The sequence below is a fragment of the Modestobacter sp. VKM Ac-2977 genome (assembly GCF_026968045.1).
Lineage (GTDB): Bacteria > Actinomycetota > Actinomycetes > Mycobacteriales > Geodermatophilaceae > Modestobacter.
The window spans coordinates 56,470-111,319 of the sequence record NZ_JAPVBQ010000003.1; the positions used below are offsets into that span (position 1 = coordinate 56,470).

Below are 54,850 nucleotides of genomic sequence, written 5' to 3' on the forward strand. Positions count from 1 at the left end.
GAGCGCCCGCCTCCCCGGCCTGGGTCCATGGGGTCGATGGCGACCACCCCTCTCTGCGATCCTGAGGCTACCTCACGGTGTGGCAACCTCAGGGTCGCAGGTAGCATTCCCGCCGTGACGGACCGCGGCACGGCGACGCTCGGCGACCTGCTCATGCGGGTCGCCCGCACGCTGCGCCGCCGGTTCATCGCCGCGCTCGCACCCTGGGACCTCTCCCCGCACCAGGCCCGGGCGCTCCGGGTGGTCTGCGCCCGCGACGGCGTCCGGCTCTCCGAGCTGGCCGAGGCACTGCGGATCGCCCCGCGATCGGCGACCGAGGTGGCCGACGGGCTGCAGGAGCGGGGACTGGTCGAGCGCGCCGCCGACCCGGGCGACCGGCGGGCGGTGCGGTTGACGCCGACCGAGACCGGCCGCCGGGTGCAGCGCGAGGTGGACGACGCGCGGGCCGCGGACTCCCAGGAGCTGTTCGCCCGGCTCTCGGCCGCCGACCGCGCCGAGCTCGAACGGATCCTGCGCCAGCTCACCGACTGACCACCCGGGCCCGCTGACGCGGTGGCTCAGCCGGCGTCCGGCGACTGGAGGTCGAAGAACACGACCTGCGGTGGTGCGTTGATCCGCATCGGCAGCACGCTGAACCCGATCCCGCAGGTGACGAACAGTGCGTTGCCCTCCGCGCCGTACTCCGGCGGGGACCACCCGTCGGCGACGACCTGCTCCTCCTCGGTCAACCCGAGGTAGCTCCAGCGCGGCAGGCCGGGCAGGGCGATCTGGCCGCAGTGGGTGTGCCCGGCCACGGTCAGCGGCGCGCTGCCGGGCGGCATCTCCGGGAAGGCCGTCGGGTTGTGCATCAGGACCACCCGCGGTGCGTCCTCCGGCAGCCCGCTCAGCGCCTGGTCGACGTCGGCCAGGCCGGGGCGCGACGGCCCGACCCCGACGACGTGCAGCGGGTCGGTTCCGGTGCCCGGCACCGGCACCGACTCGTTGAGCAGCACCGGCACCCCCGCACCCTCCAGCGCGGCGGTGAGCTCCTCCGCGGCGTTGCTCGCGTAGTCGTGGTTGCCCAGCACCGCGTAGGTGGGGATCCCCGAGTCCAGCAGCGGGCCCAGCAGGTCCAGCGCCGCCTCCACCTCGGGCTCGACGTCCGGATCGGCGTGGTAGACGAAGTCACCGCCCAGCAGGACCAGGTCGGGCTCGGCGTCCACCACCCGCTCGACCGCCCGCTCGACCATCCCGGTGTTGGCCCACCACATGCCGATCTGCATGTCGGCGAGGAGAGCGACCTCCAGCCCGGCCGCCTCCGCGGACAGCCGGGGGAGCTGCACCTCCTCCCGCTCGTCGTCGAGGATCAGCCGCGGTTCGACCAGGACGCCGTAGCCGATGAGCAGGACCAGGGCCGCCAGCAGGGCCAGCCCGACACGGACGAACCAGCGCCTCATGCCCGGCTCGCCGTCGTGAGGCCCGTGGCGGGGTGTCGGAGGCCCCGGCCGGACCCGAGCTGGAACGCCCAGGCGCAGACGAGCACCCACAGCGTGCCCAGCAGCAGACCGGCCACCACGTCGGTCGGGAAGTGGGCCGCGACGTACACCCGGGACACCCCGATCGCCGGGGCGAGCAGGACCGGCACGGCCAGCACCGCCCACCGCCAGCGGCTGACCCCGTAGCCGATCACCAGCGCGGCGAGGGCGCCGTAGATGGCGACGGCCGCCGCTGCGTGGCCGGAGGGCCAGGCGGCACCCGTCGGCAGCCCCTCGGTCAGGTCGACGACGTCGGGCCGCACCCGACCGACGACCAGGCCGATGACGTAGTAGAGCCCGACCTCACCCGCGATCACGACGAGGACGAAGACGACGGGGCGCCAGCTGCCCACCCAGGCCAGCGACAGGATGCAGAGGCTGAGCCCGACGGCGATGACCATCGGGGTACCGGACAGGGCGCCCACGGTCTCGGCCACCGTGGTCAGCGTCTCGGTGCGCTGGTCGACGAACCAGGCGGCGGCACTGCGGTCGAACCGGCCCAGGGCGGTGTCCTCCAGCACGCGGGTGACCAGCAGGCCCAGCGCGACGAGCCCGACGAGCAGCGCCGCGGCCGCCCCGGCCAGCTGGAGGACCGTCGTCCGCCCGGCGGGGAGCACCTGCTGGTGCGTGGGGGCCGGGTGCGGCGCCTCCGCAGGATCGACCTCCAGCGGGTCCAGCGGCTCGTCGCTGTACTCGTGCCGGTCGTGCTGCCAGCCACGGAAGGCGATCGTGGTGATCGCCAGCCAGGCCGCCCCCAGCGCCCAGCCGGCCAGCACGTCGGAGACGAAGTGCACGCCGAGGGCCAGTCGGGTGAACCCGATCGCGAACACCAGCAGCGCGAACAGGGCGATCAGCCACGGGCGCACCCGGCGGCTGACCACCGGCAGCAACACCAGCAGCAACACACCCCAGGTCACCACGGCGGTCATCGCGTGGCCGCTGGGGAAGCTCTGGTTGCTCGGGGTCTCGACCACCGGGTTCAGCACCACCGGGCGGGCCCGGTCGGCCACGTACTTGGTGAGCAGGATGAGGACGGGCAGGCCGATCCCGGTGACCGCGACGTACGCGGCGAGCCGGCGGTGCCGGCGGACGAGCAGGAAGAGCGTCGCCAGCACCGTCACCAGCACCGAGGCGCCGGTGCCCCCGAGGTCGGTCACGGCACGCAGCACGCTGACCGTCACGGACGAGCCGCTGACCGCCTCGTTCAGGTCCGCCGCGACCTCGCCGTCGAGGGAGGCAAGCGGCGACCAGCTCTCCTGGACCAGCAGCCACAGCGCGAGGAACGGCACGGCGCCGACGAGGAGGGCGACCAGCCCCAGGACCGCGCGGACGCCGAAGCGACCGGGTGCCTGTGGCGGTTCCTGGTCCGGTGGTGACTGGGTCGAGGTGGTGAGGGGCCGGCTCATGAGGAGCCCGCTACCCAGGTTCGCCGGGAACCCCGACCATCGTTGCGACACCGTGACCTGGACGACACGCCTACCGCGCCACCCGACGGGTACGCGCTGGCAGATCCCTGCTCGCCGAGAGAACGGACGTCCCCATGACCTCGCACCTCCCCCGGCACCGACGGTGGCCCGGCATCGCGCTCGCCGCCGCGACCCCACTGCTGCTCGTCACCGGCTGCGGCGAGACCGAGGACTCCCCCAGCCTCAACGACGACGAGGGCGAGGTCGTGACGGACGAGGGCGGTGAGATCGTCGGCGGCCCCGAGGCCCCGTCGGTCGACGTCAACTCCGACGTCGAGGTCGTCGGCGTCGAGCTCGCCTACCCGGTCGACGGGCTCTACGAGGTGGGTGCGGAGGTGCCGCTCTACGCCGCGCTGACCAACATCGGCACCGAGCCGGTCACCCTGGTCGACGTCACCGGTCCGGACTTCGAGGAGGCCATCAGCCTCGATGGGAGCGCGGAGCCGCTGGACGCGGTCGAGATCACCGTCGCCCAGAACGACAACACCTACATCGGGGCCGAGGGCTCGCCCTCGATCGTCCTCGTCGGCCTGGAGACGGAGCTGCGCTCCTCCCAGTCGATCCCGGTGACGTTCGTGTTCGAGGAGGCCGGCGAGATCACCGTCGAGGTCCCGGTGTCCGCCGACGACAGCGACCCCTTCGAGCGGTTCAGCTTCCCCGACCCGGCCGAGGACCCGAGCAACGAGTGACCGGGCGGGTTGCGATCAGGTCACGTTCCGCCGCCTGACGGACTGGGCCGCCATTCGCGGGAACCCCCTGGGGGACCCCCGTCACCGACTCAGAGGACGCCTTCCGATGACCGAACCAAGCACGAGCGGCGCGACCGTCGCCGCAGCGAAGAAGCGGCCGATCTGGCCCTGGCTCCTGCTCGCCGCCCTGATCGCCGCCCTGCTGCTCTGGTGGCTCATCGCCGAGTTCACCGGTGACGACGACGACCTCGACGTCGACGCGGGCGCGGGCGCGGTGGTCGAGGAGACCACCACCGAGACCGAGACCGAGATCACCGGCACCGAGACCGTGTCCCCCTCGGCCCCCGTGTCCGAGATCGGCCTGGGCGCCGTGCTCATCGGCGACCTCGACGTGCTGGACGACTCCGTCGACCTGAGCGCCAGCGTCGGGGAGCCCGTCGAGGCCAACACCGTCGAGGTGCAGGCGGTCGTCGCCGACGAGGCGTTCTTCGTGGGCCCGGAGGCCGGCCAGACGATCATGGTCCGGCTGCAGCCCTTCGGTGGCACCGACGATCAGGAGTCCCCGTTCCAGGTCCAGGAGGGTGACACCGTGAGCTTCAGCGGGACCCTCGAGGAGATCACCGACGAGTTCCTGTCCGAGCTGCAGCTCTACACCCCCGCGGAGGAGCTGGAGACCGGCGACTACTACGTGCAGGCGTCGGAGGTCACCCTCGTCGAGTGACCCCGCGCTGAACTCCCGACGGCGTCCCCGGCCCGCGACTGCTGCGGTCCGGGGACGCCGTCGTCCTGCACCCTGCAGTCCCCGTCGGACCCCCGCTGTGGAGAGGCCCCCATCGTGCCGAGCGCCATGACCGAACCGGATGCCCTGCGGGGGACCAGGTGAGCGCACGCGACCACGGGGCGGCCGCCGGCGTGCTGACCACTGCGGGTCTCCTCGCCGGGGTCGCCGCACGTCGGCAGAACGCCCGCCGGCTGGCCCGCCGGACGAACGGGTCCTCGCCGTCCGTCCGCACCGACGACGGGGTGCGGCTGCACGTGGAGGTCGCCGACGACGTCGACGCACCGACGGTGGTGCTGGTGCACGGCATCGGCGTCTCCGCGGAGATGTTCGACCCCCAGTGGACGGCGCTGCGCAGCCGCGCCCGCGTCGTCCGCTACGACCAGCGTGGGCACGGCTCCAGCGGCTGGGCGGGCGGGCGCGGGGCGACCGTGGCCGAGCTGGGCCACGACCTCGGCCAGGTCGTCGACCAGCTGGGTGGTGACGGGCCGGTCGTGGTCGTCGGACACTCGATGGGCGGCATGGCCGTGCTCGCGCTGGCCGCTGAGCGGCCCGAGCTGTTCGGCACCCGGATCGCCGGTGCCGCCCTGATGAGCACCCGCGCCGCACCGCTCGACGGTGCCGAGCGGGCCAGCACCCCGATCACCGCACGGGCCCGCACCGGCCTGTCCACCGGGGGTGCGTGGCTGCTGTGGCTGGTGGCCCCCCTGGTGGGCGCGTTCCGCCCGTTCCGGACCCGGCCGGGACGGCGGATCCTCCGCTGGCAACTGTTCGCCGGTGACCCGCCCGCGGCCGCGGCGCGTGCGCTGACCGGGATGTGGGCGGACACCCCGGTCGGGGTGCTGTCGGCCTACCTGCGGAGCCTGGCCACCTACGACCAGCGACCCGCGGTCGCCGCGCTGCGCACCGTGCCGGTCCTCGTCCTGGCCGGGACGTCGGACCGCACCATCCCCACCCACTCCGCGCCCCGGATGGCGGCACAGATCGGCGAGCGGGCCCAGCTGGTCCTGGTCGACGACGCCGGACACGCGGTCAACGACACCCACCGCGACATCGTGAACGCGGCGCTGGGCGCCCTGCTGGACCGGGTGCAGGCGGACACCGGCGCCTGAGCACGGCCTGGCCCGGTCAGGCCTCGACGACGACCTCGATCACCGGGTACCCGGAGGCGCCGTCCGGGGCCACCGGGGTGCGCTCGTCGGTCTGGACCTCCCCGAGCCCGTCGGTGGCCCGGGCGGCGATGACGTGGACGCCCGGGGTCGCGTCCCAGGGCAGGTACCACTGCCGCCAGCAGTCGACGTCCAGCCGCTCGGCCAGCTCGGCCTGCTGCCAGGGGCCGTCGTCGATGCGCACCTCGACGCCCTCGATGCCGCGGGTGGGCGCCCAGGCCACCCCGGCGATCGGACGCTCCCCGGCGGTGATGGTGCGTCCCGGGCCCGGGACGTCGATCCGGGTGGAGGTCTTGATCGGCCCCTCCTTGGCCCAGCCGCGGGGGATCCAGTAGCCGTCGACGTCCCAGTCGGTGAGCTCGATCGCGGAGAGCCACTTGGTCGCCGACACGTAGCCGTACAGCCCGGGGACGACCAGCCGCGCCGGGAAGCCGTGCTCGGCCGGCAGCGGCTCGCCGTTCATCCCGACGGCCACCATCGCCTCGGTGACGTCCAGGGCGGTGACGGTGGGGAACCCGGCGGTGAACCCGTCGACCGACCGTCCGACCAGCTGGGTCGCCCCCTCCTGCAGCCCGGCGCGCTCGAGCAGCCGGAACAGTGGGACGCCCTGCCAGCGTGCGTTGCCCACCAGGTCGCCGCCGACCTCGTTGGAGACGCAGGACAGGGTGATGTCGGCCTCGATCTGCGGCATCGCCATCAGCTCGGCGTAGGTGATGGTGAACGGGTTGTCCACCATCCCCCGGATCTCCAGCTGCCATTCGTCCGGGTCGATGGTCGGCACCCGCAGCGCGGTGTCGATCCGGTAGAACTCCTCGTTCGGCACGAACAGCGGCGTCAGGCCGGGGATCTCCAGGTCGGCGCCCGCCGGCACCGGGCCCGCCGGCCGGACGGGCACGGGCAACCGGATCGCCGCCCGCAGCTCGGTCAGTCGTTCGCGCCCCATGAGCAGCCGGCTGCCGACGCCGCCGACCACCGCCACCGCGGCTGCGCCGCCGGCCAGCAGCAGGAAGTTGCGGCGGCCCGCCGTCCGGGAACCGTCCGACGCCGGCTCGTCCGCCGCCGCCGCCAGCAGGTGGTACAGGATCGCGACCCCCACCGCGGCGCCCAGCACCCCGGCCAGCACGGTGAGGACGGCGGAGGCGTCCGGCGCGGCGAGGCCGGCGGCGACACCGAGCGCGGTGATCAGCACGAACGCGACCGCACCCAGCACGAACCGGCGGCGTGCCAGCAGTCCGGTGCCGGCGCCGAGCAGCGCGGCGACCAGCCCGATCGAGGCCAGCAGCACCGGCTTGTCGTTGGTGCCCAGTGCGGCGATCGCGGCACGCTCCAGCCAGCCGGGCACGCTGTCGATGACGGCGTCCCCCACCGAGATGACCAGCGAGGGCACCGCGTCGATGGCGCCGGCGGCCAGCTCGACCACCCCGATGCCCGCCGCAGCCGCCAGCAGCCCGGACAGCGCCGCACGGCCGGCCGGTGCCCGCCGCGCCGCGTCGTCGTTCCGCGGTCCTTCGACCGGTTGCGCGTCATCCATGCACCCAGCTTCACCCGACTCGGCGGGTGGGACACGCCGAACCGGGGAACCGACGCAGGATCGTCACGGAACACCGGCTCGGCGGGCGTCGGTCCGGGCCGAGGAGCCGTCGCCGGGGGGCGGACCGAGCGGTTCTCCTCGCCGAGGACTCGACCGATCGGCCTCCGTGCTCCACGATCAGCCGATGACAGAGTCGTCATCCGCCGTCCTGGCCGGCTGGGCGCCCGAGCCCTTCACCAACGCCGGCATCACCCACACCCTGCACACGCGCGGCTCCGGGCCGGGCCTGGTGCTGCTGCCCGAGACCCCCGGCCCGACCCCGGAGGTGATGGGCCTGGCCGACCACCTGGTCGGTGCGGGGTTCACCGTCACCGTCGTGGGCCTGTTCGGCGAGCCGGGCCGGCAGGCGAGCCCGGGTTACGCGGTGCGCAGCTTCGCCGGGGCGTGCACCAGCCGGGAGTTCCGCGCCCTCGCCCGACGGGCCGACCGGCCGGCGGCCGAGTACGTCCGGGCCGTGGCCCGCCGGGTACGCGACCGGGTGGGCGGGCCGGGGGTCGGGGTGATCGGGATGGGCGTCAGCGGGGGCCTGGCGCTGGCCTCCGCCGCCGAGCCGGCCGTGCTCGCGCCCGTCGCCAGCCAGCCGTCCACGCCGCTCCCGCTGACCCCGGGGCGCCGGCGGGACCTGGGCATGTCCGACCGGGAACGCGAGGCGATCCGGGCGCGGGTCACCACCGAGGGCCTGCGCCTGATGGGCCTGCGGTTCAGCGAGGACACCGCGGCGCCCAGCGACCGCTTCCGGGCCCTGCGCGCGGTGTTCGGCGACGGCTGGCTGCCGGTGTCGCTGAACAACCGGCCGGGCAACGAGGCCGGCATCGGCCAGCAGGAGCACCGGGTGCTCACCAGTGCCGACGTCGAGACCCCCGGCCACCCGACGTACGAGGCGCGCGAGCAGGTCGTGGCGTTCCTGCGGGAACGCCTGGCCCGCCGGGCGGCGGACAGCGTCGGCGCCGGGCGGGACTGACCGCTCGCGCCCGGCCGGCTCACCCGGGGAGGTAGAGGCAGAACGGGTGGCCGGCCGGGTCGAGCAGCACCCGGACGTCGGCCTGCGGCTGGAACTCGGCCACGGTCGCGCCCAGCGACCGGGCGAACTCCACGGCCGCGTCCAGGTCGTCGACGGCGACGTCCAGGTGGGCCTGCATCCGCGGGTCGCCGGGGCCGGCCGGCCAGACCGGGGGCACGTGGTCGGGCTCCAACTGGAACGACAGCCCCGGCCCGTCCGGGCGCAGCGTGGCCCACTCGGGGTCGTCGGTGCCGATCGGCCAGCCGAGCATCGTCGCGTAGAAGCGCGCGAGCCCGCGCGGGTCCGGGGTGTCGAGCACGGTGGCGGTCAACGTCATCCGCGGTCGGTCCTGCACGTCCTCAGCCGTTCTGCTCGATGTAGGTGTCCGGGTCCTTGTCCCGGATCGGGATCCCGGTGACGTGCTTCGCCTCGTAGGTCAGGAACTGCACGGCGATGTCGTGGCGGGTCTGCAGGTCGGCGTGGTGCCGGAAGTCGAGCAGGTCCTCCCGCTCCTCCTCGGCCATGTGGTCGTCGTTGGCCTTGCGCGCCTCCCACACCGCCGTCCACCACTCGTCGGTGCCGACCTGGTGGTCCTGCGTCTTCCGGACGGCGTCCCGGATCTCGTTGTGGTCGGAGACCGCGTCCTCGACCTCGTCGCGCACGCCGCCGTCCGGGTTGCCCTTCCCGAGCTTCAGCACCTGGGGGTAGAAGTACTTCTCCTCCCCCTCGGCGTGCACCTCGAGGAAGGCCGCCAGCCGGTCCCACATGGCGCTCAGCGCCTCGTTGTCACCGCGCGGCATCTCGTCGAGCAGGGCGAACATGCGCCGCTGCTGGTGGTGCTGCTCCAGGATGATCTCGGTGATGTCCATGGGCTCAGCGTGCCCCTGATCCGGGCTCCCCGCGCGACGCCGAGGGGCGGCAGACGGGACGAGGCCCCCTCCCGCAGACGGGAGAGGGCCTCGCCCGGGTCGTCAGCCGGCGCAGATGCTCGCCGGGTCACTGACCCGGCACTTGTTGCCCCGGAAGGTGATCCCCGGGCCGGCCTCCTGCAGCAGCGTGCCCGGGACCGCCCGGGTCACCCAGACGTCCCGCGGCTCGTTGTCCTTGATGACGTTGAACTTCACCTCCACGTTCTCCACCAGCCCCGGTCCGGTGACCTCGGGCGGGAGGGTGCCCGGCGGCGGGGCGAAGCTGACGAGCGTCAGCCCACCAGCCGGGTAGTTGACATCCGGCTGGCCGGCCGGGACGACCGGGCGGTTGCCGGTGATCCAGTTGCCGATCACCCGCACGGAGTCCGCGTTGGCGATGGATATGCCGACGCCGGAGACCAGCTGGCTGCCGTCGCGCCCGGCGATGCAGTACCGGTTGTTGGCGATCGAGGCGTTGGCCGTGAGGGTGACGTCACCGCCCTGGACCTGCCGGGTGTTGTCCGGGATCTCCGTGACCGCGTCGTCGAAGACGAGCACGCCGACGCAGTTGCCGGTGAGCTTGTTCGCGACGATCTTGGCGCCGCGTGACTCGCGGAAGAAGATGCCGAGGTTGTAGCCCTCGACGTGGTTGGCCGTGATGAGGGCGTTCGCGCCGTCGGAGTCCCCGACGCTGATCCCCCCGGTGCCGGAGTACCAGGGCGCTCCCCGGTCGACGCCCCGCTCGACGTTGCCGGCGATCGTGATGCCGGTGGACGCCGCGGCCAGCACGCCGTACCGCTCGTGACCGATGCCCGAGGTCGCCTTGACGGTGAAGCCGTCGGCCCCCCACGCGGTGATCCCGCTGGCCGGGTGGTTGCGGGTGCCGAGCTTCGCGACGGTGACCGGGCTGTCCGGGTCCAGGAAGAAGATCCCGGACACGTCGTCGGCCAGGGTGCCGGGGTCGCCCTCGGCGTCCGTGCGCTCGTGCGCCGTCCAGCAGGCGTTGGGCGCGACGTCGGGCAGCGGTGCGCCCTGGCCCCACTCCGGCCAGGTGATGAGCGTCGTGTCGGGGCCGGACCCGATGATCTTCAGGCCCTTGCCCTCGACGCACACGGCCTCCTGATAAGTGCCGGGCGCGATCTTGATGGTGTCCCCGGAGGACGCCCGGTCGACCGCCGCCTGGATCGACTCTCCCGGGCGCACCACCAGGGTGCTGGGGCCGCCCGCAGCAGCGGTGCCCACCGGCAGGGCCCCGACGGTCAGGGCTGCGGCCAGGACGACCGTCCGGCTGCGGGTCCGCCAGCTGACCCGGCGTGCCCTCGTTGTGCTGGTGTTGCTGTCCATTCTCGCCCTCCTGGAAGGAACCGCGCTGGTGAGCCGCGCCGGTGCGGCGCCCACTCCGGCGTCCCGGTCCCGCATCCGGTCCCGAGGCGAGGACAACCCTCGATGACGCGCTGCACCGCGCCCAGCCGCCGCGGGTCGACAACTCTCCCCACCCGAGGTGGCAACCCGCGACCCGCGGAGGAGGCGACCCACGACCGAGGTCGCACCCCGGGCCCACCCCGGGTCGCAACCGTTGGTTGGCCCGCGCACCGCAGGTCTGGCGCCCGTCGAGGGAATTGCGGATCGACCCCGGGTCCCCGTCGACAGCACCGCAGCCGCAGGAGCACAGTCCCGCCATGCCCCCAGCGCAGGCCGTCGGTGTGCGGCCACTCGTCGAGTCCGGCCCCGGCGACGAGGCGGTGGTGATCGCCGGCCTCACCAAGCGCTACGGGCCCCGCACCGTCGTCGACGACCTCTCCCTCACCGTGCGCCGCGGGGAGGTGTACGGCTTCCTCGGCCCCAACGGGGCGGGCAAGACGACCACGCTGCGGGCACTGCTGGGCCTGGTGCGCCCGACCAGCGGGACGGCCTCGGTGCTCGGCCGGCCGGCCGGCTCCCCGCCGGCGGGCGTCGGCGCGCTGATCGAGGGCCCGGGGTTCTACCCGTACCTCTCCGGCCGGGAGAACCTCCGGGTGCTCGCCCGGTACGTCGGTGCACCCGCCGGCCGGGTGGACACCGTGCTGGACACCGTGGACCTGACCGATCGTGCCCGCGACCGCTACAGCACCTACTCCCTGGGCATGAAGCAGCGGCTGGGCGTCGCCGCCGCGCTGCTCAAGGACCCCGCGCTCGTCGTCCTGGACGAGCCGACCAACGGGCTGGACCCGGCGGGCATCTCCGACATGCGGGCCCTGCTGCGGCGCCTCTCCGCCGACGGCCACACCGTGCTGCTGTCCAGCCACCTCCTCGGCGAGGTCGAGCAGGTCTGCGACCGGGTGGCGGTCATCTCCTCCGGCCGGCTCGTGGTGGAGAGCAGCGTCGGCGAACTGCTCGGGCTCCGCCGGCTCGTGATCGAGGCCGAGCCGCTGGGCGAGGCCGCCGCGGTCACCACCCGGCTGCTGGGCCCGGAACGGGTGTCGGTCGTCGACGGGGTCGTGCACGCCCAGGCGGGGCCGGAGGACGCCGCCCGGATCAACCGGGCGCTGGTGCTGGCCGACGTCGAGGTGGCCGGGCTCCGCCAGGAGGCGCAGACCCTCGAGGCGGTGTTCCTGCAGATGACCGGGTCCGAGCTGGCCGCCGCGGGCCCCGATCCGGACGGTCCTCCGGCGCGACGGACCGGACGGCTGTCCCGGATCTCCCGGAGAGGAGCGGCGCGGTGAGCGCGACGACGCAGACCGACGACCACGGGGTGGGGACGGCGGAGACCGCACGCCCCGCCCCGAGGACCGGCCCGGCGGCGGGATCGCTGGGCGCCATGGTCCGGGCCGAGCTGACCAAGCTCCTCCGGCGGCCGGCCACCTGGGTGCTGCTCGGGCTGTGGCCGGCGCTGCAGCTGGTGTTCAGCACGGTCATCCCCTACGTCAGCCACCAGCGCGGCGCCACGTTCGAGGGCCTGCCGCCGGAGGTGCTGCTGGCGAGCATGCTGCCCGACCAGCTGGTGCTGAACTCGCTCTCCGGGCTGCCGCTGTTCGGTGGTGCCCTGCTGCTCACCCTCGGCGCCCTGCTGGCCGGCAGCGAGTACGGCTGGGGCACCCTGAAGACGCTGCTCGGCCAGGGCCCCCGCCGCCTCCAGGTGCTGGCGGCCCAGCTCCTGGCCCTGCTCGTGGTGCTGGCCGTGGCCGTGCTGGTGAGCTTCGCGCTGACCGCCCTGGCGAGCGGGGCGATCGCCGCCGGCGAGTCCGCCGCCGCCGACTGGCCGACGGTCGGCCGGCTCCTCCGCGGGCTCGGCGGCGGCCTGCTCATCGCGGCCACCTGGGGTGCGCTGGGGCTGTTGCTCGGGCACGCGCTGCGCAGCACCGCGCTGCCGATCGCGCTCGGGCTGGTCTGGGTGCTGGCCGTGGAGAACCTGATCGTGAACGTCGCCGCGCCGTTGCTCGGGGCGTTCGACGCCGCCCAGGCCGCCTTGCCCGGGGTCAACGCCGGCTCGCTGGTCGCCGCGCTCGCCGGGCCCGACGCGGCCCTGCGCACCCCCGGCGTGGCGGCGATCGTCGACGGGACCCAGGCCGCGTGGGTGCTCACCGGGTTCCTCGTGCTGTTCACGACCGTGACCGGCCTGCTGCTGACCCGGCGCGACGTCGTCTGAGAGCGAGCCGCCCCCCTCACCTGGGTCGCGGGCGGCTCCCCCTCAGGCTGCCGGGACGTCCTCCCGGTTGACCAGGATCGCCAGCTGGGTCCGGGTCCGCACGTCCAGCCGGCGCATCACCGCCGTCAGGTGGCTCTTCACCGTGGCCGAGCTCAGGAACAGCCGGCCGGCGATCTCGTCGTTGCTGAGCCCCTGCGCCACCAGCTCGGCCACCTCGCGCTGGCGCTCGGTCAGCCGGTCGAGGGCCCGGGCCACCACGGTCTGGCTGGGCACCTCCCCGGTCAGGTGGCGCACGAGCTGACTGGTCACGGCGGCGTCGAGGGCGGGCTCCTGGCGGGCGAGGGCGCGCACCGCCTCCACCAGCCGTTGGGCAGCCGCACGACGCGGCAGGAACCCGCGGACCCCGCACTGCAGGACGTCCACCAGGCCGGCCCGGCCACCGCCGCCGGCCTCGGCGAGCACGAGGACGCCCACCCCGTGCTGGCACAGGTCGCGCAGCAACGGCAGCGCGGCGCTGCCGACCAGGCTCTGCCGCACGACGACGACGCGGGTCCCGGGGCCGTCGGCGACCGCCACGACCTCCATGAGGTCGGCGGTCTCCACGACGACCGCGATGTCGGGCTGGGCCTCGAAGACCGCACGGAGCCCGAGCCGGAAGACCTCCTGGTCCTCGCAGATCAGCACCTGGACCAGGGGCCGGGGCGTCCGCCGCGCGCACGGCCGGAGGTCGGGCGGGGGCGGCGGGCCGTCCGGCACGACCACCACGTCGTGCAGCACCGCCCGGACGCTCGGTGGGTCGGCGGGCCGCGGACGCGCATCGGTGTGCCCGGTCTCGGTCCCTGGGTCGGCAAGTCTCATGCGAACTCCCCCTGATGCCACCGCAACGACCGCCCTTGACCGCCACGGTGGTCGGCGGGAGCCGCGGTGACAGAACGGTAACGGACAATCGAGTTCCCGTCGCGGTTCTCGTCCACGGAACTCACAGCAGGCACTCAGGCCTGCAGGTCGCCGGCCGCGCGGTGGAAGTGGATCGCCAGCTGGGTGCGGTCCCGCAGCCCCAGCCGACGCAGCGCCACCGTGATGTGCCCCTTGACGGTCGCCCGGCTGACGTCGAGCCGTTCGGCGATCTCGGCGTTGGTGAGACCCTCGGCGACCAGCCGCGACACGGCCATCTGCCGCGCGGTCAGCACCCCGCTGAACGACGTCCGGGCGCCGTCGGCCTGCCGCGGGGCGTCGTCCAGCCGGTGCAGCAGCTCTCCGGTGGCCGCCGCGTCCAGCACCATCTCGCCCCGGGCCACCGCCCGCACGCCGTCGACCAGTCGCTGGGGGCTGACCGTGGTGTGCACGTAGCCGCACGCACCGGCCTGCAGGGCGTCGACCAGGTCACTGCCCGATCCGGGCTCACCGAGCAGGACCACCCGGACCCCCAGTCCGCACAGCGCGCGCACCAGCTCGGCCACGACCGGTCCCCACGCCCCGAGGCCGACCACGGTGACGTCGGGCCGGAGATGGGCGGCCAGGGCGAGGGCGTCGGCCGCCGACCCGGCGTCGGCGACCACGCGCAGGTCGGATGCCCGGAGCAGCACGGCCCGCAGGCCGTGCCGGAGCACCTCGTGGTCGTCACAGATGAGCACCCGGAAGGGGGCACCGCCGTCGTCCCGGACCGCGCCGTCACCGGCCGGTGTGCCCTGGCGACCGGCAGCTGCCCCGTCGCCGGCCGACCGGACGACCGCGCCATCGGGCAGCGCCTCGCGGGCCGTGCCGAGGTACGGGTCGCCGGTCATCCCTGTCAACTCCGCTCGGGCGGGCGCGAGGAGACGGCCGCCTGGATCTCACCGGTCTCGGAAGTTAGGGGATGACACACGGTGAGCGCCACCGCGTTGGGCGCGTTGTCACCCAACGCACCGAGGGTTCATACCCGGGTCGTGGTCCCCCCGGCTCCGGGGTGCACGACGCGACTGCGCCGGGTGGTGGAGGTGACCGACGGCGGACGGGCCACCCCGCGCATCCGGGTGAGCCCGCCCCCTCCCCTCGGTGGGGGGTCGCACCCCCACCCACGCCCCCGGGTGCGCCTGCAGAACCGCCCGCCTGGCCGATGCCGGCCGCCCCTGCGCCGACCTAGCGTTCGCCTCGTTCGTCCGGTCCCGACGCCCGCAGGAGCAGCCGTGCACGAGACGATGATCATCGCGAAGATGGACCCGGCCCACGCCGACGACGTGGCCGCCGTCTTCGGTCGCTACGACGCGACCTCGATGCCCCACGAGATCGGGGTGCGGCACCGGTCGCTGTTCCAGTTCCACGGCATCTACGTGCACCTGGTCGGCTTCGACCGCCCCCCGGCGGAGGCGATGCAGGTCGCCCAGTCGCTGCCTTCCTTCCGCGCCGTGAGCGCGGACCTGCAGCCCTACATCGAGGCCTACAGCCCCACCTGGCGCTCACCGCAGGACGCGATGGCCCGCCGCTTCTACCACTGGACGTCCTCGCCCGAATGAGGCGAGCGGCAGCACACGGTTGAGAGGCCGAGATGACACGTTCCTCGATGACCACGCCCGGGGTGTCCGCACCGCCGGCGCCGACGGACTGGACCTCCTGTCCCGCCTGCGGGTGGTTGCTCTACCGCAGACGACTCGAGCGTGACCTGCACGTGTGCCCGGAGTGCGACGCGCACCTCCGGCTCGGCGCCCGGGCCCGCATCGACCAGCTCGTCGACCCCGGGAGCTTCGCCGAGACGGTCTTCCCGGAGCGGGACGGGGACCCACTCGGCTTCACCGACCTGCGCGCCTACCCCGACCGGTTGCGGGACGCCGCGCACCGCTCCGGGGAGTCCGAGGCGGTCGTCGTGGGGGTGGCCACGATCGGGGGCACCCCCGTGGTGCTGGCCGTGATGGACTTCGGCTTCCTCGGCGGCAGCATGGGCGTGGAGGTCGGGCGCCGGGTGAGCGGCGCCGCCGCGCTGGCGCTCGAGCGGGGCCTGCCGCTGCTGGCCGTGTGCGCCAGCGGCGGGGCGCGGATGCAGGAGGGCGTCTTCTCGCTCTTCCAGATGGCCCGGGTGAGCGAGGCCTTCGGCCGGCTCCGCGAGGCCGGTCTGTTCTCGGTCTGCGTGCTCACCGACCCCACCTACGGAGGCGTGTCCGCCTCGTTCGCCACCCTGGCGTCGGTCCTCGTCGGCGAGCGCGGCGCGCACGTGGGCTTCGCCGGCCCCCGCGTCGTGCAGGAGACGATCCGGGCCGAGCTCCCCAGCGACTTCCAGACCGCGGAGTTCCTGCTGGCCCACGGCCTGGTCGACCGGGTGGAGAGCCGGGCCGAGCTGCGTCCGCTGCTGGTGCGGCTGCTGGCCCTGCACGCGCCGGACCGGCCCCGGGGCGAGGTCGACGAGGAGCCGGACCCCACCACCCCCGACGTGACGCCGCCCCCGGACAGCGACCCGTGGGACGTCGTCCAGCGGGCCCGGGTGGTGGACCGGCCGACGACGCTGGACTACCTGCACACCGCCTTCGACGACTTCGTCGAGCTGCACGGCGACCGCGCCTTCGGCGATGACCCCGCCCTGATCGGGGGCGTGGCCTCGATCGGCGGCCACAGCGTCGTCGTCCTCGGGCACGAGAAGGGGCACTCGGTCCGTGAACGGGTCGCGCACGAGTTCGGGATGCCCCACCCGGAGGGCTACCGCAAGGCGATGCGGCTGCTCGGGCACGCGGAGGTCCACGGGCTGCCCGTCGTCACGCTCGTCGACACCCCCGGCGCCCACCCGGGGCCGGAGGCGGAGGAGCACGGGCAGTCCCACGCGATCGCCGAGATCATCATGCACAGCAGCCGGCTCCGCGTCCCGGTCGTCTCGGTGGTGACGGGGGAGGGCGGCAGCGGCGGCGCGCTGGCCCTGTGCACCTCCGACCGGCTGCTGGTGCTGGAGAACGCCTACCTGTCGGTGATCAGCCCCGAGGGCTGCGCGGCCATCCTGTGGCGGACGGCCACCGCGGCGCCGACCGCCGCCCGGGCCATGCGCCTGGGTGCGGCCCACCTGTACCGGTCCGGCATCGCCACCTCCGTGGTCGCCGAGCCCCCGGGCGGTGCGCACACCGACCCGGCCGGGGCGGCGCGGCTGCTCCGCGCCGCGGTCCGCCGGGAGCTGGACGAGCTCGCCGGCCAGGACGTCGACGCCCTGCTGGCGGCCCGGTCGCGGCGGTTCTCCCGCATCGACGTGGACGACGGACGGCCGGTGCGGGCGCTCCAGCCCGTCCTGCCGGTGGAGCGGTGACGTGCGCCCCGGGGAGCTCGCCCAGCGAGCCGAGGTGACCGGCCCACCCACCGGCGAGGACGACGAGGCGCGCTCGCTGCGGGAGGACGTGCTGCAGCTGGCCCGGACCCTCCCCGGGGACCTGCGCCGGCTCACCGTGCGCAGCGGGGACAGCTCGATCGAGATCGAGTGGGCCACCGAGGACCGTCCGCCCGCCGACGGCGCCGGCGTCCCCGGGCCGCGCGGCCTCACGCTCGCCGCGGACCCCGCCCCCGACACCGACGTGCCGGCGGACCTCACCGCCGTCCACGCCCCCCTGGTCGGCACGTTCTACGCGGCGCCGGCCCCGGACGCCGGGCCCTTCGTCCGGGTCGGCGACGAGGTCGAGGCCGGTCAGACGCTCGGGATCGTCGAGGCGATGAAGCTGATGAACCCGATCGTCGCCGACGAGGCGGGCGTGGTCGCCGAGGTCGTCATCGGGGACGCCGAGTCGGTGGAGTACGGGCAGGTGCTGATGTACCTGCGCTGCGACGGGGGCCCGCGGTGATCAGCCGGCTGCTCATCGCCAACCGCGGTGAGATAGCCGTCCGCATCGCGCGGGGCTGCCGGGAGCTGGGCATCGAGGTGGTCGCCGCCTGCTCCACCCCCGACCGGGACTCCGCGGTGGTGGAGATGGCCGACGAGAGCGTCCACATCGGCCCGGCCGCACCGCGGCACAGCTACCTGCACGTGCCCAACCTCATCGAGGCGGCACTGCGCACCGGCGCGGACGCCGTGCACCCCGGGTACGGCTTCCTCTCCGAGGACCCCGACTTCGCCGAGATCTGCGACAAGGAGGGGCTCACCTTCGTCGGCCCCCCGCCGGAGGTCATGCAGCAGATGGGCAACAAGGCGACCGCGCGGCGGCTGATGGCCGACGCCGGGCTGCCGCTGCTGCCCGGCGTCGTCGAACCGGTCCGGACGGCCGACGAGGGCCGCGCCATCGCCGACGCGATCGGCTACCCGGTGATCATCAAGGCCGTCGCCGGCGGGGGCGGCCGCGGGATGACGGTGGTGACCTCCCCCGCGGACTTCGCCGAGGCGTTCACCAGCACGCGGGCGGTCTCCCGGGCGGTCTTCCGCGACCCGACGGTCTACGTGGAGCGCTACCTGACCCGGGCCCGGCACGTGGAGGTCCAGGTCCTCTGCGACGCCCACGGCTCCGGGGTCTCCCTCGGCGAGCGCGACTGCTCGCTGCAGCGGCGGCACCAGAAGCTGCTGGAGGAGGGCCCGGCCGGTCACCTCTCCCCCGACCAGCGCGCGGAACTGGGCGCCCTGGCCGTGCGCGGGGCGCTCTCGGTCGGCTTCACCGGAGCGGGCACCGTGGAGTTCCTCGTCGACGAGGCGGGCGCGTACTTCATGGAGATGAACGCGCGGATCCAGGTCGAGCACCCCGTCACCGAGATGCTCACCGGGGTCGACCTGGTCCGCGAGCAGCTGCTGGCCGCCAGCGGGCGGCGCCTGCAGCTGCGCCAGGAGGACGTCGTCCCGCGCGGGGCCGCGGTCGAGTGCCGGATCAACGCCGAGGACCCCACCCGCGGCTTCGCCCCCGCACCCGGGCACCTCGACGTGCTGCGTCCCCCGGGCGGTCCGTGGACCCGGTTCGACACCGGCTACCGCCAGGGCGACGACGTGAGCCCGCACTACGACTCACTGCTCGGCAAGCTCGTCGTCTGGGCTCCCGACCGGGACCAGGCGATCCGGCGGATGGACCGCGCGCTGGCCGAGTTGCGGGTCGAGGGCCCGGGCCTGCGCACCACCGTCGGCCTGCACCGCGCCCTGCTGCGCCACCCCGACGTGCGCGCCGACCGGCACGACATCGAGTTCCTCGACCGCGCGCTCCCCGACCTGCTCGTGCAGTCGGCGGCCCTGGCCGACAGCTCGCCCACCGGGCTGCCCGTCCCGCACGGCCCCCTCCAACTCGTCCCGGCCCCCGAGCAGCACGAGCCGGGCTCTCCCGTCCCCGCCCCGTCCCTGGAAGGAACACCGCAATGACCGACCCAGCCATGACCAACGCCCCGTTCACCCTGACCGACCTGATGGACCTGCTGACGGAGAAGGCGGGCCTCCCGCCGGAGTCGCGCACCACCGACCCCGACGCCCACTTCTCCGACATCGGGCTGGACTCGCTGGCCTTCCTCTCGATGCAGACCGAGCTGCACGACCGGTTCGGCACCGAGATGCCCGACGACGACGCGGAGCGCCACACCCTCGGCGACATCGTCGCGACCGTCTCCGCGGCCCAGTCCCAGCCCGCCTGACGAAGGACCCCACCGCCGCATCCCCCTCGACCACCGGAGGACCCAGATGAGCACGCCCGAGAACGACGGCCGGACCGTCGGCCACACCGACAACTCGATCTTCATCGACGCGGGCATCGACCACGTCTGGCGGATGACCAACGACCTGCCGACGTGGCCGGACCTGTTCACCGAGTACGCAGAGGTGGAGGTGCTCGCGCAGACCGGCTCGACCTTCCGGTTCCGGCTGAAGATGCACCCGGACGAGAGCGGCCGGGTGTGGAGCTGGGTCTCCGAGCGGACCCTGGACGAGGAACGGCACGAGGTGGTGGCGCACCGCGTCGAGCCCGGCCCGTTCGAGTTCATGGACATCCGCTGGAGCTACGCACCGGAGGGCACCGGCACCCGGATGCGGTGGGTGCAGGACTTCCGGATGCGCCCGGAGGCCCCCATCGACACCGCCGGCATGACCGAACGGATCGACGCCAACAGCAAGGTCCAGATGGCGGTCATCCGGGACAAGGTGGAGGCGGCCGCCCGGCATCCGGAGCCGGCGCGGTGACCGGCCCGCGCACCGGGGCGGCCGTCGTCCTGCCGGGCGAGTGGACGGCCGCACCCGGTGCCCTGGAGGCGTGGCTGCCCGACCCGGCCGCCCGGGACGTCGTGGCCGAGGCCTCCGACGTGCTGGGCCGGGACGTCGTCGCGTGGTGGGGCGACCCGCTCAACCTGCACGACCCGGCGGTCGCCCACCTGGCGGCCCTCGTCGTCGGGGTGGCGGGCTGCCGCAGCCTCACCTCCGCCGGCCTGCAGCCGGTCGCCGTCGCCGGGCACGGCGTCGGCGAGTACGCGGCCCTGGTGGCCGCGCGCGCCCTCCGGCTGGACCAGGTGGTCGACCTCGTCGACTGCCGGGCCGAGATGCTGGCCCACTCCCCGCGCCCGTCCACCGCGGGCATGGCCGCCGTCGTCGGGCCGGGCGCCGGTGGGGTCGCCCGCGCGGTGGTCGCGGACCTGGGGACCACCTCCGGTCTGGCGATCGCCGCCTACGACGGGCCGGCCCAGGTGGTGCTCTCCGGCTGGTGCCCGGAGCTGGCCCAGGCCCGGGAGGGCGTCCTCGCCGCCGGCCTGGACCTGGTCCGGCTGCCGGGTCGGGCCGCCGGCCACGGTCCGCTGGTGCAGTCGATCGCCGAGCGCCTGGCGCCCTCGTTCGACGAGCTGGACTGGTCCGTCCCGGACGTGCCCGTGCTGTCCAACGTCGACGCCCGGCCCTCCCGCGACCCGGAGCACCTGGCCCGGTGCCTGCAGATGCACCTCACGTCGCCGGTGCAGTGGGAGGCCACCGCCCACGCCCTGGTGGCGGACGCGGGGGCGACCTGGGTGGTCGAGGTCGGCGCCGTCCCGACCCTGGGCCCGCTGATCCGCCAGGTCCACCCCGGCCTCCCGGTCCTCCTGGCCACCGGCCCGGGCCTGCCCGGCCCGGACCCCCATGCCGAACACGCGCTCACCGGCGCAGCCCCCAGCAGAGGAGAGAGATGACCACCATCCAGCACCCCACGATGAAGGTGCGGTGCGGACCCACCGTGTCCCGCTCGGACGCGGCCCCCAACCGCCGGCGCGGCGGTGACATCCGGGTGCTGCTCTCGCCGACCAGCGTGGGGGCCACCGCCGGGTTCATGGGCACCCTGACCCTCGAGCCGGGGGAGGTCGTGACCGAGCACTGGCACCCGTACTCGGAGGAGTTCCTCTACTGCGTCTCCGGCGACGTGCTGGTGACGCTGGACGGTGAGGAGCGCCGGCTGGGCGGCGAGTCGGCGCTGCACATCCCGATCGGCGTGCGGCACCGGATCGTCAACGACAGCGCGGAGTCGGCGTTCTTCGTCTTCCTCGCCGGCCCGCTGGCCCCGCGGCCCGAACTGGGCCACGTCGACACCGAGCCCTCCCCGGGCTCGATGGGCGTCCGGTGAGCACGACCGGGCGCCGGGTGGTCATCACCGGGATCGGCGTCGTCGCACCCGGCTCGATGGGCCGCGAGGGTTTCTGGGAGATGATCACCGCCGGCCGGACGGCGACCCGGCGGATCACCTTCTTCGACCCCGGTCGCTTCCGCTCCCAGGTCGCCGCCGAGGTCGACTTCGACGGGCGGAAGCTGGGTCTGACCGCCCACGAGGTGTTCCGCAACGACCGCTTCGTGCAGATGGCGATGGTCGCCGCCGACGAGGCGGTCGCCGACAGCGGACTGGCGCTCGGCGGCGGTGTCGAGGCCACCGACCCGGACCGGGTGGGCGTCGTCCTCGGCAGTGCGGTCGGGGCCACCATGCGGCTGGAGGACGAGTACGTCGCGGTCAGCGACGCCGGCACGCACTGGCTGGTCGACCCCCAGTACGCCTCGCGGTTCCTGCACCACGCGCTGGTGCCCAGCTGCGGGGCGACCGAGCTGGCGGTGCGCTTCGGCGCCTCGGGGCCGGCCACCGTGGTCTCCACCGGCTGCACGTCGGGCATCGACGCCGTGGGCTACGGCAGCCAGCTGATCGAGGACGGCGACGCCGACGTCGTCATCGCCGGGGCCAGCGACGCCCCGATCTCGCCGATCTCGATGGCCTGCTTCGACACGATCCGGGCCACCACCGGCAACAACGACGACCCCGAGCACGCCGCCAAGCCCTTCGACGCCCGCCGGGACGGGTTCGTGATGGGCGAGGGCTCCGCGGTGCTGGTGCTGGAGGAGCTCGAGCACGCCCGCCTGCGGGGCGCGGAGGTGTACTGCGAGGTCAGCGGCTACGCCAACCGCTGCAACGCCCACCACATGACCGGACTGCGCCCCGACGGGGTGGAGATGGCCGAGGCGATCCGGCTGGCCCTGGACCAGGGCCGGATCGACGCCGACGAGGTGGGCTACGTCAACGCACACGGTTCGGGCACCAAGCAGAACGACCGGCACGAGACGGCCGCGGTGAAGCTCAGCCTCGGCCCGACCGCCCAGCAGGTCTCGATGAGCTCGATCAAGTCGATGATCGGCCACTCGCTGGGCGCGATCGGCTCGATCGAGATCGCCGCCACCGCACTGGCGGTGCAGCGTGGCGTGGTGCCGCCGACGGCGAACTACGAGGTGCCCGACCCCGAGTGCGACCTGGACTACGTGCCCAACACCGCGCGGGAGCAGAAGGTCGACGTCGCGCTGTCGGTGGGCAGCGGCTTCGGCGGCTTCCAGTCCGCGATCGTGCTGGCCCACCCGACGAGGAGGACACCATGACCGGGCTGGTCGTCACCGGGATCGGCGTGGTCGCGCCGACCGGCGTGGGCGTGGAGGCGCACTGGTCCTCCCTGGTGCGCGGCGAGCCGGCCATCCGGCCGATCGTCGGCTTCGACCCGGCGCAGTACGGCGTCTCGCTGGCCGGGCAGGTGACCGGCTTCGTCCCGGCCGACCACGTCGACCCCCGGCTCATGGTGCAGACCGACCGCTGGACCTGGATGTCGCTGGCGGCGGCCACCCTCGCGGCGCAGGACGCCGGGTACACCGCACCCGAGGACGCCTACGCGACCTCGGTGTTCCTGGCCGCGGGCTCCGGCGGCAACGAGTTCAGCCAGCACGAGATCCAGGGGCTGTGGGCCAAGGGGCCCAAGTCGGTCGGCGCCTACCAGTCGATCGCCTGGTTCTACGCGGCCAGCACCGGCCAGATCTCCATCCGGGACGGCTACAAGGGCCCCTCGGGTGTGGTGGTGAGCGAGGGCGCGGGCGGGCTGGACAGCATCGGCTGGGCCCGCCGCGTCGTGCGCCGCGGCACCCCGGCGGTGCTGGTCGGGGGCACCGAGGCCGGGGTGACCCCCTACGCCCTGCTCTGCCAGGCGACGAGCGGGCGGCTGTCCACGGCGACGGCCCCCGAGGACGCCTACAAGCCCTTCGACCGGCGGGCCTCCGGCCACGTCGTCGGCGAGGGCGGGGCGATCCTGCTGGTCGAGGACCCCGGCGCCGCCCGGGCCCGCGGGGTGGACCGGGTGTGGGGCGAGGTGGTGGGCCACGGCGCCACGCACGACGCCCACCACCACGCCGACCCCGCACCGGACGCCCGGCAGTACGCCCGGGCGATCCAGCTCTCCCTCACCGACGCCGGGATCACCCCGGACGAGGTGGACCTGGTCCTCGCCGACGGGGCCGGGGTGCCGGAGCTGGACGCCCTCGAGCTGGAGGCGCTGCAGCGCGTGTTCGGCGGGCGCGCCGACCCGGTGCCGGTGACCGCGCCGTCGTCCTTCACCGGACGGCTGATGGCCGGCGGCTCGGCGCTCGACGTGGCCACCGCCCTGCTGGCCATGCGGGACGGGATCGTGCCCGGCACCGCGCACCTCGACGACCCGGTCGACGCCCCCGGGCTCGACCTGGTCCAGCACAGCCGGGCCCAGCAGGTCGAGACGGCCGTCGTCCTCGCCCGGGGCTTCGGCGGCTTCAACAGCAGCCTGGTGCTGCGCCGGCCCACCGAGGAGAGGACGTCATGACGACGTTGGAGGACGCGGCTCCCACCACCGCCGCCGAGCCGGGCGGCGCGGTCCGCACCCTGCTCCGGATGCGGGTGCGGGAGGGCTGCGAGGAGCAGTTCGAGGAGGCGTGGCGCACGGCGGCGGTCCAGATCGCCGGGGAACCGGGCAACGTCAAGCAGGAGCTGATGCGGGACGCCGACGACGCCCGCACCTTCCTGATCGTCGGCGAGTGGGCCGACCGGGCGGCCGCGGACGCGTTCGGCCGGTCCGCCGCCCGGGAGGCGCTGACCGCCTCGCTCCGGGACCTGCGGGAGGACGCCGACCGCAGCACCTACGAGATCCGCTACGGCATCGCCGGTGGCGAGCAGGCCTCGCACGTCCGGGTGGACATCAGCACCCGGGTGGCCCCGGGCGAGGAGGAGGCGTTCGAGCGGGCCTACGCCGTCGTCACCGACCGGCTGCGCGGGACACCGGGCCTGATCCGGGAGGAGCTGCTCCGCGAACCCGGCTCGGACGTCTTCCACATCTTCGCCGAGTGGGAGTCCGACCAGGACTTCCGCAACTGGGTGGACGACCCGTCGCACGCCGACCAGAGCGGGCCGCTGATCCGCTGGCTGTCGGTCTTCTTCGAGCGCAAGCTCTACGAGATCCGCTTCCGTCCCCAGGAGGCCGGGGTCCGCGGCGTCCGGGCCACCCGCCCCGCACCGGCCCCGGCGGCGCCGGAGACCACCAGCGTGCCGGCGCCCCGGGCCGAGCCGGCGGTCGCGGCCGCTCCCCCGCCGGTGGTCGCCCCGACCCGCACCGCGTGCGAGGTGCTGGTGGTCGGCGCGGGCCCGACCGGGCTGACCGCGGCGATCGAGCTGGCCCGGCGCGGGATCGCCGTCCGGGTGGTCGACAAGCGCGCCGAGCCGGCCGCCCAGGCGGACAAGGCCATCGGCGTGCACTGCCGGACGATGGAGATCTGGGAGGACCAGGGAATCGTCACCGAGGCGATGGACGCCGGCAGCTGGCTGCACGGGCAGACCGTGTTCGTCAACGGCAAGCAGACCCACCAGGTCGACTGGTCCGGGCTGGAGGAGCTGCCCTACGCCCACCTCGGGCTGCCGCAGTACGAGACCGAGCGGATCCTCATCGACCGGCTGACGTCCCTCGGCGTCCCGGTGGACCGGGGGGTCGAGGTCACCGGCTTCAGCCAGGACGACGACGGCGTGACCGCCGAGCTGGTGGACGCCGCGGGCACCCGGTCGAGCACCCGGGCGCAGTACCTGATCGGCGCCGACGGGTCCGGCAGCGTCGTCCGGGAGCAGCTGGGGCTCAGCTTCGACGGCGGCCTGTCGATGTTCCCGCAGCTGTTCATGCTCGGGGACGTCGACGTCGACTGGGAGATGCCGCCGGGCCACCTGGTGCGCTGGGTGCGGATCGAGGAGGACGGCGACTTCACCGGGATGCTGGTCTGCGTGCCGCTCAAGGGCGCCCACCGCTACCGGGTGGCCACGCTGGCGCCGCAGCGGCTGCAGAAGACGATCGGCAGCGGCGTCGTGCCGCCCGGGTTCTGGAAGGAGTACGACCCGCCGGGGCTCGCCGACATCCAGGCCGCGATCGACGACCTCGGCCCGGCCGGGACGACGGCGAGCAACCTGCGCTGGTCGTCGATCTTCCGGGTCAAGCACGGCATCGTCGACCGGTACCGCACCGGCCGGGTCTTCGTCGCCGGGGACGCCGCCCACCTGCACCCACCGGCCGGGGGCCAGGGCATGAACACCGGCATCCAGGACGCCTGGAACCTGGCCTGGAAGGTGGCCCTCGCCGTCCGCGGGCAGGCCTCCCCCGGGCTGCTGGACAGCTACGAGGCCGAGCGCCGGCCCGCCGGCAAGGCCATCGTCGACCGCGCCGTGGCCATCGCGTTCACCGACGAGATGGACATGGACGACGAGCGGGCGCAGTTCCTGCTCGAGATGCAGATGACGATGAACTACGCCGACAGCCCGCTGGTCGGGGAGTCGGGCGGATCGGCGGCGTTCACCGGTGGGCCGGAGCCCGGGCACCGGGCACCGGACGTGCTGGGGCTGCGCCGCTTCGGCGTCGCGCACGACCTGCGGCTGTTCGAGCTGACCCGGGGCACGCACGCGACCCTGCTGCTGTCCGCCGGTGAGGGCGGCGGGGCCGAGGAGCTGCGCGCGCTGGAGGAGCTGGCCGCATCGGTCCGGCAGGACACCGGGGGGCAGGTGCGGCCGTACCTGATCGCCGGCCCGGACGTCGCCGTCCCACCGCTGGTCGACCTGCCGGTGCTCCGGGACGCGCGGGGCGCCTACGCCGCCGCGTACGGCACCGCGGGTGCCGGGACGGCGGCGTACCTGGTGCGGCCCGACGGGCACGTCGGGTTCCGGACCCGGCCGGTGAGCGAGCCGGCGCTGCGCGAGCACCTGGCGGGGGTGTTCGCCGGCTGAGGTTCGGGCCCCGCGCGGCCGGCACCGCCAGCCACGCGGGGCCACCGGGAAACACGGAGTTCGTCGGGCGACGTCTTCCGATGGAGGTATCTCAGCACTAAGGTTTCTCGGCATGAGCTCTCGCCGGGTCCGCATCGGGATCGACACGGGCGGCACCTTCACCGACGTGGTCGCCGTCGACGAGGAGACCGGGGAGGTCGCGACCACCAAGACGCCGTCCACGCCGGGCGACCCGGCCGACGGCTTCCTCGCCGGCGTCCAGAAGGTACTGGGCCAGCTGGGCCTGGACGGGTCGGCGGTGACCGCGGTCAGCCACGGGACGACGGTCGCCACCAACCAGCTGCTCGAGGGCAAGCTGGACCGGATCGGGTTCATCACCACCGAGGGCTACGAGTCGGTGCTGGAGATCGCCCGGCAGTCGGTGCCCGACGGCTACGGCAACAGCTACTTCTGGGTCAAGCCGCCGCGGATCGTGCCGGCCGACCTGGTCCGCACGGTGCGGGGCCGGCTCGACGTCACCGGCGCCGAGGTGCGGCCCTTCTCCCGCGAGGACGCCGTCGCGGCCGCCCGGTTCTTCAAGGACGCCGGGATCACCACCATCGGCGTCTGCTTCCTGCACTCCTACGCGAACGACGCCCACGAGCGGGCGATGCTCGACGTGATCCACGTGGAACATCCGGGCGCCGTCGTCTCGATCAGCTCCCAGGTGCTGCGCGAGTACCGCGAGTACGAGCGCTCGGTGACCACCCTGGTCGACGCCGCGGTGAAGCCGAAGGTCGGCGCCTACGTCAGCAACATCCGCCGCCGCCTCGACGAGATCGCCCCCGCCGTCCCCTTCTACGTGATGAAGAGCAACGGCGGCGTGCTCAGCGCGGCAGAGGTGGTGCACCAGCCGATCACCACGATGCTCTCCGGCCCCGCCGCGGGCGCGCTGGGCGCCGCGCTGATCGCCGGCACCGCGGGCTTCGACCGGGTGCTCACCTGCGACGGCGGCGGTACCTCCACCGACGTCACCGTGGTGATCGACGGCGAGCCGACGCTGACCACCGAGGGCTCGGTCGGCGACTACCCGTCCAAGATCCCGATGATCGACGTCGTCACCGTCGGTGCCGGCGGCGGCTCGATCGCCTGGCTGTCGCCGGAGGGCACGCTCAAGGTGGGGCCGAAGTCGGCCGGCGCCGACCCGGGCCCCATCTGCTACGACAACGGCGGCGAGCAGCCCACCGTCACCGACGCCCACGTCGTCCTCGGCCGGATCCCCCCGCACCTGCTGGGCGGGGAGATCCCGCTCTCGGTCGACGCCGCCCGGGCCGGGCTGGAGCAGCTCGGCGGGGAGCTGGGCCTGACGGTCGAGGCGCTGGCCAGCGGGATCCTGGAGATCTCGGCGTGGAACCAGGCCAACGCGCTGCGCCAGGTCACCGTCGCCCGCGGCCTCGACGTCCGCGACTTCACCCTCACCACCTTCGGCGGCTCCGGCTCGCTGCTGGCCTGCCGGCTGATGGACGTGCTGGGGCTGCCGCGCACCCTGGTGCCGCCGAACCCGGGCAACGTCAGCGCCTTCGGGCTGCTGACCGTCGACGTCCGCAACGACTACGTGCAGACGATGGTGGCCCGGCACGCCGACGTCTCCCCCGCCACCCTGGCCACCGCCTTCGCCGAGCTGGAGGGGCAGGCCGAGGTCGCCCTGGACGGCGAGGGCTTCCCGCGCGGCGAGCAGCGGATGCAGCGCACCGCCGACCTGCGCTACGTCGGCCAGGCGTTCGAGGTGCGGGTGCCGGTCGGGGACGGCGAGCTGGACGACGCGGCCATCGACGCCGTCGCCACCGCCTTCCACGCGGCCCACCACCAGCTCTACGGCTACGACTTCGCCACCGACCCGCGGCAGGCCGTGGAGTGGGTGAACCTGCGGGTGAGCGGGATCGGGCCGATCCGCCGTCCGGAGATCGTCGAGCCGGCGCCCTCCGACCGCGACGCGCGCCGCGGCACCCGCCCGGTCTTCTTCGACGAGTGGGTCGAGGCGCCGCTGTACTGGCGGCCCGACCTCTCCCCCGGCGACGTCGTCGCCGGCCCGGCGATCGTCGAGGAGTTCGGCTCCACCGTCCCGGTGCACCCGGGCTTCTCCGCCACCGTCGACCGTTTCGGCAACCTGCTGCTCACGAAGGAGACCGCCCGATGAACCACCAGAATGGCCATCCTGGTGGCACGGACGCCGCCGACCCGGTGCTGGTGGAGATCGTCGCCGGCACGCTGGCTGCGATCGAGAAGGAGGTGGAGACGTCGATCGGGCGCACCTCCCGCTCCCCGATGATCCGCGACGCGCACGACTTCCGGGCCGGCATCCACGACCGGCAGCTGCGCAAGCTCACCGGCCGCTCGTACTCCGCGCTGGTGCAGCCGGTGGTCCGCGACCACCCGATCGACGCGATGAACCCCGGCGACGTCTTCTTCCACAACGACGTCTACCTCTCCGAGGGCGGGATCGGGCACCTGCCCGACCTGTGCGTCACGGTGCCGGTGTTCGCCGACGTGGCGGGGCGGCCCACCGTGGTCGCCTTCATCCAGGCGTTCGGCCACCACGACGACATCGGCGGCGCGGTGCCCGGCTCCATGCCGTCGGCGGCCACCAGCGTGTTCGAGGAGGGCCTGATGGTCCCCCCGATCAAGCTGTGGGACCGCGGGGTCCGGAACGACGCCGCGCTGACGATCATGACCCGCAACTCACGGATGCCCGACTCGCTCGCCGCCGACCTGGACGCCGAGTGCTCGGCCTGCCTGGCCGGGGCGCGCCGGCTCGGTGAGCTGTTCGACCGGTACGGCGTCGAGGCGGTCGAGGCCTGCTTCGAGTCGATCCTGAGCAGCTCGACCGAGGTGTACCGGCGGGAGATCCTCTCCCAGATCCCGGACGGTTCCTACGTCTGGGAGGACTACGCCGAGCACGACGGCGTCGACGAGCCCCAGCTGCACCGGCAGCGGATCACGCTGACCATGGACTCCACCAAGGACGTCCCGCTGGTCATCGACTTCACCGGTACCGGCCCGCAGGCCAAGGGCCCGATCAACCACTGCGGCGACTACGCCGACGGCAACTTCCTGAAGAAGTGGCTGGCGCCGATCCTGCGGAACCTGGCCGAGTCGCCGGAGCGGATGGCGCAGCTGGACGTCAACGAGGGCGTCGTCCCCCTGATCGAGATGCGTTTCCCGGAGAAGGGCACGCTGCTCACCCCGATCTTCCCGGCGCCCACCAACGCCCGGACGTTCGTGATCCTGCGGCTGCTCGGCGTGCTGGCCGGGGTGCTGGCCAAGGCCACCGGCGGCCGGATGCCCGCCGACCAGGAGACGATCCGCTACACCGGCGTCTACGGCACCGACGCCAACGGCGAGCCCTACCTGATGCGCGAGGTGCTCGGCGGCGGCTCCGGCGGGCGCTACTACGCCGACGGCGAGGACACCATCCACGTCGTCCCGGACTCCCGGAACCTGCCCACCGAGTTCACCGAGTCCCGCTTCCCGCTGCGGATCGAGCGGCTGGCGCTGGCGAAGGACTCTGGCGGCCCGGGCCGGTACCGCGGCGGCTGCGGCTACGAGAAGGACATCCGGGTGCTGCGCGACGCGCACTTCATGTCCATCGCCGATCGCTCGATCCTGTCCTGCTGGGGCGTGAAGGGCGGCAGGGCCGGGCGACCGTTCTCGATCACCGTGGACCCGGGCGGGCCGGGCGAGCACGAGGTCGACGCACTGGCCGACGCCGAGCCGCTGAAGGCCGGCACCGTCGTGCGGGTGCGGACGACCGGTGGCGGCGGCTGGGGCGACCCGCTGGACCGGCCGGTCGAGGAGGTGCTGCGGGACATCTCCTGGCACAAGGTCAGCGTCGCCGGCGCCCGGGACGACTACGGCGTCGTGGTCCGGGACGACGGCACGGCCGACGAGGCGGCGACGGCGCAGCTGCGCGAGGAGCTCCGCGCTGCCCGCCCGGAGGTGCAGCCGTTCTTCGACCGCGGCCCCGGCTACGCGCTGCTGTCCGGCGGTGAGTCGTACAACGAGTTCGACCTGCTCTGACCGGAGCCGTCACGTTCGGGTCACGTCCGCGTCCCGGGAGGAACGTCTCAGGCTGCCGTACGTACCGGTCCGTCACAGGTCGGCATCAGGTCCCCGCCGCCCAGCATGCCGGGGCCGACCGAGGCAATTGAGTGTGGTGTCCGAACCGTGCGGCGGGCCGTCCCGTGCCCGCCTCGACGAGAGGAACCACCGTGCAGCACACCCGCCCCCTCACCAAGCTCTTCCTCGCCGGCAGCCTCGTCGTGGCTCCGTTCACCCTCGCCGCCTGCGGTGACGACACCGCCGGCCCGGAGGAAGGGGTGACCGCCGGGGACATCCAGGAGGACGACGGTGTCGAGGCCGACGCGGACGCCGGCATCGACGCGGACGCCGACGTCGACGCAGGGCTCGGCTACGACGGCATCTACGACAACGAGTTCTACGAGACGTCGAACGAGTACGTGGGCCAGGAGGTGACCGTGTCGGCGACCGTGAACGAGGTGTTCGACCCGAACTCCTTCACCATCGCCGGCACCGAGGAGACCTCCGTCGACCCGCTGCTCATCGTGGGCGCTGACATGGCGAGCGCCCTGGAAGGCGGTGAGGTCGTGCAGGTCACCGGCACCGTGCAGAGCGGGTTCGAGGAGGCCGCGGTCGAGGAGGAGCTGGGCATCGACCTGACCGACGACGCCTACACCGACTTCGAGGGTCAGGAGTACATCGTCGCCGACAACGTCGACACCTCGGTGCCGACCGAGACCGAGTGACCGCACCAGCAGACCAGCGTGGACTCGTGCGGTGCCCACCCCGGTGGGCACCGCACGAGCCGCGTCAGGTGGCCAGGGCCGGTCGCGCAGCGCAGGCTCGACCGTGATGAGCGAGAACGAGCGCGAGACCGACCAGCCCAACCTGCGCCCCGGCCAGTACGACGAGGGCGGCACCGGCGGCATGGCCACCCGCGAACTGCAGGCCCGCCACTCGGACGACGAGCACGGGGACCACGAGCAGGACTGACCGGTCAGGCCGCCCGCCGCCGGAGCCACCGCCGGCGGCGGTGTGACGGCACCGGCTCCGACACCGCAGGCCCGGGGACGACGACCGGGCGTGTCAGTCGCCACTCGGCGACCATCTCCTCGACGTCCGGCATCCCGACCGCGATCCACGGCCCCTCGACCGGCTGGCGGTAGTACCGGTCGACCCGGGCGACGTGCGCCTCGACCACCGCACGGGCCAGCTCCTCCGTGGGCTGCCGGGCGACCCGGGCGGGCAGCTCCTCGCGTTCCTTCCGCAGCGCCAGCCCCGTGGGCATGATCGCGGCGACGTCGGCCTCTTCCCGCCGCGCCCACTCCAGCGCCCACTCGTAGGTGGTCTTCTCCCGGTCCCGCCGGGGCAGCGGCTTCCCGGCGCCGGCCAGCCCCTCGAGGTCCCCTCGCTCGCGGGCCTGCGTGATCTGGTGCTCGACCCAGCTCTCGAACGACACGCCCTCCGGCTTGCGCTCCGTCATCGGCGTCCTCCTCCGCGCTCCTCTGCCAGTCTGGGCCGCATGCGGACGACGGGCACCCGAGAGGTCTACCGGAACCCATGGCTCCGGCTGCGCGAGGACGCCATCGAGCTGGACGACGGATCGCCGAGCGTCTACTCCGTCGTCGAGCGGCCCCACTTCGGCCTGGTGATCGCTGCCGAGCGGGAGGGCTTCTGGCTGGTCGAGCAGTTCCGCCACCCGCTGGGCCGCCGCTCCTGGGAGTTCCCGCAGGGCACCTGGTCGGCGGGCGGGACGGGGACGGCGGAGGAGCTGGCCCGCACCGAGCTGGCCGAGGAGACCGGGCTGAGGGCGGCCCGGCTGAGCCACCTCGGGCACCTGGACCTGGCGCCGGGGCTCACGACCCAGGAGTTCGACGTCTGGCTGGCCGAGGGCCTGACGCCCGGCCCCACCGCCCGCGAGGCGACCGAGGCCGACATGCGCTCGGCGCTCGTCACCGAGGCCGAGCTCCGGGCGATGGTGCGCGACGGCCGGTTCACCGATGGCCCTTCGCTGGCCGCCTACAGCCTGCTGCTGCTCACCCGAGGAGAGGCACAGGAGTGAACCGCGCCCCGGCCGGGAACCGAGGAGCCATGGACGAACCTGCCCACGACGTCGAGGTCACGGTCACCACGCACGACGAGGAGTCCGCCGAGATCACGGTCGTCGGCGAACTGACCGAGCACGCCCGCCGGCCCCTGGTACGCGAGATGACCGACCTGATGCTGGCGGGGGCCACGCTGAAGCAGGTCCGGGTCGACCTGTGCGAGGTCACCTTCATGAACTCGGCCGGGATGGCGACGCTGGTCCAGTTGCAGCGGATGGCCCAGCCCCGGGGCATCGACACCCCGCTGGTGGTGCACACCGCCGCCGTCGCCCGCCCCCTGCAGCTCAGCGGCCTGTGGCGGCGCTTCACCATCGTCGACCGCCGCGAGGGCCACCCGGAGGACGTGCACGAGGCCACCCCCCACGGCCACGACCACAGCTGACCGGGGCTCCGGTCCGGCCCCGTTCGTTTGCTGCAGGCCTCACCGGGCACGTCCCTCCGGGCCACCATCAGCTTCCGACCAGGAGGTCTCATGTCCCGCTCCACCCGTCCCCGGACCGTCCGCCGCGCGTTCGCTGCGTTCGCCATCGCCGCCGCGTCGCTGACCACGGCCGCCTGCGGAGACGACGTCGTCGACGACGGTGTCGAGCAGGAGGTGGAGGAGGGCGTCACCGACGTCGAGGAGGGCGTGGAGGAGGGCGTCAGCGAGGTGGAGGAGGGCGTCGAGGACGTCGAGCAGGAGCTCGACGAGGACACCGAGGGCTGACCTCCGGCGCGACGGCGTGTGACACGGCCGGCTCGGCCGGACGATCGGTCCGGCCGAGCCGGTCTCGGATCAGCTGGTCCGGGTCAGCTGGCGTCGGGCGTGCCGCCGGGCACGCGGCCGAGGCTGATCAGCCAGCGTCGCAGCAACCCGGCCAACTGTGCGCGTTCCTCGGGCGAGAGGGCCGCGAGCATGCCGCGCTCGGTGTCCAGGTGGTCGGGCAGCGCTGCGTCCAGCGCCGTCCGCCCGGCGTCGGTCAGGGTGACCACGACGGCCCGTCCGTCGGCCTCGCTGCGGCCCCGGGTGATCAGGCCCCTCTCCTCCAGCCGGTCCAGCCGCTGGGTGATGGCGCCGGAGGTGACCAGGGCGGTCCGCATCAGCGCGGTCGGGGTCAGCTGGTAGGGCTCCCCCGCCCGGCGCAGCGCCGCGAGGACGTCGAAGGACGGCGCATCGAGCCCGTGCCGGGCGAAGGTGGCCCGCTGGGCGAGGAAGACCTCCCGCTGCAGCTGGCTGATCCGACCGATGACGCCCATCGGGGAGCAGTCCAGGTCCGGCCGCTCCTGCGCCCACTGCGCCAGGATCACGTCCATCGCGTCCCCGGCCGTGCCGTTCCCGTCCTGGGCGCGCGCCGGGTCGTCCAGCAGGTCGCTCACGGCGCCGGCTCGCCAGGGCGCGGCAGGTCGGCGAGGTGTTCGGCGAAGGTCCGCGGCGGGCGGCCGAGCAGGTCGGTGAGCACCCGCGGACTGCCGACGAAACCGTGCGCCCGGTAGTGGTCGAACATGGTGCGCTGACAGCGGGCCGCATAACCGGTGGGGACCTCGCCCCCGGGGATGACGTCGTCGGCGACGACGTCGTCCCCCAGCCACTCGCCGATCAGCTCGGCCAGCCGCGGTGCGGTCAGTGCCTCCGGACCGGCCGCCTCGAAGGTCCCGCCGTCCAGGCCGTCCTCGGTGAGCAGCACGGCTGCGGCCTCCGCCACGTCCCGCAGGTCGACCATGGACTGCGCCGTCCGCAGGCCCCAGAAGCTGCGGAGCACCCCGCTGATCTGCGCCGACTCGAGCTGGGTGTCCAGGTTGTCGGCGTAGGAGCAGGGCTGCAGCACCCGCCACGACGTCAACCCGCTGCTGTCCAGGGCCTCTTCCGCCAGGTCCTTGCCGGCGTGGTGCGGCATGACCCGCAGCTGCGGGCGCATCACCGAGTGGTAGACCACCCGGGGCAGCCCGGCCCGACGGGCCTCGGCGAAGAGCGCCGCCGCGCCCTCGGCTTCGTCCGGGTCGAAGTTCGGCCAGATGAGGTACATCGCGTCAGCGCCCTGGAACACCGACGACCAGGCCATCGGCGAGGACAGCTCGGCGACGACCACCTCGGCGCCGAGTTCGGTCAGCTCCGGCCGGGGGCCTCGGCTGGAGACAACGGCGCGCACCGACTCACCCCGGGCACGCAGCGCACGCACGACCGCCGTCCCCGTGGGCCCACCGGCCGCAGTCACCACGATCACAACGGACACCTTAGTTCTGAAAGACCGGTCCGGCCGGTCACCGTGCCCACACGGGGGGACAGAAGGACCGGTTGCGCGCGCTTGCGCGGTCCCGGACGCCGCGGCTCAGCGCAGCGGGGAGCTCAGCCGGACGGTCAGGCCGGCGGGCGTGGGGAGCAGGTCGACGTGGTCCCACAGCTTGCGGGCCAGCCACAACCCCATCCCGCCGTGGGAGAGGTCGTCGCCGTGCGCGGGCTGGAAGCCGGCGAGCGGGTCGGCGAACCCCGTTCCGCAGTCGCTGATGGTGCAGACCACCCGGTCGGCCGAGGCCCACACCCGGGCCGACACCGGCGGCGTGCCGTGCCGGAACGCGTTGGCCGCCATCTCGCTGACCGCCAGGTGCAGGTCGGCGCCCTGGTCCCGGTCGGGCACGCAGGTGGCCAGCACCGCGGCCAGCTGGTGCCGCAGGGTGGCCAGCGACCGCGCTCCGTCGACGGCGAACAGGGCCGGTTCGTCCTCCATCGGCTCGCGCGGCAGCGGCAGCGCCGGCAGGTACTGGGCCGGCGGGAGGTAGTCGGCGCTCGCCGTCCGGACGCCGTCGACGAGCAGGTGGGGGTGGGTCTGCCCGGCGCTCGCGATGACGTCGGGCGACAGCAGCCGCTGGTCGTAGACGCACAACGCGTCGAGCGGGTGGTCGGCGAGCAGGTCGTTCACTACCGACTCGTAGCGCTGCCCCTCCCGCCGGGTGCGAGGTTCCGAGCCGAAGTCCGGTGTGCCCAGGACCCTGAGCGAGCCCGACGGCGACGCGGCGGCCCGGTCGAGCAGTTGACGGGTGGCGGAGACGGCGTCCGGGGCACGGGCGCCGCGCATCGAGACGCGGGGATCACTGAGGAGCTGGGTCTCCCGGGCCCCCACCGCCGAGCGCAGCAGCTCGGCCGTCTCCTCCGCGCAGGACAGCACCGTCACGTCCCCGGCAGCGAGGCCGACCTCCAGCCACGGGACGGCGTTCTGGAGCAGCGCGTCGTCGGAGCCGCACACCAGCGCCGTGTGGCCGTGCGTCCGCTCGGGCCCGGGGCCCGGCTCGTCGTCGCGGGCGCGCTGCACCGAGCGCGCGACACGAGCTCCGAGAACGGACACGACACCCCTCGACCGACAGTGGACCCTGGAGACTGCTGGCATTCTCAATCACCCACCCCAGGTCTCGGCAACCGCCCCCGAGATCCGTACCACCCCTTGCGGGTGACCCGCCGCACGCTTGCACGAACCGCTACGACCTGCAGGCTGAGCGTCAGGACGGCGCGCGTGTCGGGCTCAGCGGCGGCGAGCCGCCAGGGTGTCCAGCGCCACCCGGTCCAGCCCGGTGGCCGACTCGACCTCGGCGACGTCGAGGGCCCCACAGTCCAGGCCGCGGAGCACCACGGTGGCCAGCGCCCGTGCGGTGGCCGGCTCGTCGAGCACCCCGCCCTCGACCCGGCTGACGTACCCGGCGAGCCGCACCGCGGCGGCCGGCAGCGCGGCCCGGAAGAACGCGTAGGTGGCGGCGTAGCGGGTGACCAGCTGCGCCGGGTGCAGGTCCCAGCCCTGGTGGAAGCCGCGTTCCAGCGCCCGGCGGACGAGCCCGGCGTGCAGCTGCCAGGCGGCGTGCACCTCGGCAGTGGTGCCGACGGGGAGCACGTTGGTCGAGCCGTCGACCGCGCGCGCCCCGGTACCGGCCACGGCCACCTGCATGGCCTGCTTGGCGGCATCCGCGGCCGGGTGGTCGGAGGCCTGGTGGGCCGCGGAGATGCCCAGGGCGGCGCTGTAGTCGTAGGTGCCGAAGTGCAGGCCGGTCACCCGGCCCCCGCCGGCGTGCAGCATCCGGGCCAGCGTCGTCGTCCCGTCGGCACCCAGCACCGCTTGTGGCGTCTCCACCTGCAGCTCCAGGTCCAGCGCCAGCCCGCTGGCCTGCTCCAGTGCGTCGAGCACCGGCAGGAACGCGGCGACCTGCTCGACCGCGGTGACCTTGGGCAGCGTGACGATCGCCCGGTCCCGGCCGGCCGCGGCCAGGCCGGTGAGGAACAGGTCCAGCGAGCGCACCCCGCGGCGCCGGGTCGGCTCCTCCAGCGACTTGGCCCGGACCCCGAGGGAGGGCGGCAGCGCCGTCTCGGCCGCGAGCACCGCGGCGGCCGTCGTGACGTCGCCGTCCTCGGACTCGGGCGGGCCGCGGTAGCCGTCCTCGGCGTCGACCCGCAGGTCCTCGACCGGCTCGGTGGCCAGCTTCGCCCGCACCCGGGGCAGCACCTGCTCGACCAGGCCGGCGTCCAGGCCGAGGTCGGGGAGGCCGTGCTCGTCCAGCGCGGCCAGCGCCGCGGCGCCCCAGTGCGCGACCAACCCGGGGACGACGGCGTCGGCGGGCACGTAACACGTGTGCACCGGCTGCCGCGTTGACGACTCCCCCGGATAGGCGGCCAGCCGCGCGGCGTCCACCGGCGCCAGCCGCCGATCGAGCTCGTCGTACAGCTCCGCGGGGATCATCGACTGGCATCCTGTCAGCCGTGCCCGACTCCCCGCTGGACAGATTCAACGCCGAACCGGCAGCGCGGGCCGAGGAGCTGCTGCGAGCCTGCAACGCAGCGCCGTCCTTCGCCACCACCGTCGCCGCCGGCCGCCCCTACGAGTCGGCCGACGCCCTGGTCAGCCGCGCCGAGGAGGTCAGCCGCGCCCTTCCCTGGGCCGAGGTGAGCGCCGCGCTGGCCGCTCACGCGCGGATCGGCGACCGGATGCAGGGCCCCTCGGCGGAGGCGAGGACCTCGCGCGAGGAGCAGAGCGGGATGACCACCGCCGCGGACTCGGTCCGGGCTGCGATGGTCGACGGCAACCGCGACTACGAGGAGCGGTTCGGCCAGGTCTTCCTGATCCGCGCGGCCGGCCGGTCGGCAGAGGAGATGCTCGTCGAGCTGCACCGCCGGCTGCGCAACGACCCGGAGACCGAGCGCGCCGAGGTCACCGAACAGCTGGCCCAGATCACCGGCCTGCGGGTGGCGGGGCTGTTCGCATGAGCGTCTCCACCCACGTGCTGGACGCCGTCGCCGGTCGCCCCGCGGCGGGCATGACGGTGCGGCTATTGGACGACGCCGGCGAGGTCGTCGCCGCCGGGGTCACCGACGCCGACGGTCGCTGTCGGCTCACCGAGGACCCCACCGCCGCGGGCCCGCACCGGATCGTCTTCGGCACCGGGGAGTGGGCCGCCGGGCTGGGCCGGGAGACGTTCTGGCCGGAGGTGGTGCTGACCTTCGCCGTCCGCGAGCCGGCCGAGCACCACCACGTGCCCCTGCTGCTCTCCCCGTTCGCCTACTCGACGTACCGGGGTTCCTGAGCCCTCGGTTCCACGTGCAACATCGCGCAACGCTGATGAGAGGGAGTGCGCGCATGGCGATCGTCCTCGGGCCCAACCAGTACGGGAAGGCGGAGGTGCGGGTCGTCGCGGTCGACCGCTCCACCGCGCGGCACTCCCTCGTCGACCTGGACGTCAGCACCGCGTTGCGCGGTGACTTCGCGGCCGCACACACCGCCGGCGACAACGCCCACGTGCTGACGACGGACGCCCAGAAGAACACCGTCTTCGCCTTCGCCCGCCACGGGATCAGCTCGCCCGAGGAGTTCGGCCTGCGGCTGGCCCGGCACCTCGCCGGCACCTACGACTGGGTCACCGGGGCCCGGGTGGCGATCGACTCCTACGGCTGGGACCGGATCACCGTGGGCGGGGCGCCGCACGACCACGCCTTCTCCCGCACCGGCGGTGACGTGCGCACCGCGGTGGTGACCGTGGACGGCGCGGACGTGCACGTGCTCGCCGGGCTCGGCGACCTCGTCGTCCTCAAGACCACCGGCTCGGAGTTCCGGGGCTTCCCCCGCGACCGCTACACCACCCTGCCGGAGACCACCGACCGGATCCTGGCCACCGCGGTCACCGCGCGCTGGCGGTACACCGGGCTGGACGTCGACTGGGACGCCAGCTACGACGCCGTCCGGACGACGCTGCTGGAGACCTTCGCCGCGACCCACTCCCTGGCGCTGCAGCAGTCGCTCTACGCGATGGGCGAGGCGGTGCTCGAGCAGCACGCCGACGTGGCCGAGGTGCGGATGTCCATGCCGAACAGGCACCACAACCTGGCGGACCTCTCGGCGTTCGGGCTGGACAACACCCTCGAGGGCCCGGGCGCGGTGGTCTACCACGCCGCCGACCGGCCCTACGGGCTGATCGAGGGCACGGTGCTGCGGGACGACGTCCCGGCGGCGCCGGCCGCCTGGCTGGGCACCCCGGGCTACTGCTGACGCGTCCGGGAGGTGTGCGGCGCCCTCCCCCAGGGGTAGCAGCCCCCAGCGACACCTCGGACGCACGGCCCAGCCCCGGCCCTCTCCACCGTGGTCGTCAGCTCCCGGAGAGGGAGGCATGGACCTCACGCAGGAGTTCGCTGCCCGCGTCACCGCTGCCGAGTCGGAGCTGCCCGGCCCGGAGCTGTTGCCCCTGCGGCTGGCCCGCGCCTGCGCGCAGGTGCTGCCGGTCGCCGGCGCCGGGCTCAGCGTCTACTTCTCCGCCGACCGGCGGTTGCCGCTGGGTGGCAGCGGCCAGGAGGCCGGCATCGCGGAGCGCCTGCAGTTCACCGTCGGCGAAGGACCCTGCCTGACCGCACACAGCAGCGGCAACCCGGTGCTCGCCGACGAGGACGAGCTGCGCACCCGCTGGCCGGCGTTCCACGACGCGCTCGTCGCGCGCACCGCCATCCGGGGTGTCATCGCCCTGCCGCTGCACGGCGGACTGCAGGGCATCGGCGCGCTGGACCTGTTCGTGGAGCCGCCCGGCTCCGTCCGGGACCTGGGTCTCGCCGACGCGCTCACGGTCACCACCGCACTCAGCGACAGCTTCGCCGCCGCGCTGGACCAGGAGCCGCGCAGCGAGTCCGGGCCCGCCTGGTTGGACGCGCCCGCCGCCGGTCGCCGGGCGCTGGTCTGGCAGGCGGTCGGCTTCGTGAGCATCGGGTTGGAGCTGGACAGCACCGATGCGCTGGCCCTGCTGCGCGCCAGGGCCTACGGATCGGACCGGGACCTCGACGAGGTGGCCGAGGCCGTGCTGGAGGACCGGCTCAGCCTGGCCGACCTGTCGCAGGCCGCCGAGACCGGGCACTGAGGCCGGTGCGGCCGGCAGGTCCGGCCGCACCGGCAGGTCAGCGCTGGAAGCTGTCCACCGACTTCTGCAGGCCCTCCGACATCCGCACCAGGTCGCCGGTGGCCGTCTGCATCTCGGCCACACCGGTGTGGGTCTCCTGAGCTGCCCGGGCGACCTCGGCGACCGTCTCGGCGATCGACCGTCCGCTCTGCGCGGCCTCACCGATGGCCCGGCTCATCTCGTTCGTGGTGGCGGTCTGCTCCTCGACCGCCGAGGCGATCGTCGTCTGGTAGTCGTTGATCTGGGCGATGACCGACGTGACCCCGCCGATGGCACCGACGGCGCTGTCGGTGTCGGCCTGGATGGCCTCCACCCGTCGGGCGATGTCCTCGGTGGCCTTCGCCGTCTCCTGGGCCAGCTCCTTCACCTCGTTGGCGACCACCGCGAAGCCCTTGCCGGCCTCCCCGGCACGCGCCGCCTCGATGGTGGCGTTCAGCGCCAGCAGGTTGGTCTGCTCGGCGATCGAGGTGATCACCTTGACCACGTTGCCGATCTCCACCGAGGACTCACCCAGGCGGGCCACCGTCTGGTTGGCGCTCTCCGCCGCGGTCACCGCGCTCCCGGCCACCCGCGCGGCCTCGGCGGCGTTGTGCGCGATCTCCCGGATCGACGCGCCCATCTCCTCCGCGCCGGTGGCGACGGCGTCGATGGAGCTGCTGACCTCCTTGGCTGCTGCGGTCACCGTGTCGGCCCGCCCGGTGGACCGCTCGGCAGCGCCGGCGATCGTCTCGCCGGTGCACGACAGGGTCTGGGCCGCCTCCTCCAGCAACCGCGAGGCCTCACCGACCTCGTCGACCACGTCGGACACCCGCTCGAGCGTGGCGTTCAGCGCGCCGGCGAGCTGGTCGAGTTCGTTGCGCCCGGCGCCGGTGTCCAGCCGCTCGTGCAGGTCCCCGGTCGCCAGGACGTCGGTCATCCGGCGCAGCGGCCGGGTGACGCTGCGGGACACCAGCAGCGAGATCAGGACGATCACCAGCACCACCGGCGTGGCCCACAGGGTCAGGGAGAGCAGGTGGTCGAGGAAGGCGCCGTTCAGGTCGGTGACGTAGATGCCCGAGCCGACGACCCAGCCCCAGGGCTCGTAGCCCGCGACGAAGGAGATCTTCGCCTGCGGCTCCTCCTCGTCCGGCTTGGGCCACATGTACTCGACGAAGCCGCTGCCGTCGCTCTCGACGACCTGCACCATCTCCACGAACAGCGCCTTGCCGGTCGGGTCGGTGTTGCCGGTGAGGTCGGTGCCGTCCATCTCGGGCTTGATGGGGTGCATGACCATCGTCGGGTTCATGTCGTTGATCCAGAAGTACTCGGTACCGGAGTACCGGAGCCCGCTGAGCGCGCTCCTGGCCTGGGCCTGCGCCTGCTCCCGGGTCAGCGCACCGCTGGCCTCCTGCTCGCCGTAGAAGGCGACGACGCCGAGCACCGCCTCGACCGCGGACTGCGCCTTGTTGCGCTGCTCCGCCTCGATGGTCTGGCGCACCTGGAGGGCCCCGATGACGGCGATGGTGCCCATGCCGACCACGGCCGCCAGCACCAGTGCCAAGAGCCGGGTGCTGATCCGGATCCGGCGCAACCCCCCGCCGGTGAGGACGTCCCGCAGTCGTGTGCCCATGCCGTGCTCCCGTCGTCGACGGCGTGGATGCCGTAACGGGGTTCTCGACCGGACGCCACGGAAGTCCAGTCGAGACGGGTATCACAATCCGATCGCAACACTCGGACGACGGGCCGCACGCGTCCGTCTTGTGCATCACACGTCCACCGGGCCGGCCGGCCGGTCGCCGCTGTCCGCGCCTGCCACGATCGGTACGTGAGCGCCGAACGGGAGACCCTGACCTACGAGGACTTCGGCCGGGCGGCGAGGGAGCTGGCCCAGCAGGTGGCCGACAGCGGCTACCGACCCGACCTGATCCTGGCCATCGCCCGCGGCGGCCTGTTCCTCGGCGGCGCACTCGGCTACGCCCTCGACGTGAAGAACCTCTTCGTGATGAACGTCGAGTTCTACACCGGCGTCGACGAGCGGCTCGAGCTGCCGGTGGTGCTGCCGCCGACGCTCGACGTCGTCGACCTGACCGGCGCGAAGGTGCTCATCGCCGACGACGTCGCTGACACCGGCAAGACCCTGGAACTGGTCGAGGAGTTCTGCGCCGGACACGTCACCGAGGTGCGCACCGCCGTCGTCTACGAGAAGCCGCGGTCGCTGGTGACCTGCGACTACGTCTGGAAGAGGACCGACGCCTGGATCGACTTCCCGTGGTCGGCCCTCCCACCGGTGGTCTCCCGCGGCGGCAGCGGCCACTAGGAGGACCCTTGCGGCAGAGCCGCAAGAGCTAACGGCGCGTGGAAGCCGTGATCGTGAACGTGGGGTCGCGGGTCACCTGGCGGGTCGGCCCGACGATGCGGCGCAGCGCGTCGCGGTGCGGCAGGTGGCTGTTGTAGACGCACCACAGCTCGCCGCCCGGCCGCAGCACCCGGGCTGCGGCGGCGAACAGCCGTTCGGCCGCTGCGGCGTGCACGGCGACGCCGAGGTGGAACGGCGGGTTGCAGACGACGAGGTCGACGCTGCCGTCCGGGACGCCGGCGGCGGCGTCGTCGCGGGTGACCGTGACCCGCTCGGCCAGCCCGTTGGCGGCGACGGTCGCCGAGGCCGATGCGCAGGCCGCCGCCGACTGGTCCGACGCGATGACCGACAGCCCCGGCCGGGCCGCGGCGAGCCCCACGGCCAGCACCCCGGTGCCGCAGCCGAGGTCCAGCGCCGTCGCGGCGTCCGGCACGGCGCCGGGGAGCGAGCGGAGCAGCGCCCGGGTGCCGCGGTCGACCTTCGCGCCGGCGAAGGCCGCGCCGTGGGCGCACACGGTCATCCCGAGGTCGGGGTGCTCCCGGCAGACGGGGAAGGACGACGTCCCCGGCTTCGGCCCCCGGGCGACCAGCAGCCGGGACTTCTGCCGGCCACGGGTCGCGTGCACGTCGCCGAAGCTCTCGGCCAGGACGTCGTTCATCGCGTGGGTCATGTGCTTGACCCGCCCGCCGACCAGGAAGGTGACGTCGGGGTCGGCGTCGGCGGCGACCACCTCGGCGAGCTCGCGCAGCGCGTCGAGCCCCTTGGGCGCCTGCGCGAGCACCACCCGCGCCCCGCGCACCAGCTCGGCCCCCAGCGGCAGCGACCGGTAGGTGCCGGCGTGCCCGGTGCGCTCGGCGTTGCCGGCCAGGGCCAGCTCACCGACCAGCAGGTCCTGGTGCACCCGGACCCCGGTCGCGCCGTGCAGCGCCACCGCGCCCAGGGTGAGCGCACCGTGCGAGTCGTCTAGCACGACCACACCGTCCGGGTGCTGCCCGATCAGCTCGGCCGCCTCGTCGAGCAGCAGGCGGTCGGTCGCGTCGACGGCGACCAGTTCGGGCGCATCGACGTCGGGCTCGCGGCGGAGCTGGGCGAACAGTTCGTCGGGGGCCACGTCCCCACTGTGCCGGGCGGCCCGCGTGAGCCCGACACCGACCCGTGCACCTGATCGGGTGATCTCGTTTCGGAAAGGCGGCCACGATGCCGATGAGGACAAGGCCGATCGTGGCTCCACGGGCGGCGGGAGACCAGCCACGGGAGACCTCATGCCCCGCACCACGCGCCTGCCGGGCGCCCAGTGGTTCGCCGACCGGCCGGTACGGATCAAGATCCTCGCGTCCACGGCCGCCGCCGGCGTCGTTGCGTCGGTGATCGGCGGACTCGGCCTGACCGCGCTCGCCGACTCGGCGGCGACCAGTGAGGCGATCTACGCCGACAACGTCCTCAGCATCGAGGAGATCGGCCTGATGATCGACGACGTCGAGCAGATCCGGCTGGCGATCAGCACCGCGACCGCCATCGACACCCACGCCCCACAGCTGTCCGACGTCCACACGCTGATCGCCGACTACGAGCACCAGGTGAACGCCTACGCCGCGACCCACCAGACCGGGCGGGAGCACGACCTGCTCGTCGAGGCGACGGACGACCTGGCCCAGATCGACACGCTGACCAGCGCCGTCCTGGTGCCCGCCGCCGCAGCTGGCGGTGGGACGACCGCAGTGCCGCCCGGGGCCGAGGAGGTCGACCCGCTGCTCACCGAGGTGATCGCAGACCTCGACGAGCTGCGTGCCATCGACACCCGCGAGGCGGCGGCCGCGGCGGCCAACGCCCGCGAGTCCTACGAGCACCACCGGACCATCGCCCTCGTGGTGCTGGGGGTGGGGTTGGCGGTCGCCGCGGGCATCGGTCTGCTGGTGGCCTCGGTCATCACCCGGGGCATCCGCTCGGTGCAGCACGTCGCCGAGGGGCTGGCCCAGGGTGACCTGACCCGTAGCACCGGGCTGACCAGCAAGGACGAGCTCGGCCGGATGAGTGCCGCGCTCGACGAGGCGACCGGCACGATGCGTGGCGTGCTCGCCGAGGTCGGCTCGTCCGCCGACGCGGTCGCCGCCGCCGCGGAGGAGCTGTCCGCCTCCGCGGCGCAGATCGCCTCCTCGGCCGAGGAGACCAGCACCCAGTCCCAGGTGGTGAGTGCGGCCGCCGAGGAGGTGTCCCGCAGCGTCAGCACCGTCTCGGCGGGCGCGGAGGAGATGGGCGCATCGATCCGGGAGATCTCGCTCAGCGCCAACGCAGCGGCCGGCGTCGCCGCCCAGGCGGTGGCCCAGGCCCGGGAGGCGACCACGACGGTCACCGCCCTCGGCGAGTCCAGCCGGGAGGTCACCGCGGTGGTCAAGCTGATCACCTCGATCGCCGAGCAGACCAACATGCTCGCCCTCAACGCCACCATCGAGGCCGCCCGGGCCGGTGAGGCCGGCAAGGGCTTCGCCGTCGTGGCCGGTGAGGTCAAGGAGCTGGCCGAGCAGACCGCCCGGGCCACCGAGGAGATCGTCCGTCGGGTGGAGGCGATCCGGGCCGACTCCGCCGGAGCGGTCACCGCCATCGACGGGATCAGCGGCGTGATCGGGCTGATCAGCGACCACCAGACGACGATCGCCAGCGCCGTGGAGGAGCAGACCGCGACCACCGCGGAGATGGCCCGGTCGGTGACCGAGGCGGCGGGCGGCTCGAACGAGATCGCCGCGAACATCACCGGCGTCTCCCAGGCCGCGGACTCCACGACCCAGGCGCTGACCCAGACCACGACGGCGGTGGCCGAGCTCTCCCGGATGGCGACCGGCCTGCGCGGGGCGGTGGGCCGCTTCACCTGGTGACGCAAGGCCCAGGAGTCGAGGCCAGCCCACCCCGACCGTAGCGCTGTACTGCCTCGCCCGGCATCGCATCCTGCTGACGGAACCGGTGCGACAGCACGTCCGCCTCGCAACTGACGGACGCGGCTTCCAGCTGACAGAACGGGCGGCGGTTATCGGCGTTTACGTCATGGACGGCGGCGCAGTACCGGACGAGCTCAATCGAGAGTCATGGCGTGCCGCTTCACCGGTTCGTGAGGTCATCGACTGCCCGAGGATCGCCAGGCTCTGGCTCTGGTCAGGATCGCCTGGATGACGTCGGACTTGGCGTCGGCGTAGTCGTTCATGTCGGCCCACTGCTGTTTCGCCAGCGCACGCTTCGTGGTGGCGTACAGGTTTCGATCCTGCGCTGACTGACGCAGCCAATCGCGCAGGTCGAGGTAGTCGGTCACTGCCGGTGAATCGGGCTGATAGACGTGGATGTGCACGTCCCGCTCGGGTGTGCGGAACATGCGGTGGCCGGGTTCCCGTACCCGCTGCGGGAACCCGGCCGCCTCCAGGGCGGGTGCGTAGGCCGATTCGTCCTCCACATCGGCGACGGTCACGAGCACGTCCACGACGGGCTTGGCCGCCAGTTCGGGGACGGCGGTACTGCCGATGTGCTCGATGGAGAGGCCGCGAGCGCCCAGAGCGTCGCGTATGCGGGTGCGTACTACCGAGAAGCGCGCGGGCCACCCCCGCTCGTACTCCCGGACGACGATCGTCACCGGCTCGCGGCCACCGATCAGCACCGACTGCAGGTAGGCGTCCCGGTCCGCGCTCGAATCCACCAGACGAGGCTAGGTGCGAGAGGCCTCTTGAGAGCTGCCAGCACAACCGGGGTGCTGACCGAGACCGCCCGTTGACGGACTGCCCGAAACCTGACCGTTTTCGGGACGATAAGCGCTGGCGCCCCTGCGGGTGCGGTTCACGGTTGCCTCACCCGATGTGCCAGGAGAGCCGGGTCGATCTTCGAGAGCCCGCGGGTGATGGAAAGGCGCTTCGCGCGTGTCGCGCTGGCTGGTGGCATGCGTCGTGCGCGACTCATCGACGGTAGGCGATCAGATCGAAACCAGTCCGACAACTTCCGGCGGAACGGTGTCGCCTCAACGCGGCACGCCGTCGGACTGGTTCACGTGCTTCAGCCGAAGACCCAGAAGATGATCCCCACCGCAAGGTAATAGGTGGGGATCATCAGGGCCGGCACCAAGGCGATCCAGCCTGATCGCTGGGCTGCCCTGTTCGCTCGCGGCTCAGGGGCGAGAGGGGAGGTGACGAGATCGTCGGCGGAGTCGCCAGTCAGCTCGCGGTACTCGAGCCAGGACAGGGCGAGCACCACCATGAAGAGCACGATCGCGATCACTGCCGGTGATACCGGAACAACGGTCGCTGACGAAGTCCCACTGGCTGCTGCGGCTCCCACACCAGCCGCGGTGACCACGGCGAAGAGGGCGGCGCCCACCACCCAAGGGTGCGCGAACAGCGGGCGCAGCACTCGAGGTAGGCACAGCAGCGCGGCCGCGACCACGGCGAGACAGCCGAGCTGCACCAGGTTGTAGGTCAGTGGCTCACCACTGACCCAGTTACGGATCGCAGCGGTGCCCACGAGCATGGCCAGCACCTGACCGGCGCCGAGAGCGGCGATGGTCCACACCCCGGACACGCGCTCAGGAGAGCTCTCCGCATCGATCTCCCGGGCGTAGTCGGTGGGATCACCGAACGCTGCCGATGGGGGTTCACCGGTCTCCGTGCAGTGGCCCTCCACCTCGCCCAGGCGCTCCCCGATCACCGGGCCCGGGACGTCCCGCAGCCGCAGCTCGAGCACGAACGCACTGCACCACTCCTGGTGGGCCCGGACGAACGGACGCTCCCAGACTTCCTGCGGTGCGGCCTGCACGCCGGGGGACTCGCTCATGCTGAACTCCTCGAGGAGTGGGTGGAGTGGACGAAGGCGTCGCCGCCCGCGGCAAGGTGGACGCCGACCCGGGCCGAGAACGCCTCCCACCGGGTGAGGCCGTGCTCCAGCTCGGCGCGGCCGGCGTCGGTGAGGGTGAAGTACTTGCGCCCCGGACCGGTGTCACCGGTCCGCCAGTCGACGATGACCAGCTCGTTCTTCTCGAGCCGGGCCAGCAGCGGGTAGAGCGTGCCGCCCTTGATGTCGCCGAAGCCCGCGTCGGCCAGCCGACCGGCGATGGCATAGCCGTAGGTGGGCCCATCGGCCATGACCCGCAAGACGCACAGCTCGAGGACCCCGCGGAGCCACTCGCTGGGCTGCGGTCCGGTCGGCACACCTTGATAGTGCCTCTACTCAGAGCGCCTGTCTAGTAGCTGCTGACCGAACTTCCCGGCGCGTCTCAGGCCGGGACCGTCCGCCCGTCCAAACGGAGTCCGAGCTCGCCACGCCGCCCAAGAGCTCGAACGCCCCGTTAGCGGACTGACCGGTACATCAGCGTTCTCGGCATGCAGAGCCGCCAGTAGCCCAAGGTGAGCGCTGCGTCCTGCTGCGGCCGACCGGCCGGCTACTGGCCCTTCTACCGAGAGCAACTAGCGGAAAACGGTCATCCTGCTCTGCGTCACCAAAAACGGGTTCCGAAACTACGGCCCACAACCACCCGTTTACGGACTGCCCGAAACCCAACCGTTATTGGGTCACGGAGGGGCGTTATCAAGGAGGCGCTTCCGCCCTCGCCTGAGACCCGATCAATCATCTACCGCCCGAGGACTGGGCTCGGTGGCCGAAATCGGTGGGCGCGCGACGTTCTTGGGCCGCTCCGGCTGACCAGCCAGCTCGGGGCTCGTCAGTCTTCGAGAACCCCGGCGAGGAGGAGTTGCGCCAGGGTGCGCGGGTCGTAGTGCGGGTCCGCGGTCCCACCGATGCACAGGTTCCCGATCCCCCGCATGAAGGCATAGGCGCTGATGCGGCGCTGCACGCCGCCCGCTGCGGTGGCCTCGTCGAGGAGCGTGCCGCAGACGGGTACGAGCCGGTCGACGAAGTAGGCGTGGAGGGCGTCGGATCCGGCGCTGTCGTGCTGTAGCGCTCCGGCCAGCCCGTGCTTGGTGACCAGGAAGTCCACGAAGAGGTCTACCCACGACTGCAGCGCGGCCCGCGGGGAGGACGACGTCGCGAGGAGGGCCGGTCCTGCTTCGGCGCAGGCTTCGACCTGGTGGCGGTACACCGCGACAACGAGTTCCGCCCGGGTCGGGAAGTGGCGGTAGATGGTCCCCACGCCCACCCCCGCCACCGCCGCGATCTCTCGCACCGGCGCGTCGACCCCGGAGGTGACGAACACGGCCGCCGCCGCCTCGAGCAGGGCCTGCTCGTTACGACGCGCGTCCACGCGCTTCGGCTTGGGCGACGGCCCTGCTGCTTCCGTTGTCTGCACCATCACATCACTTTTCGACGAGGACCTTGCCAAGCGGAACAACGCTCCGTTACCGTTATCGGAGCAACGTTCCGCTTGTGCAGCATGGCAGAGCGGACAGCCAGTAGGAAGAAGCACCCCATGAGCTCACCCATCGTCACCGCACTCGACGACATCGTCGGCGACGGTATCCCCGTCGTGTCCGTCGCTCCCCTGCCCCTGTCGGCGCCCGGGCGGGCGCTGCCGCTGGAGGTGCGGGTCTCGGCGCCGGCGACCGGTTTGGATCTGCCGATCCTGCTGTTCTCGCACGGCAACGGCTGGTCCCACGACGGCTACGCCCCGCTGACCGCCTACTGGGCGTCGCGGGGCTTCGTGGTGATCCAGCCGACCCACCTGGACTCGCGCCGCAACAGCATCTCCTTCGACGACCCGCGGTTCCCCACCATCTGGACGCAGCGCATCGAGGACATGACGCGCATCCTCGACCAGCTCGACACCATCGAGGCCGCCGCTCCGGGCCTCGCCGGCCGGATGGACCGCAGCCGCATCGCCGCAGCCGGGCACTCCTGGGGTGCCCAGACGGTGCAGTCCCTCCTCGGCGCCCGAGTCGTCGACACCGACGGCCACGTCGGTGAGGACATGTCCGACGAGCGCGTCAAGGCCGGCCTCCTGCTCGCCGCCACCGGCACCGGCGGGGAGCACCTTCACCCCTTCGCCAAGGCGAACTTCCCGTTCATGTACCCCTCGTTCGCGGAGCTGACCGCACCAACGCTCGTGGTCGCCGGCGACGCCGACCAGTCACGCATGTCCAGCCGCGGACCGGACTGGTTCACCGACGCCTACACCCTCAGCCCCGGCGCCACCGACCTGGTCACCTTCTTCGGCGCCGAGCACAGCCTGGGCGGCATCCCCGGCTACGAGGTCGCCGAGACCACCGACGAGAGCCCCGAGCGCGTCGCGGTTCTCCAGCGCCTCACGACCACCTACCTGCGCAGCCAGCTCATCCCGGCAGACAACAGCTGGGCAGCCGCACGTGCCGCGCTCAACGAGAGCACCGACCCCATCGGCAACGTCGTCACCAAGTAGCACCTCGAGTGGACCGCTGCCCCGCACCGCGCACCAGCGCTGCGGGACAGCGGCCCACCCGGTTTGCCCTCAGCCTCCCCAGCGCCGGGTCCAGGACTCAGCGCTGACCTCCATCCAGTGATTCTTGGCGACTACGACAAGCTGAAAGGCTCGACATGATCCTCGTGACCGGAGGCTCCGGCTTCATCGGCTCGCACACCGTCCGCGCCCTGCACGAACTCGGGGAGCAGGGCCTGCTCGTCCAGCGCAGCACCAGCCAGATCCCGGCCCAGCTGGCCGACCTGCCGGTGGCGGTGGAGCAGGGCGACGTCACCGACCTGGCGTCGCTGCTGGACATCGGCAGCCGCCACGCCGTCACCGGAATCGTGCACCTCGCCGGCTACGACGCCTGGCTCCCCAGCCCCGGCCCCGCGGTCCCCGCGATCCGCAAGGCACTCGACGGACTGCTCAACGTCATCGAGGCCGCCCAAGCGTGGGGCGTGCGGCGCGTCGGGGTCGCCAGCACCATCGGCGTCTACGGCGGCGCGGTCGTCAACGGGAACGCGCTGCGCGAGGACACCCCGGTGCTGCTCTCGGCCCCGCACCCGATCCCCCGGTCCAAGAAGATCAACGAGCTGCTGACCGAGCAACTGACCGAGACGACCGGCATCGAGATCATCAACTACCGGATCTCGGGCACCTGGGGCCCACTCGGCCACGAGGACCCCTTCTTCGCAGCCCCCGCGCTCATCCACGCCGCCGCACGCGGCACCGCCCCAGACCTGTCCAAGCTCCTCGTCCCGGTGCGCAGCACGGACTCCCTGGACCTCACCTACGTCAAGGACACCGGCCGGGCCATCGCCCTCCTGCAGCTGACCGACCAGCTCCACCACCGCACCTACAACGTCGCTTCCGGCCGCGCCACGTCCAACGCCGACATCATCGACGCGATCAGAGCAGTCGTCCCCGACGCCGCAATCGAGCTGCCGGCCGGCCCGGCCGCACCAGGAACCCACCTCGACATCCGCCGCATCAACCAGGACACCGGCTACCTGCCCGAGTACGACACCGACCGCGCCGCGGCGGACTACATCGCCTGGCTGAAAGCCGGCAACATCCGCTGAGAGCACGAGCCGAGGGAACGATGAGCAACTAGCGGAAATCGGCCGTGTTGCTCTGTGTGACCAGAAAGGGGTTCCGAAACAGCGGCCCACAACCACCCCTCAACGGACTGACCGGTACCCATGCGTTTTCGGTCCGACGAACACTGCCAAGGACCTACACCTGCAACTTCAGCTCACCAACGCGCTCGTCCTCGCTCATCTCGCCGGTCGGCCGGAAGCCCAGCCCGAGGTAGAAGGGCTCGGGGCTGCCGTGGCCGACGTGCCAAGTCGTCGTCAGGCGTGTGGTGCCGCGGCGACGGAGCTCGGCAGCGACGGCGTCGACGGCGAAACGGCCATGGCCGTGACCTTGATGTGCGGCAGCGATGTTGAGCCGCCACAGGCCAGACCGAAGGTCAGGCCCGGCGACGGGCCGGGCGAAGTTGAAGTCGAAGAACGCCATGAGGAAGCCGACCACTTGCCCGTCACACCGAATCAACCGCGGCCAGGCGCGCCGCCCGAACGCATAAGCCTCGGCCAGTGACTTCACGACCGGCGAGACCACGTGACTCTGGTCTGCGCGTACCTCGACGCCCAGTGCTTCGTCGATATTCTCGGGCGTGATGACTTCCAACGATCGCTCGGCCGTCATGCCGGCCAGGCTAGTGGGACGCGCCGACCGTCCCAGTGGCATAGGTGGGTCGGCCAGTGGGACGCCTGCGTTCCCACAGCGCTGACCGAAACCGCCCGTTAGCGGACTGACCAGCACCCGACCGTCTTAAGGCAGAGGTAGCGAAGAGCGACTAGCGGAAACGGCCATCTTGGTCTGCGCGCGACCAGAAAGGGGTTCCGAAACAGCGGCCCACAACCACCCGTGTCTGGGCCGCTCCCCGCACCACTCCACCCGTCGGGCATTCGCCCAGGTCGGCCAACGGGTCAACCGGCCCGGAACTCGTGCCCGAGATCAACGGCCCGAATCCGCGGGAAACTGACGTTTGTGGGCCGCTCTTCCCTACGGCGGCACGCAGATCTCACGGTCCGCCTGCCCTGTCCCGGCCTGGCTCATGCTGCGGGCAGCCCCGGGTGTTGGTCGTAGCTTGGGTGTCCCGGCTGCCAGAGATCGACCACGCGGTCGGCGGGTACCGGTGACCAGCAGATGACGTCTCCATGCGCGGGGGCTCCACGGTGGGCAGCAAGCAGCAGGTTGGCCAGCGGACCCCACCAGCTGTGTCGACGACCGACCGCGGTGAAGGGCAGGGCCACCACCACGATCGTCGGCTTGCCCAAAGTCTGCAGCCACGGCTTCAACGACATGGTGCCGGTGGCGAAGTAGATACCCTCTCCCCCCAGTGGAGCAGCAGCTCTTCGAATGCCTCCGAATCACGGTCGAAATCCCTGCCGCCGGCTACGAGCCAGACCTGCCCCTCCCGGGCACCTCGCCTCGGAAGGTCACCGCAGCCGTACATGTGCCCCCAAAAGAGCGCGTCGCTCTCTGGGGCCGTGATGGCGCCGGCCGCCCGCGCCGCCCGGATCTTCTGGTCGAACAGATGACGGCTGAACGGTTGTAAGCCCTCGGCCCAGATGCCGTCGACCTCGTGGTCGAGCAGGCGCGTGCAGTGGTAAGTGACCACGCTCCAGCCCGCCAGTGCCGACTCAAGAGTGCGGGACACCGCGTCGGGCACGGTTGCGTCTTGCCAGTGCTCTTCGTCGTCGAGAGCAGCGCTCCACCTGGCGACCTGCTCGTGCAGCTCCGCGGGCCACGTCGCCTTGTTGTCCGGGTCGATCAAAGGTGTGACTCCGGCCCGGTCAGTGATCGCGCAACTGCTCCGCGCCAATGTTGCTCGAGGCTGACGACAGTCCGTACTCCTCGCGGTACTCCGGATGGTCGGCGTAGGCCATGGCCAGCAACGTGACGGCCAACCCGAACCCGCTGGCCGCACCCCTCTCGAGTGGCGACCGACCGAACTCCTCCCGCCCACGGAACGCCCTCTGCGCGGACTCGACGATGCGCCGCTTGGCCAGACATTCCGCCAGCACGCGCTCGGGGTCCCACCGGACCATGTGCTGAGCCGACGGCTGGTGCATCGGCTGCTTCCAAGGACCGCAAGCAACCGGAGTAGGCGTGTCATCGAGGAAGACGGCGTCGCCGGCGTCGCTCCAGTACCAGCCGCCCACCACACGCTCTTTGACCTGTTGGAACGCGGCTCGGGCCACGGCCTCATCCTCGGCGATGCGAGCAAGCAGGAAGTCAGCCTGGTCGGTCACGGGGGCCATCATCCCGCCGCCGACCTTCAGGTTGGGTGATCCCGTGCATCACGTGGTCACAGGCGCACTCGTACAGGGCGGCCAGGTGCTCATGGCTCACCGCTCACCCAGTCGGCGGTGGTATCCGGACGTCTGGGACCTCCCCGGCAGCCACGTCGACCGCGGCGAGACCGAGCGCGAGGCTCTTCACCGGGAGCTGCACGAGGAACTGGGCATAGGGGCCACAGAGATTGTCCCGGAGCCCATCGCACGGATCAGCGAACGAGCAGCTGGCCTCGAGCTCAGCCTGTGGGTCGTGCGCGGGTGGATCGGAACTCCGACCAACACCCAGCCCCACGAGCACGACGTAACCAAGTGGGTTGGCCCCGATGAATTACCGCGCCTTCACCTTGCTCACGCCGACTACCTGAGGTACCTCACCGCACTGCTCACCCATTGAGGACGGACCGGCTGAACCCACCCGGTGCGAGGTCATCTCCGGCGAGGTCGCCCATAGGGCCCTTGATGGGTTCAGCGTCGTTCGGCTGAATGCTGGCAGCGGCACGGTCGCCGGCGTGGCAGATGGGGTCGCCATCCGGGCGGTCGCCTCGCGTACACCCCGCTGTCGCTTCGGGCGCCCAGCGTGCCGGCGGCGCTACCGGGGCGTGGCCGCGATCAGGTCGACGGTCACCTGGGCGAGCTGCGGGCCGACCTCCTCCTGGAGGAAGTGGCCGCCCCCCGCCAGCGTGGTGTGCGGCAGGCCCTGCGACCCGGGCACCAGCTTCTGGAACACCGCGTCGCCGCCGCCGGTGATCGGGTCGCTGTCGGAGAAGGCGGTGAGGAACGGCTTCTGCCAGGTGCGCAGCACCGCCCAGGCCGCCCGGTTGGCCTCGGCCGCCGGGTCGTCGGGGCTGGTGGGCACCAGCGACGGGAACACCCGGGCGCCGGCCTTGTACCGGCCGTCGGGGAACGGGGCGTCGTAGGCGGCGACCACCTCGGGCGCCATCTCCGTCGCCGTCCCGTTGGAGATGATCCGGCCGACCTTCATGTCCGTCATGCCGGCCGCGGCCCGCTGCCAGGCCAGGAAGGCCTCGCTCATCGGGTGGTCGCCGGTGGGCAGGCCGGTGTTGGCGACGACGACCCGGGCGAACCGGTCGGGGTGCTCGGCCACGAGGCGCAGGCCGAGCAGCCCGCCCCAGTCCTGGCAGACCAGGGTCAGGTCGGTGAGCGCCAGCTCCTCCAGCAGCGCCTGCCGGAGCCATGCCACGTGCCGGGCATAGCTGTAGTCGGTCAGCTCGGTGGGCTTGTCCGACCTGCCGAAGCCGACCAGGTCGGGGACGACGACGCGCAGCCCGGCCGCGGTCAGCACCGGGATCATCCGGCGGTAGAGGAACGACCAGGACGGCTCGCCGTGCAGCAGCAGCACCGTCTCGCCGTCGTCCGGGCCCTCGACGAGGACGGCCATCCGCAGCCGGCCGCCGTCCCCGTCGTCCACCTCGACGTACCGGGGCTCGTAGGGGAACTCCGGCAGATCGGTGAACCGGTCCTCGGGTGTGCGCAGCACGTCCATCGCAGGCCTCCTCGACTGGTGGGACGACGTCCCGACGCTATCGAGGAGGCCGGACGGTCACACGCCGGGGAGGCCGATCGGGCAGCTGACGCCGGTGGAGTTCACCGGGCAGTAGCCGCCGGGGACCTTGTACAGGTACTGCTGGTGGTAGCCCTCGGCGTAGAAGAAGTCGCCCAGCGGGGCGATCTCGGTGGTGATGTCGCCGTAGCCGGCCGCGGTCAGCCGCTCCTGGAACAGGTCGCGGCTCACCTTGGCGGCGGCCTCCTGCTCCGGGCCCTGGGTGTAGACGGCCGAGCGGTACTGGGTGCCGACGTCGTTGCCCTGCCGCATGCCCTGGGTCGGGTCGTGCTCCTCCCAGAACTCCTTCAGCAGGCGGTCGTAGGAGAGGACGGCCGGGTCGAAGACGACCAGCACCGCCTCGGTGTGGCCGGTGCGGGCCGAGCACACCTCCTCGTACGTCGGGTTGGGGGTGTGGCCGCCGGCGTAGCCCGCGGCGGTCGAGTACACGCCCGGGGTCTCCCAGAAGACCTTCTCCACCCCCCAGAAGCAGCCGGCGCCGAAGACGGCGGTCTGCA

59 protein-coding genes (2 of these 59 running past the window's edge) are annotated in these 54,850 nt (G+C 73.0%); 34 read left to right on the top strand and 25 right to left on the bottom strand.

The window, feature by feature from the left end:
- A protein-coding gene (locus O2V63_RS12990) for an ABC transporter ATP-binding protein (RefSeq protein WP_269167969.1) crosses the window boundary here: on the bottom strand, window positions 1–29 show its beginning. Its footprint begins 1,798 nt before the window's first position; 29 of the gene's 1,827 nt are visible here — the first part of the coding sequence; the start codon lies at window positions 27–29; its stop codon lies off the left edge, out of view.
- Window positions 30–114: 85 nt separating this feature from the next.
- Here O2V63_RS12990 and O2V63_RS12995 point away from each other — a divergent pair, with 85 nt between their 5' ends.
- Window positions 115–531: a MarR family winged helix-turn-helix transcriptional regulator gene (locus O2V63_RS12995; RefSeq protein WP_269167971.1), complete on the top strand. Its 417-nt coding sequence runs from the start codon at window positions 115–117 to the stop codon at window positions 529–531.
- Window positions 532–557: 26 nt separating this feature from the next.
- On the opposite strand, the gene O2V63_RS13000 is transcribed toward O2V63_RS12995, so the two are convergent.
- Window positions 558–1,436 carry a metallophosphoesterase gene (locus O2V63_RS13000; RefSeq protein ID WP_269167972.1) on the bottom strand — a complete coding sequence of 293 codons (879 nt, stop codon included), beginning with the start codon at window positions 1,434–1,436 and terminating at the stop codon, window positions 558–560.
- The gene (locus O2V63_RS13005; protein ID WP_269167973.1) at window positions 1,433–2,920 is read right to left on the bottom strand and encodes a phosphatase PAP2 family protein; all 1,488 of its coding nucleotides are present in this window, start codon (window positions 2,918–2,920) and stop codon (window positions 1,433–1,435) included. Before O2V63_RS13005 ends, O2V63_RS13000 begins: the two co-directional genes overlap by 4 nt.
- Before the next feature lie 134 nt (window positions 2,921–3,054).
- Here O2V63_RS13005 and O2V63_RS13010 point away from each other — a divergent pair, with 134 nt between their 5' ends.
- The 3 genes from O2V63_RS13010 to O2V63_RS13020 all read left to right on the top strand — a co-directional run bounded on the left by O2V63_RS13010 (window position 3,055) and on the right by O2V63_RS13020 (window position 5,559).
- On the top strand, window positions 3,055–3,669 hold the full coding sequence (locus O2V63_RS13010; protein ID WP_269167974.1) for a hypothetical protein: 615 nt from the start codon (window positions 3,055–3,057) through the stop codon (window positions 3,667–3,669).
- 106 nt (window positions 3,670–3,775) lie between these two features.
- Window positions 3,776–4,390, top strand: coding sequence for a hypothetical protein (locus O2V63_RS13015; RefSeq protein ID WP_269167975.1), 615 nt, complete (start codon window positions 3,776–3,778; stop codon window positions 4,388–4,390).
- A gap of 158 nt (window positions 4,391–4,548) precedes the next feature.
- Window positions 4,549–5,559, top strand: a complete 1,011-nt coding sequence (locus tag O2V63_RS13020) for an alpha/beta fold hydrolase (protein WP_269167976.1) — start codon at window positions 4,549–4,551, stop codon at window positions 5,557–5,559.
- Window positions 5,560–5,575: 16 nt separating this feature from the next.
- On the opposite strand, the gene O2V63_RS13025 is transcribed toward O2V63_RS13020, so the two are convergent.
- Window positions 5,576–7,147, bottom strand: a complete 1,572-nt coding sequence (locus O2V63_RS13025; protein ID WP_269167977.1) for a molybdopterin-dependent oxidoreductase — start codon at window positions 7,145–7,147, stop codon at window positions 5,576–5,578.
- Between the two features lie 184 nt (window positions 7,148–7,331).
- Between O2V63_RS13025 and O2V63_RS13030 the strand changes: the two genes are divergently transcribed.
- Entirely contained in the window at window positions 7,332–8,168 is an 837-nt protein-coding gene (locus O2V63_RS13030; protein WP_269167978.1) for a dienelactone hydrolase, read from the top strand.
- 19 nt (window positions 8,169–8,187) lie between these two features.
- Here the strand turns inward: O2V63_RS13030 and O2V63_RS13035 are convergent, their stop codons facing one another.
- The 3 genes from O2V63_RS13035 to O2V63_RS13045 all read right to left on the bottom strand — a co-directional run bounded on the left by O2V63_RS13035 (window position 8,188) and on the right by O2V63_RS13045 (window position 10,459).
- Window positions 8,188–8,544 (bottom strand): VOC family protein, encoded by a 357-nt coding sequence (locus tag O2V63_RS13035; RefSeq protein ID WP_269167980.1) that lies wholly within the window; start codon window positions 8,542–8,544, stop codon window positions 8,188–8,190.
- Between the two features lie 22 nt (window positions 8,545–8,566).
- Entirely contained in the window at window positions 8,567–9,076 is a 510-nt protein-coding gene (locus tag O2V63_RS13040) for a hemerythrin domain-containing protein (RefSeq protein ID WP_269167981.1), read from the bottom strand.
- A 102-nt stretch (window positions 9,077–9,178) separates the two neighbouring features.
- Window positions 9,179–10,459, bottom strand: a complete 1,281-nt coding sequence (locus O2V63_RS13045) for a right-handed parallel beta-helix repeat-containing protein (protein ID WP_269167982.1) — start codon at window positions 10,457–10,459, stop codon at window positions 9,179–9,181.
- A 335-nt stretch (window positions 10,460–10,794) separates the two neighbouring features.
- Here O2V63_RS13045 and O2V63_RS13050 point away from each other — a divergent pair, with 335 nt between their 5' ends.
- Both O2V63_RS13050 and O2V63_RS13055 read left to right on the top strand, forming a co-directional pair.
- The gene (locus O2V63_RS13050; RefSeq protein ID WP_269167983.1) at window positions 10,795–11,817 is read left to right on the top strand and encodes an ABC transporter ATP-binding protein; all 1,023 of its coding nucleotides are present in this window, start codon (window positions 10,795–10,797) and stop codon (window positions 11,815–11,817) included.
- On the top strand, window positions 11,814–12,740 hold the full coding sequence (locus O2V63_RS13055; protein WP_269167984.1) for an ABC transporter permease subunit: 927 nt from the start codon (window positions 11,814–11,816) through the stop codon (window positions 12,738–12,740). The genes O2V63_RS13050 and O2V63_RS13055 overlap by 4 nt, the downstream gene beginning before the upstream one ends.
- 42 nt (window positions 12,741–12,782) lie before the next feature.
- On the opposite strand, the gene O2V63_RS13060 is transcribed toward O2V63_RS13055, so the two are convergent.
- Window positions 12,783–13,598, bottom strand: coding sequence for a response regulator transcription factor (locus O2V63_RS13060; RefSeq protein WP_269167985.1), 816 nt, complete (start codon window positions 13,596–13,598; stop codon window positions 12,783–12,785).
- A 134-nt stretch (window positions 13,599–13,732) separates the two neighbouring features.
- Window positions 13,733–14,524, bottom strand: a complete 792-nt coding sequence (locus tag O2V63_RS13065) for a LuxR C-terminal-related transcriptional regulator (protein WP_269167986.1) — start codon at window positions 14,522–14,524, stop codon at window positions 13,733–13,735.
- Window positions 14,525–14,905: 381 nt separating this feature from the next.
- On the opposite strand from O2V63_RS13065, the gene O2V63_RS13070 reads away from it, so the two are divergent.
- The 15 genes from O2V63_RS13070 to O2V63_RS13140 all read left to right on the top strand — a co-directional run bounded on the left by O2V63_RS13070 (window position 14,906) and on the right by O2V63_RS13140 (window position 31,216).
- The gene (locus O2V63_RS13070) at window positions 14,906–15,232 is read left to right on the top strand and encodes a TcmI family type II polyketide cyclase (RefSeq protein WP_269167987.1); all 327 of its coding nucleotides are present in this window, start codon (window positions 14,906–14,908) and stop codon (window positions 15,230–15,232) included.
- Between the two features lie 32 nt (window positions 15,233–15,264).
- On the top strand, window positions 15,265–16,995 hold the full coding sequence (gene accA / locus O2V63_RS13075; protein WP_269167988.1) for an acetyl-CoA carboxylase carboxyltransferase subunit alpha/beta: 1,731 nt from the start codon (window positions 15,265–15,267) through the stop codon (window positions 16,993–16,995).
- 1 nt (window position 16,996) lies between these two features.
- Window positions 16,997–17,521 carry an acetyl-CoA carboxylase biotin carboxyl carrier protein gene (locus O2V63_RS13080; protein ID WP_269167989.1) on the top strand — a complete coding sequence of 175 codons (525 nt, stop codon included), beginning with the start codon at window positions 16,997–16,999 and terminating at the stop codon, window positions 17,519–17,521.
- The gene (locus O2V63_RS13085; RefSeq protein WP_269167991.1) at window positions 17,518–19,008 is read left to right on the top strand and encodes an acetyl-CoA carboxylase biotin carboxylase subunit; all 1,491 of its coding nucleotides are present in this window, start codon (window positions 17,518–17,520) and stop codon (window positions 19,006–19,008) included. Before O2V63_RS13080 ends, O2V63_RS13085 begins: the two co-directional genes overlap by 4 nt.
- Window positions 19,005–19,274 carry an acyl carrier protein gene (locus O2V63_RS13090; RefSeq protein ID WP_269167992.1) on the top strand — a complete coding sequence of 90 codons (270 nt, stop codon included), beginning with the start codon at window positions 19,005–19,007 and terminating at the stop codon, window positions 19,272–19,274. The genes O2V63_RS13085 and O2V63_RS13090 overlap by 4 nt, the downstream gene beginning before the upstream one ends.
- A gap of 46 nt (window positions 19,275–19,320) precedes the next feature.
- Entirely contained in the window at window positions 19,321–19,815 is a 495-nt protein-coding gene (locus O2V63_RS13095) for an SRPBCC family protein (protein ID WP_269167993.1), read from the top strand.
- Entirely contained in the window at window positions 19,812–20,786 is a 975-nt protein-coding gene (locus O2V63_RS13100; protein WP_269167994.1) for an ACP S-malonyltransferase, read from the top strand. The genes O2V63_RS13095 and O2V63_RS13100 overlap by 4 nt, the downstream gene beginning before the upstream one ends.
- Window positions 20,783–21,214 (top strand): cupin domain-containing protein, encoded by a 432-nt coding sequence (locus tag O2V63_RS13105; RefSeq protein ID WP_269167995.1) that lies wholly within the window; start codon window positions 20,783–20,785, stop codon window positions 21,212–21,214. Before O2V63_RS13100 ends, O2V63_RS13105 begins: the two co-directional genes overlap by 4 nt.
- Complete coding sequence (locus tag O2V63_RS13110) at window positions 21,211–22,500, top strand: beta-ketoacyl-[acyl-carrier-protein] synthase family protein (RefSeq protein ID WP_269167997.1); 1,290 nt, start codon at window positions 21,211–21,213, stop codon at window positions 22,498–22,500. Before O2V63_RS13105 ends, O2V63_RS13110 begins: the two co-directional genes overlap by 4 nt.
- A complete protein-coding gene (locus tag O2V63_RS13115) occupies window positions 22,497–23,738 on the top strand; it encodes a beta-ketoacyl synthase N-terminal-like domain-containing protein (protein ID WP_269167998.1) in 1,242 nt (413 codons plus the stop codon). The genes O2V63_RS13110 and O2V63_RS13115 overlap by 4 nt, the downstream gene beginning before the upstream one ends.
- The gene (locus O2V63_RS13120) at window positions 23,735–26,167 is read left to right on the top strand and encodes an FAD-dependent oxidoreductase (RefSeq protein WP_269167999.1); all 2,433 of its coding nucleotides are present in this window, start codon (window positions 23,735–23,737) and stop codon (window positions 26,165–26,167) included. The genes O2V63_RS13115 and O2V63_RS13120 overlap by 4 nt, the downstream gene beginning before the upstream one ends.
- A gap of 112 nt (window positions 26,168–26,279) precedes the next feature.
- Entirely contained in the window at window positions 26,280–28,343 is a 2,064-nt protein-coding gene (locus tag O2V63_RS13125; protein WP_269168000.1) for a hydantoinase/oxoprolinase family protein, read from the top strand.
- Entirely contained in the window at window positions 28,340–30,223 is a 1,884-nt protein-coding gene (locus O2V63_RS13130; RefSeq protein ID WP_269168001.1) for a hydantoinase B/oxoprolinase family protein, read from the top strand. The genes O2V63_RS13125 and O2V63_RS13130 overlap by 4 nt, the downstream gene beginning before the upstream one ends.
- 191 nt (window positions 30,224–30,414) lie before the next feature.
- Window positions 30,415–30,969, top strand: a complete 555-nt coding sequence (locus O2V63_RS13135; RefSeq protein WP_269168002.1) for a hypothetical protein — start codon at window positions 30,415–30,417, stop codon at window positions 30,967–30,969.
- A gap of 106 nt (window positions 30,970–31,075) precedes the next feature.
- The gene (locus tag O2V63_RS13140) at window positions 31,076–31,216 is read left to right on the top strand and encodes a hypothetical protein (RefSeq protein WP_269168004.1); all 141 of its coding nucleotides are present in this window, start codon (window positions 31,076–31,078) and stop codon (window positions 31,214–31,216) included.
- A gap of 4 nt (window positions 31,217–31,220) precedes the next feature.
- On the opposite strand, the gene O2V63_RS13145 is transcribed toward O2V63_RS13140, so the two are convergent.
- Entirely contained in the window at window positions 31,221–31,706 is a 486-nt protein-coding gene (locus O2V63_RS13145) for a J-domain-containing protein (protein WP_269168005.1), read from the bottom strand.
- Between the two features lie 39 nt (window positions 31,707–31,745).
- On the opposite strand from O2V63_RS13145, the gene O2V63_RS13150 reads away from it, so the two are divergent.
- From O2V63_RS13150 to O2V63_RS13160, 3 genes are all read left to right on the top strand, one after another.
- Window positions 31,746–32,285, top strand: coding sequence for an NUDIX domain-containing protein (locus tag O2V63_RS13150; RefSeq protein WP_269168006.1), 540 nt, complete (start codon window positions 31,746–31,748; stop codon window positions 32,283–32,285).
- A gap of 29 nt (window positions 32,286–32,314) precedes the next feature.
- Window positions 32,315–32,710 (top strand): STAS domain-containing protein, encoded by a 396-nt coding sequence (locus O2V63_RS13155; RefSeq protein ID WP_269168007.1) that lies wholly within the window; start codon window positions 32,315–32,317, stop codon window positions 32,708–32,710.
- Between the two features lie 90 nt (window positions 32,711–32,800).
- Window positions 32,801–33,034, top strand: a complete 234-nt coding sequence (locus O2V63_RS13160; RefSeq protein ID WP_269168008.1) for a hypothetical protein — start codon at window positions 32,801–32,803, stop codon at window positions 33,032–33,034.
- 83 nt (window positions 33,035–33,117) lie between these two features.
- Here the strand turns inward: O2V63_RS13160 and O2V63_RS13165 are convergent, their stop codons facing one another.
- From O2V63_RS13165 to O2V63_RS13180, 4 genes are all read right to left on the bottom strand, one after another.
- A complete protein-coding gene (locus tag O2V63_RS13165; RefSeq protein ID WP_269168009.1) occupies window positions 33,118–33,684 on the bottom strand; it encodes a MarR family winged helix-turn-helix transcriptional regulator in 567 nt (188 codons plus the stop codon).
- A complete protein-coding gene (locus O2V63_RS13170; protein ID WP_269168010.1) occupies window positions 33,681–34,529 on the bottom strand; it encodes an SDR family oxidoreductase in 849 nt (282 codons plus the stop codon). The genes O2V63_RS13165 and O2V63_RS13170 overlap by 4 nt, the downstream gene beginning before the upstream one ends.
- A 105-nt stretch (window positions 34,530–34,634) precedes the next feature.
- Window positions 34,635–35,645 (bottom strand): sensor histidine kinase, encoded by a 1,011-nt coding sequence (locus O2V63_RS13175; RefSeq protein ID WP_269168011.1) that lies wholly within the window; start codon window positions 35,643–35,645, stop codon window positions 34,635–34,637.
- A gap of 174 nt (window positions 35,646–35,819) precedes the next feature.
- Complete coding sequence (locus O2V63_RS13180; RefSeq protein WP_269168012.1) at window positions 35,820–37,022, bottom strand: DUF6986 family protein; 1,203 nt, start codon at window positions 37,020–37,022, stop codon at window positions 35,820–35,822.
- Window positions 37,023–37,042: 20 nt separating this feature from the next.
- Between O2V63_RS13180 and uraD the strand changes: the two genes are divergently transcribed.
- From uraD to O2V63_RS13200, 4 genes are all read left to right on the top strand, one after another.
- Window positions 37,043–37,546 carry a 2-oxo-4-hydroxy-4-carboxy-5-ureidoimidazoline decarboxylase gene (gene uraD, locus O2V63_RS13185; protein WP_269168013.1) on the top strand — a complete coding sequence of 168 codons (504 nt, stop codon included), beginning with the start codon at window positions 37,043–37,045 and terminating at the stop codon, window positions 37,544–37,546.
- The gene (gene uraH, locus O2V63_RS13190) at window positions 37,543–37,863 is read left to right on the top strand and encodes a hydroxyisourate hydrolase (protein ID WP_269168015.1); all 321 of its coding nucleotides are present in this window, start codon (window positions 37,543–37,545) and stop codon (window positions 37,861–37,863) included. The genes uraD and uraH overlap by 4 nt, the downstream gene beginning before the upstream one ends.
- A gap of 53 nt (window positions 37,864–37,916) precedes the next feature.
- Complete coding sequence (pucL, locus tag O2V63_RS13195) at window positions 37,917–38,822, top strand: factor-independent urate hydroxylase (protein ID WP_269168016.1); 906 nt, start codon at window positions 37,917–37,919, stop codon at window positions 38,820–38,822.
- A gap of 118 nt (window positions 38,823–38,940) precedes the next feature.
- Entirely contained in the window at window positions 38,941–39,675 is a 735-nt protein-coding gene (locus O2V63_RS13200; RefSeq protein ID WP_269168017.1) for a GAF domain-containing protein, read from the top strand.
- A 37-nt stretch (window positions 39,676–39,712) separates the two neighbouring features.
- On the opposite strand, the gene O2V63_RS13205 is transcribed toward O2V63_RS13200, so the two are convergent.
- Window positions 39,713–41,323 carry a methyl-accepting chemotaxis protein gene (locus O2V63_RS13205; RefSeq protein ID WP_269168019.1) on the bottom strand — a complete coding sequence of 537 codons (1,611 nt, stop codon included), beginning with the start codon at window positions 41,321–41,323 and terminating at the stop codon, window positions 39,713–39,715.
- 195 nt (window positions 41,324–41,518) lie between these two features.
- On the opposite strand from O2V63_RS13205, the gene O2V63_RS13210 reads away from it, so the two are divergent.
- Window positions 41,519–42,010 (top strand): phosphoribosyltransferase, encoded by a 492-nt coding sequence (locus O2V63_RS13210; protein ID WP_269168020.1) that lies wholly within the window; start codon window positions 41,519–41,521, stop codon window positions 42,008–42,010.
- Between the two features lie 28 nt (window positions 42,011–42,038).
- Here the strand turns inward: O2V63_RS13210 and O2V63_RS13215 are convergent, their stop codons facing one another.
- Window positions 42,039–43,160 carry a class I SAM-dependent methyltransferase gene (locus O2V63_RS13215; protein ID WP_269168022.1) on the bottom strand — a complete coding sequence of 374 codons (1,122 nt, stop codon included), beginning with the start codon at window positions 43,158–43,160 and terminating at the stop codon, window positions 42,039–42,041.
- A gap of 151 nt (window positions 43,161–43,311) precedes the next feature.
- On the opposite strand from O2V63_RS13215, the gene O2V63_RS13220 reads away from it, so the two are divergent.
- Window positions 43,312–44,919: a methyl-accepting chemotaxis protein gene (locus O2V63_RS13220; protein WP_269168024.1), complete on the top strand. Its 1,608-nt coding sequence runs from the start codon at window positions 43,312–43,314 to the stop codon at window positions 44,917–44,919.
- 236 nt (window positions 44,920–45,155) lie between these two features.
- Here the strand turns inward: O2V63_RS13220 and O2V63_RS13225 are convergent, their stop codons facing one another.
- From O2V63_RS13225 to O2V63_RS13240, 4 genes are all read right to left on the bottom strand, one after another.
- Window positions 45,156–45,725, bottom strand: coding sequence for a GrpB family protein (locus tag O2V63_RS13225; protein ID WP_269168025.1), 570 nt, complete (start codon window positions 45,723–45,725; stop codon window positions 45,156–45,158).
- 350 nt (window positions 45,726–46,075) lie between these two features.
- The gene (locus O2V63_RS13230) at window positions 46,076–46,849 is read right to left on the bottom strand and encodes a hypothetical protein (protein WP_269168026.1); all 774 of its coding nucleotides are present in this window, start codon (window positions 46,847–46,849) and stop codon (window positions 46,076–46,078) included.
- Window positions 46,846–47,223, bottom strand: coding sequence for a PadR family transcriptional regulator (locus tag O2V63_RS13235; RefSeq protein WP_269168027.1), 378 nt, complete (start codon window positions 47,221–47,223; stop codon window positions 46,846–46,848). Before O2V63_RS13235 ends, O2V63_RS13230 begins: the two co-directional genes overlap by 4 nt.
- Before the next feature lie 509 nt (window positions 47,224–47,732).
- Window positions 47,733–48,320: a TetR/AcrR family transcriptional regulator gene (locus O2V63_RS13240; RefSeq protein WP_269168028.1), complete on the bottom strand. Its 588-nt coding sequence runs from the start codon at window positions 48,318–48,320 to the stop codon at window positions 47,733–47,735.
- A 117-nt stretch (window positions 48,321–48,437) separates the two neighbouring features.
- Between O2V63_RS13240 and O2V63_RS13245 the strand changes: the two genes are divergently transcribed.
- Both O2V63_RS13245 and O2V63_RS13250 read left to right on the top strand, forming a co-directional pair.
- Complete coding sequence (locus O2V63_RS13245; protein ID WP_269168029.1) at window positions 48,438–49,382, top strand: alpha/beta hydrolase family protein; 945 nt, start codon at window positions 48,438–48,440, stop codon at window positions 49,380–49,382.
- A 155-nt stretch (window positions 49,383–49,537) separates the two neighbouring features.
- Window positions 49,538–50,485 carry an NAD-dependent epimerase/dehydratase family protein gene (locus tag O2V63_RS13250; protein ID WP_269168030.1) on the top strand — a complete coding sequence of 316 codons (948 nt, stop codon included), beginning with the start codon at window positions 49,538–49,540 and terminating at the stop codon, window positions 50,483–50,485.
- 154 nt (window positions 50,486–50,639) lie between these two features.
- Here O2V63_RS13250 and O2V63_RS13255 read toward each other — a convergent pair whose 3' ends face one another.
- The 3 genes from O2V63_RS13255 to O2V63_RS13265 all read right to left on the bottom strand — a co-directional run bounded on the left by O2V63_RS13255 (window position 50,640) and on the right by O2V63_RS13265 (window position 52,726).
- On the bottom strand, window positions 50,640–51,113 hold the full coding sequence (locus O2V63_RS13255; RefSeq protein ID WP_269168031.1) for a GNAT family N-acetyltransferase: 474 nt from the start codon (window positions 51,111–51,113) through the stop codon (window positions 50,640–50,642).
- Between the two features lie 652 nt (window positions 51,114–51,765).
- The gene (locus tag O2V63_RS13260; RefSeq protein WP_269168032.1) at window positions 51,766–52,248 is read right to left on the bottom strand and encodes a hypothetical protein; all 483 of its coding nucleotides are present in this window, start codon (window positions 52,246–52,248) and stop codon (window positions 51,766–51,768) included.
- 19 nt (window positions 52,249–52,267) lie between these two features.
- Window positions 52,268–52,726, bottom strand: coding sequence for a DUF6221 family protein (locus O2V63_RS13265; protein ID WP_269168033.1), 459 nt, complete (start codon window positions 52,724–52,726; stop codon window positions 52,268–52,270).
- Between O2V63_RS13265 and O2V63_RS20855 the strand changes: the two genes are divergently transcribed.
- Complete coding sequence (locus O2V63_RS20855) at window positions 52,692–53,165, top strand: NUDIX domain-containing protein (protein WP_442929027.1); 474 nt, start codon at window positions 52,692–52,694, stop codon at window positions 53,163–53,165. The genes O2V63_RS13265 and O2V63_RS20855 overlap by 35 nt on opposite strands.
- Before the next feature lie 195 nt (window positions 53,166–53,360).
- Here O2V63_RS20855 and O2V63_RS13270 read toward each other — a convergent pair whose 3' ends face one another.
- Both O2V63_RS13270 and msrA read right to left on the bottom strand, forming a co-directional pair.
- The gene (locus O2V63_RS13270) at window positions 53,361–54,275 is read right to left on the bottom strand and encodes a haloalkane dehalogenase (protein ID WP_269168034.1); all 915 of its coding nucleotides are present in this window, start codon (window positions 54,273–54,275) and stop codon (window positions 53,361–53,363) included.
- Between the two features lie 57 nt (window positions 54,276–54,332).
- Window positions 54,333–54,850: the 3' portion of a peptide-methionine (S)-S-oxide reductase MsrA gene (gene msrA, locus O2V63_RS13275; RefSeq protein WP_269168035.1), read on the bottom strand. 136 nt of this gene lie beyond the right edge of the window; only the last 518 of its 654 coding nucleotides appear in the window; its start codon lies beyond the right edge, outside the window; its stop codon occupies window positions 54,333–54,335.

Excerpts from the sequence above, each read along its gene's own strand:
- O2V63_RS13000 (WP_269167972.1), bottom strand. The coding sequence starts at position 1,436 with ATGAGGCGCTGGTTCGTCCGTGTCGGGCTGGCCCTGCTGGCGGCCCTG.
- O2V63_RS13005 (WP_269167973.1), bottom strand. The coding sequence starts at position 2,920 with ATGAGCCGGCCCCTCACCACCTCGACCCAGTCACCACCGGACCAGGAA.
- O2V63_RS13010 (WP_269167974.1), top strand. The coding sequence starts at position 3,055 with ATGACCTCGCACCTCCCCCGGCACCGACGGTGGCCCGGCATCGCGCTC.
- O2V63_RS13015 (WP_269167975.1), top strand. The coding sequence starts at position 3,776 with ATGACCGAACCAAGCACGAGCGGCGCGACCGTCGCCGCAGCGAAGAAG.
- O2V63_RS13025 (WP_269167977.1), bottom strand. The coding sequence starts at position 7,147 with ATGGATGACGCGCAACCGGTCGAAGGACCGCGGAACGACGACGCGGCG.
- O2V63_RS13030 (WP_269167978.1), top strand. The coding sequence starts at position 7,332 with ATGACAGAGTCGTCATCCGCCGTCCTGGCCGGCTGGGCGCCCGAGCCC.
- O2V63_RS13035 (WP_269167980.1), bottom strand. The coding sequence starts at position 8,544 with ATGACGTTGACCGCCACCGTGCTCGACACCCCGGACCCGCGCGGGCTC.
- O2V63_RS13040 (WP_269167981.1), bottom strand. The coding sequence starts at position 9,076 with ATGGACATCACCGAGATCATCCTGGAGCAGCACCACCAGCAGCGGCGC.
- O2V63_RS13045 (WP_269167982.1), bottom strand. The coding sequence starts at position 10,459 with ATGGACAGCAACACCAGCACAACGAGGGCACGCCGGGTCAGCTGGCGG.
- O2V63_RS13050 (WP_269167983.1), top strand. The coding sequence starts at position 10,795 with ATGCCCCCAGCGCAGGCCGTCGGTGTGCGGCCACTCGTCGAGTCCGGC.
- O2V63_RS13060 (WP_269167985.1), bottom strand. The coding sequence starts at position 13,598 with ATGAGACTTGCCGACCCAGGGACCGAGACCGGGCACACCGATGCGCGT.
- O2V63_RS13065 (WP_269167986.1), bottom strand. The coding sequence starts at position 14,524 with ATGACCGGCGACCCGTACCTCGGCACGGCCCGCGAGGCGCTGCCCGAT.
- accA (WP_269167988.1), top strand. The coding sequence starts at position 15,265 with ATGACACGTTCCTCGATGACCACGCCCGGGGTGTCCGCACCGCCGGCG.
- O2V63_RS13090 (WP_269167992.1), top strand. The coding sequence starts at position 19,005 with ATGACCGACCCAGCCATGACCAACGCCCCGTTCACCCTGACCGACCTG.
- O2V63_RS13095 (WP_269167993.1), top strand. The coding sequence starts at position 19,321 with ATGAGCACGCCCGAGAACGACGGCCGGACCGTCGGCCACACCGACAAC.
- O2V63_RS13105 (WP_269167995.1), top strand. The coding sequence starts at position 20,783 with ATGACCACCATCCAGCACCCCACGATGAAGGTGCGGTGCGGACCCACC.
- O2V63_RS13115 (WP_269167998.1), top strand. The coding sequence starts at position 22,497 with ATGACCGGGCTGGTCGTCACCGGGATCGGCGTGGTCGCGCCGACCGGC.
- O2V63_RS13120 (WP_269167999.1), top strand. The coding sequence starts at position 23,735 with ATGACGACGTTGGAGGACGCGGCTCCCACCACCGCCGCCGAGCCGGGC.
- O2V63_RS13125 (WP_269168000.1), top strand. The coding sequence starts at position 26,280 with ATGAGCTCTCGCCGGGTCCGCATCGGGATCGACACGGGCGGCACCTTC.
- O2V63_RS13130 (WP_269168001.1), top strand. The coding sequence starts at position 28,340 with ATGAACCACCAGAATGGCCATCCTGGTGGCACGGACGCCGCCGACCCG.
- O2V63_RS13140 (WP_269168004.1), top strand. The coding sequence starts at position 31,076 with ATGAGCGAGAACGAGCGCGAGACCGACCAGCCCAACCTGCGCCCCGGC.
- O2V63_RS13145 (WP_269168005.1), bottom strand. The coding sequence starts at position 31,706 with ATGACGGAGCGCAAGCCGGAGGGCGTGTCGTTCGAGAGCTGGGTCGAG.
- O2V63_RS13150 (WP_269168006.1), top strand. The coding sequence starts at position 31,746 with ATGCGGACGACGGGCACCCGAGAGGTCTACCGGAACCCATGGCTCCGG.
- O2V63_RS13155 (WP_269168007.1), top strand. The coding sequence starts at position 32,315 with ATGGACGAACCTGCCCACGACGTCGAGGTCACGGTCACCACGCACGAC.
- O2V63_RS13160 (WP_269168008.1), top strand. The coding sequence starts at position 32,801 with ATGTCCCGCTCCACCCGTCCCCGGACCGTCCGCCGCGCGTTCGCTGCG.
- O2V63_RS13180 (WP_269168012.1), bottom strand. The coding sequence starts at position 37,022 with ATGATCCCCGCGGAGCTGTACGACGAGCTCGATCGGCGGCTGGCGCCG.
- uraH (WP_269168015.1), top strand. The coding sequence starts at position 37,543 with ATGAGCGTCTCCACCCACGTGCTGGACGCCGTCGCCGGTCGCCCCGCG.
- pucL (WP_269168016.1), top strand. The coding sequence starts at position 37,917 with ATGGCGATCGTCCTCGGGCCCAACCAGTACGGGAAGGCGGAGGTGCGG.
- O2V63_RS13200 (WP_269168017.1), top strand. The coding sequence starts at position 38,941 with ATGGACCTCACGCAGGAGTTCGCTGCCCGCGTCACCGCTGCCGAGTCG.
- O2V63_RS13205 (WP_269168019.1), bottom strand. The coding sequence starts at position 41,323 with ATGGGCACACGACTGCGGGACGTCCTCACCGGCGGGGGGTTGCGCCGG.
- O2V63_RS13220 (WP_269168024.1), top strand. The coding sequence starts at position 43,312 with ATGCCCCGCACCACGCGCCTGCCGGGCGCCCAGTGGTTCGCCGACCGG.
- O2V63_RS13230 (WP_269168026.1), bottom strand. The coding sequence starts at position 46,849 with ATGAGCGAGTCCCCCGGCGTGCAGGCCGCACCGCAGGAAGTCTGGGAG.
- O2V63_RS13240 (WP_269168028.1), bottom strand. The coding sequence starts at position 48,320 with ATGGTGCAGACAACGGAAGCAGCAGGGCCGTCGCCCAAGCCGAAGCGC.
- O2V63_RS13245 (WP_269168029.1), top strand. The coding sequence starts at position 48,438 with ATGAGCTCACCCATCGTCACCGCACTCGACGACATCGTCGGCGACGGT.
- O2V63_RS13250 (WP_269168030.1), top strand. The coding sequence starts at position 49,538 with ATGATCCTCGTGACCGGAGGCTCCGGCTTCATCGGCTCGCACACCGTC.
- O2V63_RS13255 (WP_269168031.1), bottom strand. The coding sequence starts at position 51,113 with ATGACGGCCGAGCGATCGTTGGAAGTCATCACGCCCGAGAATATCGAC.
- O2V63_RS20855 (WP_442929027.1), top strand. The coding sequence starts at position 52,692 with ATGCGAGCAAGCAGGAAGTCAGCCTGGTCGGTCACGGGGGCCATCATC.
- O2V63_RS13270 (WP_269168034.1), bottom strand. The coding sequence starts at position 54,275 with ATGGACGTGCTGCGCACACCCGAGGACCGGTTCACCGATCTGCCGGAG.